This is a genomic window from Chloroherpetonaceae bacterium, from assembly GCA_025056565.1.
In the GTDB taxonomy this organism is placed as follows: Bacteria; Bacteroidota; Chlorobiia; order Chlorobiales; family Thermochlorobacteraceae; genus Thermochlorobacter.
The window spans coordinates 7,219-64,889 of sequence record JANWWA010000005.1; the positions used below are offsets into that span (position 1 = coordinate 7,219).

44 protein-coding genes and 2 tRNA genes (1 of these 46 running past the window's edge) are annotated in these 57,671 nt (G+C 48.6%); 29 read left to right on the plus strand and 17 right to left on the minus strand.

Annotation, left to right across the window (positions count from 1 at the left end; genetic code table 11):
• Both NZM05_05280 and NZM05_05285 read right to left on the minus strand, forming a co-directional pair.
• Positions 1 to 3,992, minus strand: a 3,992-nt coding sequence (locus NZM05_05280) for an Hpt domain-containing protein (protein ID MCS7013028.1), incomplete at its 3' end; no start/stop codon positions are given.
• Positions 3,993 to 4,066: 74 nt separating this feature from the next.
• Positions 4,067 to 6,640 (minus strand): methyl-accepting chemotaxis protein, encoded by a 2,574-nt coding sequence (locus NZM05_05285; GenBank protein MCS7013029.1) that lies wholly within the window; start codon positions 6,638 to 6,640, stop codon positions 4,067 to 4,069.
• A gap of 284 nt (positions 6,641 to 6,924) precedes the next feature.
• Here NZM05_05285 and NZM05_05290 point away from each other — a divergent pair.
• Positions 6,925 to 7,011 (plus strand) — tRNA-Ser (locus tag NZM05_05290).
• A gap of 125 nt (positions 7,012 to 7,136) precedes the next feature.
• Here the strand turns inward: NZM05_05290 and NZM05_05295 are convergent.
• Positions 7,137 to 7,403 (minus strand): cold shock domain-containing protein, encoded by a 267-nt coding sequence (locus tag NZM05_05295; GenBank protein MCS7013030.1) that lies wholly within the window; start codon positions 7,401 to 7,403, stop codon positions 7,137 to 7,139.
• A gap of 87 nt (positions 7,404 to 7,490) precedes the next feature.
• Between NZM05_05295 and NZM05_05300 the strand changes: the two genes are divergently transcribed.
• Both NZM05_05300 and NZM05_05305 read left to right on the plus strand, forming a co-directional pair.
• A complete protein-coding gene (locus NZM05_05300; protein ID MCS7013031.1) occupies positions 7,491 to 7,694 on the plus strand; it encodes a hypothetical protein in 204 nt (67 codons plus the stop codon).
• A 181-nt stretch (positions 7,695 to 7,875) separates the two neighbouring features.
• Positions 7,876 to 10,458: an ATP-dependent Clp protease ATP-binding subunit gene (locus NZM05_05305; GenBank protein MCS7013032.1), complete on the plus strand. Its 2,583-nt coding sequence runs from the start codon at positions 7,876 to 7,878 to the stop codon at positions 10,456 to 10,458.
• Positions 10,459 to 10,514: 56 nt separating this feature from the next.
• Here NZM05_05305 and NZM05_05310 read toward each other — a convergent pair whose 3' ends face one another.
• Positions 10,515 to 11,279, minus strand: a complete 765-nt coding sequence (locus NZM05_05310; GenBank protein ID MCS7013033.1) for a DUF169 domain-containing protein — start codon at positions 11,277 to 11,279, stop codon at positions 10,515 to 10,517.
• Positions 11,280 to 11,878: 599 nt separating this feature from the next.
• Between NZM05_05310 and NZM05_05315 the strand changes: the two genes are divergently transcribed.
• The 7 genes from NZM05_05315 (at position 11,879) to nadD (ending at position 18,726) form a co-directional block, all read left to right on the plus strand.
• Positions 11,879 to 12,271, plus strand: coding sequence for a hypothetical protein (locus NZM05_05315; protein MCS7013034.1), 393 nt, complete (start codon positions 11,879 to 11,881; stop codon positions 12,269 to 12,271).
• A complete protein-coding gene (locus NZM05_05320) occupies positions 12,268 to 13,326 on the plus strand; it encodes an ATP-grasp domain-containing protein (protein MCS7013035.1) in 1,059 nt (352 codons plus the stop codon). Before NZM05_05315 ends, NZM05_05320 begins: the two co-directional genes overlap by 4 nt.
• A gap of 93 nt (positions 13,327 to 13,419) precedes the next feature.
• Positions 13,420 to 14,748 (plus strand): 16S rRNA (cytosine(967)-C(5))-methyltransferase RsmB, encoded by a 1,329-nt coding sequence (gene rsmB, locus NZM05_05325; GenBank protein MCS7013036.1) that lies wholly within the window; start codon positions 13,420 to 13,422, stop codon positions 14,746 to 14,748.
• Between the two features lie 206 nt (positions 14,749 to 14,954).
• Positions 14,955 to 16,559, plus strand: coding sequence for a capsule assembly Wzi family protein (locus tag NZM05_05330; GenBank protein MCS7013037.1), 1,605 nt, complete (start codon positions 14,955 to 14,957; stop codon positions 16,557 to 16,559).
• Positions 16,559 to 17,170, plus strand: coding sequence for a hypothetical protein (locus NZM05_05335; GenBank protein MCS7013038.1), 612 nt, complete (start codon positions 16,559 to 16,561; stop codon positions 17,168 to 17,170). The genes NZM05_05330 and NZM05_05335 overlap by 1 nt, the downstream gene beginning before the upstream one ends.
• A 24-nt stretch (positions 17,171 to 17,194) precedes the next feature.
• A complete protein-coding gene (gene bamD, locus NZM05_05340) occupies positions 17,195 to 18,103 on the plus strand; it encodes an outer membrane protein assembly factor BamD (GenBank protein MCS7013039.1) in 909 nt (302 codons plus the stop codon).
• 2 nt (positions 18,104 to 18,105) lie between these two features.
• Positions 18,106 to 18,726 (plus strand): nicotinate (nicotinamide) nucleotide adenylyltransferase, encoded by a 621-nt coding sequence (gene nadD, locus NZM05_05345; protein ID MCS7013040.1) that lies wholly within the window; start codon positions 18,106 to 18,108, stop codon positions 18,724 to 18,726.
• Positions 18,727 to 18,730: 4 nt separating this feature from the next.
• On the opposite strand, the gene NZM05_05350 is transcribed toward nadD, so the two are convergent.
• Positions 18,731 to 19,726, minus strand: a complete 996-nt coding sequence (locus NZM05_05350) for an NAD-dependent epimerase/dehydratase family protein (GenBank protein MCS7013041.1) — start codon at positions 19,724 to 19,726, stop codon at positions 18,731 to 18,733.
• 399 nt (positions 19,727 to 20,125) lie between these two features.
• On the opposite strand from NZM05_05350, the gene NZM05_05355 reads away from it, so the two are divergent.
• The 7 genes from NZM05_05355 to NZM05_05385 all read left to right on the plus strand — a co-directional run bounded on the left by NZM05_05355 (position 20,126) and on the right by NZM05_05385 (position 32,639).
• A complete protein-coding gene (locus tag NZM05_05355; protein MCS7013042.1) occupies positions 20,126 to 22,795 on the plus strand; it encodes a tetratricopeptide repeat protein in 2,670 nt (889 codons plus the stop codon).
• Between the two features lie 72 nt (positions 22,796 to 22,867).
• Positions 22,868 to 23,650 (plus strand): MotA/TolQ/ExbB proton channel family protein, encoded by a 783-nt coding sequence (locus NZM05_05360; GenBank protein ID MCS7013043.1) that lies wholly within the window; start codon positions 22,868 to 22,870, stop codon positions 23,648 to 23,650.
• 87 nt (positions 23,651 to 23,737) lie between these two features.
• Positions 23,738 to 24,238: a biopolymer transporter ExbD gene (locus NZM05_05365; GenBank protein ID MCS7013044.1), complete on the plus strand. Its 501-nt coding sequence runs from the start codon at positions 23,738 to 23,740 to the stop codon at positions 24,236 to 24,238.
• Between the two features lie 16 nt (positions 24,239 to 24,254).
• Positions 24,255 to 24,854 (plus strand): biopolymer transporter ExbD, encoded by a 600-nt coding sequence (locus NZM05_05370; GenBank protein MCS7013045.1) that lies wholly within the window; start codon positions 24,255 to 24,257, stop codon positions 24,852 to 24,854.
• Between the two features lie 742 nt (positions 24,855 to 25,596).
• The gene (locus tag NZM05_05375) at positions 25,597 to 25,905 is read left to right on the plus strand and encodes a TonB family protein (GenBank protein MCS7013046.1); all 309 of its coding nucleotides are present in this window, start codon (positions 25,597 to 25,599) and stop codon (positions 25,903 to 25,905) included.
• Positions 25,906 to 26,056: 151 nt separating this feature from the next.
• Positions 26,057 to 32,254: a BON domain-containing protein gene (locus tag NZM05_05380; GenBank protein ID MCS7013047.1), complete on the plus strand. Its 6,198-nt coding sequence runs from the start codon at positions 26,057 to 26,059 to the stop codon at positions 32,252 to 32,254.
• Between the two features lie 19 nt (positions 32,255 to 32,273).
• A complete protein-coding gene (locus tag NZM05_05385) occupies positions 32,274 to 32,639 on the plus strand; it encodes a hypothetical protein (protein ID MCS7013048.1) in 366 nt (121 codons plus the stop codon).
• Between the two features lie 270 nt (positions 32,640 to 32,909).
• Here NZM05_05385 and NZM05_05390 read toward each other — a convergent pair whose 3' ends face one another.
• The 9 genes from NZM05_05390 to NZM05_05430 all read right to left on the minus strand — a co-directional run bounded on the left by NZM05_05390 (position 32,910) and on the right by NZM05_05430 (position 43,837).
• Positions 32,910 to 33,200, minus strand: a complete 291-nt coding sequence (locus tag NZM05_05390; protein ID MCS7013049.1) for a hypothetical protein — start codon at positions 33,198 to 33,200, stop codon at positions 32,910 to 32,912.
• Positions 33,201 to 33,298: 98 nt separating this feature from the next.
• Positions 33,299 to 34,696 (minus strand): LPP20 family lipoprotein, encoded by a 1,398-nt coding sequence (locus tag NZM05_05395; protein MCS7013050.1) that lies wholly within the window; start codon positions 34,694 to 34,696, stop codon positions 33,299 to 33,301.
• Positions 34,697 to 34,713: 17 nt separating this feature from the next.
• Entirely contained in the window at positions 34,714 to 35,952 is a 1,239-nt protein-coding gene (locus NZM05_05400; GenBank protein MCS7013051.1) for a DUF6175 family protein, read from the minus strand.
• 197 nt (positions 35,953 to 36,149) lie between these two features.
• Positions 36,150 to 37,583 carry a pyruvate kinase gene (pyk, locus tag NZM05_05405; GenBank protein ID MCS7013052.1) on the minus strand — a complete coding sequence of 478 codons (1,434 nt, stop codon included), beginning with the start codon at positions 37,581 to 37,583 and terminating at the stop codon, positions 36,150 to 36,152.
• A 52-nt stretch (positions 37,584 to 37,635) separates the two neighbouring features.
• Positions 37,636 to 39,801, minus strand: a complete 2,166-nt coding sequence (locus tag NZM05_05410) for a S46 family peptidase (GenBank protein MCS7013053.1) — start codon at positions 39,799 to 39,801, stop codon at positions 37,636 to 37,638.
• 114 nt (positions 39,802 to 39,915) lie between these two features.
• Complete coding sequence (locus NZM05_05415) at positions 39,916 to 40,911, minus strand: ATP-binding cassette domain-containing protein (GenBank protein MCS7013054.1); 996 nt, start codon at positions 40,909 to 40,911, stop codon at positions 39,916 to 39,918.
• Positions 40,908 to 41,930, minus strand: coding sequence for a hypothetical protein (locus NZM05_05420; GenBank protein ID MCS7013055.1), 1,023 nt, complete (start codon positions 41,928 to 41,930; stop codon positions 40,908 to 40,910). The genes NZM05_05415 and NZM05_05420 overlap by 4 nt, the downstream gene beginning before the upstream one ends.
• A gap of 53 nt (positions 41,931 to 41,983) precedes the next feature.
• Positions 41,984 to 42,832 carry an alpha/beta hydrolase gene (locus NZM05_05425; GenBank protein ID MCS7013056.1) on the minus strand — a complete coding sequence of 283 codons (849 nt, stop codon included), beginning with the start codon at positions 42,830 to 42,832 and terminating at the stop codon, positions 41,984 to 41,986.
• Between the two features lie 315 nt (positions 42,833 to 43,147).
• Positions 43,148 to 43,837 carry a PAS domain S-box protein gene (locus NZM05_05430; GenBank protein ID MCS7013057.1) on the minus strand — a complete coding sequence of 230 codons (690 nt, stop codon included), beginning with the start codon at positions 43,835 to 43,837 and terminating at the stop codon, positions 43,148 to 43,150.
• A gap of 255 nt (positions 43,838 to 44,092) precedes the next feature.
• Here NZM05_05430 and NZM05_05435 point away from each other — a divergent pair, with 255 nt between their 5' ends.
• Entirely contained in the window at positions 44,093 to 44,728 is a 636-nt protein-coding gene (locus NZM05_05435; protein MCS7013058.1) for a thioredoxin family protein, read from the plus strand.
• Positions 44,729 to 45,082: 354 nt separating this feature from the next.
• Here the strand turns inward: NZM05_05435 and meaB are convergent, their stop codons facing one another.
• Entirely contained in the window at positions 45,083 to 46,030 is a 948-nt protein-coding gene (meaB, locus tag NZM05_05440) for a methylmalonyl Co-A mutase-associated GTPase MeaB (protein ID MCS7013059.1), read from the minus strand.
• 155 nt (positions 46,031 to 46,185) lie between these two features.
• Between meaB and NZM05_05445 the strand changes: the two genes are divergently transcribed.
• From NZM05_05445 to NZM05_05485, 9 genes are all read left to right on the plus strand, one after another.
• Positions 46,186 to 47,907: a glycosyltransferase family 39 protein gene (locus NZM05_05445; GenBank protein MCS7013060.1), complete on the plus strand. Its 1,722-nt coding sequence runs from the start codon at positions 46,186 to 46,188 to the stop codon at positions 47,905 to 47,907.
• Between the two features lie 48 nt (positions 47,908 to 47,955).
• On the plus strand, positions 47,956 to 49,059 hold the full coding sequence (gene metX / locus NZM05_05450; protein ID MCS7013061.1) for a homoserine O-acetyltransferase: 1,104 nt from the start codon (positions 47,956 to 47,958) through the stop codon (positions 49,057 to 49,059).
• A 156-nt stretch (positions 49,060 to 49,215) separates the two neighbouring features.
• Complete coding sequence (locus tag NZM05_05455) at positions 49,216 to 49,911, plus strand: hypothetical protein (GenBank protein ID MCS7013062.1); 696 nt, start codon at positions 49,216 to 49,218, stop codon at positions 49,909 to 49,911.
• Between the two features lie 154 nt (positions 49,912 to 50,065).
• Positions 50,066 to 50,647 carry a hypothetical protein gene (locus tag NZM05_05460; GenBank protein ID MCS7013063.1) on the plus strand — a complete coding sequence of 194 codons (582 nt, stop codon included), beginning with the start codon at positions 50,066 to 50,068 and terminating at the stop codon, positions 50,645 to 50,647.
• Positions 50,648 to 50,770: 123 nt separating this feature from the next.
• A tRNA-Ser gene (locus tag NZM05_05465) sits at positions 50,771 to 50,861 on the plus strand.
• A gap of 65 nt (positions 50,862 to 50,926) precedes the next feature.
• A complete protein-coding gene (locus NZM05_05470) occupies positions 50,927 to 52,138 on the plus strand; it encodes a sigma-70 family RNA polymerase sigma factor (protein MCS7013064.1) in 1,212 nt (403 codons plus the stop codon).
• 194 nt (positions 52,139 to 52,332) lie between these two features.
• A complete protein-coding gene (locus tag NZM05_05475; protein ID MCS7013065.1) occupies positions 52,333 to 53,445 on the plus strand; it encodes a hypothetical protein in 1,113 nt (370 codons plus the stop codon).
• Positions 53,446 to 53,468: 23 nt separating this feature from the next.
• Entirely contained in the window at positions 53,469 to 54,173 is a 705-nt protein-coding gene (locus NZM05_05480) for a FecR family protein (GenBank protein MCS7013066.1), read from the plus strand.
• Positions 54,174 to 54,459: 286 nt separating this feature from the next.
• A complete protein-coding gene (locus NZM05_05485; protein ID MCS7013067.1) occupies positions 54,460 to 55,350 on the plus strand; it encodes a DUF58 domain-containing protein in 891 nt (296 codons plus the stop codon).
• Between the two features lie 63 nt (positions 55,351 to 55,413).
• Here NZM05_05485 and NZM05_05490 read toward each other — a convergent pair whose 3' ends face one another.
• Together NZM05_05490 and NZM05_05495 are read right to left on the minus strand one after the other, a co-directional pair.
• Positions 55,414 to 56,685, minus strand: a complete 1,272-nt coding sequence (locus tag NZM05_05490; GenBank protein ID MCS7013068.1) for a competence/damage-inducible protein A — start codon at positions 56,683 to 56,685, stop codon at positions 55,414 to 55,416.
• Between the two features lie 102 nt (positions 56,686 to 56,787).
• Entirely contained in the window at positions 56,788 to 57,069 is a 282-nt protein-coding gene (locus tag NZM05_05495; GenBank protein ID MCS7013069.1) for a zinc ribbon domain-containing protein, read from the minus strand.
• Between the two features lie 254 nt (positions 57,070 to 57,323).
• Between NZM05_05495 and gvpA the strand changes: the two genes are divergently transcribed.
• A complete protein-coding gene (gene gvpA / locus NZM05_05500; protein MCS7013070.1) occupies positions 57,324 to 57,530 on the plus strand; it encodes a gas vesicle structural protein GvpA in 207 nt (68 codons plus the stop codon).
• 123 nt (positions 57,531 to 57,653) lie between these two features.
• Positions 57,654 to 57,671: the 5' end (the start) of a hypothetical protein gene (locus NZM05_05505; GenBank protein MCS7013071.1), read on the plus strand. The gene runs 672 nt beyond the window's last position; only the first 18 of its 690 coding nucleotides appear in the window; it begins with the start codon at positions 57,654 to 57,656; its stop codon lies beyond the right edge, outside the window.

The following is a 57,671-nucleotide window of genomic DNA, read 5'->3' on the forward strand; positions in this document are numbered from 1 at the left end:
GCGCCGATGGCATCGGCGGCTTGGAAGAGCACATCAATAAGCGGCTTAGGTGCTTTGAGATTTCTATCTCGCACCAGTTGCAACGAGTCTTCCATCTTGTGCGCAAGGTCGCTGATGTTGCGCAGTTGCACCATCGCCGCCGAACCCTTGATGGTGTGCGACCCACGCAACACCCGATTGACCAGCTCAGGCTGCTGAGTGTCCGCAAACTTGTCTAACTCTAACAAATCCTCGTTGAGCTTCTCTAAATACTCCGTCGCCTCCTCCAAAAAAATCTGCTGAAGCTCATTTGGCACGAATTTGGGCGTTGGCTCGGGCGTGCCGCTGGCAGTAATCGTACCAAACTTATCTAACTGGTCGGTGTAATTTTTTAGGATACTGACAAGTTCATCTTTCTTTGGATGTTCATCTTTGCCGGTGTTGCGGAAGGTGTTGAGCATGGCGCCGATGGCATCGGCGGCTTGGAAGAGCACATCAATAAGCGGCTTAGGTGCTTTGAGATTTCTATCTCGCACCAGTTGCAACGAGTCTTCCATCTTGTGCGCAAGGTCGCTGATGTTGCGCAGTTGCACCATTGCCGCCGAACCCTTGATGGTGTGCGACCCACGCAACACCCGATTGACCAGCTCAGGCTGCTGAGTGTCCGCAAACTTGTCTAACTCTAACAAATCCTCGTTGAGCTTCTCTAAATACTCCGTCGCCTCCTCCAAAAAAATCTGCTGAAGCTCATCGGGCACAAATTTCGTGGCTGGCGAAGTAGATTCAGCCATGGGCACAGCAGGCGGAGCAAGGTCAGTAGAAACCTCGCTCATCGCATCACCAGTTGAGCCAAGTTCAGGTGGCGCAGTAAGCGAATCGTCAAGCGTAAGGTCAGTGCTAGAAAAGTCCAAGAGCGACTCAGAGGATGCCAGCTGAGGCTCTTGGGGCGCAGCCGAAGCTGATGCAGAAGGCTCGGTAGCATTGGCTTGCGTGCTAGCTGTGTCCGCGCCTGCTGTATCATCAAGCAGCAAGTCCGAGTTAAGGAATGCGGAGTCATCAAGGAAAAGCAGCGTGTCATCAATAGCTTGTTCAGAAAGCGTGTCGGCTGGTTTGTTCTTGGCTGAAAGGTCATACAGTGATGAAAGCTCCTGTGTGCGCATGTCCGAGTCACTAAGTGCAGTGTCACTCAGTGCCGATTCGTCTAAGAGCAGCTCACTTGCAAGCAAATCGTCTTGAAGCAAAAGTGAGTCTTCAGCACCAGTATCAGGGGAGGGAGTGACTGATTGCTCGGGTTCAGGTGCAGTGGGCACTTGAGCCGATAGCTCATCGAGCAGTGCAAGGTCATTCTCCTGTGTGGCTAAGTTGCCACAGTCAGACAAGAGAAGATTATCTGGCTGCGGTTCATCAGGAAAGTGCAGAGCAGAGTCATAAGTCAGTGCATTCTCCAATGCAGGGGTATCGGCAACTGGAGTAGACTGACTGGTAGGAGACACAGCAGGTGCGTGCAGGTCGACTTCTGATGAGCTTAGAGTAGGTGAATCAGCAAGGACATCTAAATCTTTGAAAAGCTCATCGGTAAGTTCGGGCAAAGGCTCAATGAGTGACTCGGAAGGTGGTAAAAGCAACTCATCTTGAAATTCAGTAGGCGGAGTCGTAGTGGCCGCATGGACAAAAAGCTCCGTGTCAGGAGAAGTGGTCTGATTAGGCAAGGTTGAGCTTGCTGGTGCATCAACATCAAGCGCTTCATCAGGCAAAATGAAATCAGTAGGTAAAAAGTCAATTTCTTCTGAGAGCTCTTGCTCTGCGTGCAAGCGTTCAAACTCTGAGAAGAGCAGTCCGATGGCTTCATTGACTTTGGTCATCAAACTTGCCTTAAACGCTTCGGGCTTCGGCTGTGATTGATTGGCGGAAAGAATGTAGTTGCCAATGTCGCGAATCGGCGAAAGTGAGGAAGTCTGCAAGGCGCCAAGAAAGTCATCGGAGGCAAGAATGGTCTCAAAGAAATTGGCTGCAAACTCTCCCGCATCCGTGCGCGGAAGGGTTAAGCGGACTTGGCGCAGGGTGTCTAATGCAAGTGCCAGATAGTCAGGCATATCTGCTGCAGCAGAGCTATCCATCTGGAAAGTGAGCTCGTTAGAGTCAGCTAATGATGCTAAAGCGTCGCTGAGACTGCCTATTTCATCTGGAGAAGAAATAGCCGCATCCTCTGAGGCAGGGACTGCCGAAGGCAGCTCGAGCGCTGGTGCATCAGGTATTGAAAGTTCGGAGCGGGCAGATTCAATCAGTGATGAGGTTGATATCGTAGTGGTGCTATCTGCTGTCTCCGAAATCTCTGCTGAAGGTGACGAAGTTGCTGTATCAGGTAAAGCAATGGCGGACTCAATATCCTGTGCAAGTTCCTCGAGAGCCGCAGGCGGCAAAGTAGGCAGCGGCTCTTCCTCCGGCAACGGTGGGGGCTTCAAAGTTGAAAGTAGCTCGTCCAGCTCTGCATCAAGTTGCTGGGCAGACGGCGCATCAGTTTGAGCAGAAAGTGCAGTTGAAAGCGATGAGACAATCTCGTCCGACAGTGCTTGCAGCTTGGCAAGCGGAGTGCGTTGAAGCCAAGACTCACCAATGAAGTTTGCAAATTCTTTTAGCCACTCGTGCTCAGTTTGGCTAAGCGCTGCCAGAATATCTGGTGAGCTGAGAAGTTCGCTAAGATGTCTGTGGCCAACAGAGTCAGGCGAGGTTTGCGCCTTGACACGTGTGAGCACCTCTGTAACATATTGAATGTATTGCGCTTCGGTCGGTTCAGCTGACTCAGCAGGCAAGGTATCAGGCAAAACTGGTTCAAGATCTTGCACAATATGCGTGATGTCAGAGACCTTTGGTAGCTCAGCAGATTCTGGCTCAGCAAGAGGAGGCGGTGCAGCTTTGTCCAAGAGCGAGAGCACCTCATCAGGCTCTACAGGAGCACTTTCGGCATAATCGGTAAGCTGTGCTACTGTAGCAGGGTTGTTCATTGCTGTGTTGAACAAGCCAAGCAAGTAAGTGGCAACTTCACTTGCAATCTCACGAGAAAGTTTAGATTCAGAGGCAGATTTCTGACTCTCGAGAAAATCCTTGAAATCTGAGATGCCAGAGATAAATGAAAGTGTAGAAAGGTCAGCGAAAATGTCGGGCGAATTAGAGAGCTTTGTGAAAGTGCGTAAAACAAGGTGTGAAATGCTTTCACGCTGTGCAAGCTGGTCAAGATGTTCTGCTATAAAGCGAACAAACTGGCGAATTGCAGGTGGCGTTGTCTCTGCGGTAGAGGTGCGAGTAACTACTAGTGGTGCGGTGCGGTGAGTGCGAGATGCTTTTTTCCCATTTGCAAAGGTAGCCGCTGGCAGGGAAAAACTGTAGCTGAAAAGCGAAGTAAAAGAAATGCCGAAGTCAGGGTTGCAAGTATCCTTCACGAAATAAGGGCGTGCACGCTTGGGCACAGCAGAAAATGCAGGGAGCGACACTGTCACCTTCTCCGTAGTCTCAGGAGAAGCGGGTAGCGACGAAAATGCGGCGTCTTCATATTGCAGACGCTCGAACTGCTCTATGTAATCACTGAGAGCCTTTGCAACATCTTTCCGAGCCTCAATTGCTTTTAGTGAGTCGCTGAGAAATTGTGCCGTTGGCTCCAAGCTCTGCGTGAGAACATCATGCGCCTTGAGATGACCGCTCATAAGGTCGTCCCGAAGCGACTGGCGCGTGCTTTGAAGAAAGTCAGCAAAATCTCGCAGAAGGTCAATTCCAGTGGCACTGAGGTCAGTAATTGGCTGGGATGATTTAGCAAGCGCTTGGAAAAATTGCACCACGAGCTTGCTGGAACGTGAACGTTGGGTACGCCGCAGCTGCTTGATATGTGCAGCAAGGTCGGAAAGAAAGAGCCTAATGACTTCGTCAATGTAGGCTGCAATAGATTCAGCAGAAGAATGCTCAGAGGGACGATTGGGCCTAGCGAAGCCTATTCCTTGCGTCAGAGTCTTTGCTTGTGCCATATTCCTTCCCGTGATTTTGCTTCTCTACAGTTGCCGTTTCTAACGAATGACCAAGTGTCAGCACGAGTAAGTCCTCAAGGAAGTGGACGTCTGTTAGCACTGCCAGAGTTTGTGTTCGAGAAATTATCTTCTAAGAAAAGGTCATCTTCAGTTTGAAGCGCTGGCAGCGTAACGTCATCAAGCTTAGAGGCTTGTGGTGATGGCGTTGAAGTGGGCGGCTGAGTTGCGCTGAGCGCTTCGCCAATTTTTTCTTTCGTGCCTGACGAAGCTGGAATGCGGAAGCGAGACACAGAGCGAGCAAGTTGCTGCGTAATGGCGTTCAGACGCATAGCCAGCTGAGCCGACTGCTTCGAACCCAGAAGCGATTGCTTAGCGATTTGTGACACTTCATTCATGGCGCTCACAACGCCGCTGGAAGCGATATCCTGCTGCTTAGCGGCTAATGAAATTTCTTGAATCAGCTCCGTAGACTGCTGAACCACGCTGCGAATTTCTTCCAATGCGCGAGAAGCTTGGTCAGCAAGTTTGGTGCCGCGTTCTACCTCAAGCGTACCGCGTTCCATGGCGGACACAGCGTCTTGCGTTTCTGACTGAATCGTCTGCACAAGCTGTGAGATGTCGTTAGTGGCTTTCGAGGAGCGTTCTGCCAGCTCACGCACCTGTTCAGCCACGACGGCAAAGCCACGACCAGCTTCACCTGCGCGGGCGGCTTCAATCGTAGCGTTGAGCGCCAGAAGGTTCGTCTGGTTTGCAATGTCCTCAATCGTTTGCACGATTTTGGAGATTTCAAGCGACGATTCACCAAGTGATTTGATTTTCTGGGCAGAGTCTTGCACAGTTGCGCGAATTCGTCTCATCCCTTCAATCGTCTCAAGCACCGTGTTACCACCGGTTTGTGCAACCTGTGCAGCGCGCTGAGCTGCTTCCGCTGCCGAGTCAGCGTTCATCGCAACTTGGCGAATAGAGGCAGCCATTTCTTCTACGGCTGCAGAAGCATTAGCAACTTGCACCGACTGTTCTTCTGCACCACGCGCCATTTGTTCCGTAGCAGCCAAAATTTCAGAGGCAGCACCACCAACTTGAAGCGCCGCAGTTTGCACTTCTTCAATGAGCTTACCTAAGTCATCAACCATGAGGTTGAAGGAATCCGCCAGCGCACCCAGCGCACCTTCGGTAACTACTGCGCGCTGTGTAAAGTCGCCTTCTGCAGAGTTCGACACGACAATCAGAAGGTCTGTGAGCTGCTTCTGCATCGCATCGCGCTCCGTCTCCGTTTCAATCAGTGCTGAAAGGCGACGAATCATTTCGTTGAATTGATTGGCAATTTCTTCAAACTCATCGCCTGTAGCAAGGCTGGAGCGCGCATTGAAATCGCCTGCTAGCACGCTACTCATTAGCGACTTAATTTCGCTCAGTGATGAGAGAATTTGGTCGCTCTGACGCTGCGCAATGAAGAATGCCAAAACCATACCGCCAGCCAGCATCGCCAAAAGAAGTCCAATCACCGTAAAGAGAAGCGTGTTAGCAGAGCTTTTCTGCGCCTTCATTTGGGAAAGAAACGGTGAATAGTCCAGCGAGACAACAGAAGCACCGATTGTTTCACCTGCACTGTTTTTGAGTGCATTATACTGCGCTACGGCTTGGGCTATTACATTCGTGGTTGCGCCTTTTACAAAAGCAGTTTTCTCGTTCTTGACGCGCTCCCACGCAAAGTCAGGAATCTTGTAGCCAAATGCAGGAATGTCGCTGGAGACTTGTTCAGAAGTTGAGACGCGAATGCTGTCAATCGTAAATGAAATCGCAAAGGCGTCTTTCGGCGTAAAGGCATGGTAGTCGCTTAGCAAAACCTCTTCATTTTTGTTGAGCAATTTGCCAGCAAATACCACTGCCACAGGTTCGCCTGATTGAGAGAGAATCGGGGTGACCACGCTAAGCATTAAGCCGCGCTCTTCTTTACCTGCAACATCAAGACCATAGCCCGTTCCATCAACGCGAGCTTGGTCAGCCAGCGTATTCTTGCCCGCAATCGTGATGTTTGGAACGACGTTGAGCGGAGTAACCGCTTCGGTTTTCAGCACCTCGACAGGGTAAAGCTCAAGTGAAGCGGTAGCTTGCCCTTGCAAAGCCTGCTTGAAGAGGCGACCGAGAGCCGCTGCAGGGCGCGCAGCCGTCGGATAGTCTTGTGAGTAGACATCATCACCGAATTTGTTAGGGTCAGTAGCACGGACAATTACACGGCCGTCGGTACCAACTATCGTGAGCATACTGAGCCTGAGGCGCTTCATCGCATCGACGCTTAGGAGGTGAAGTTTTGAGCGAGCATCATTTGGCGCATAGCTCAGTTGCGCAAGTGCATCACGGTATGCAGAGCGAGAAACCTCGTCTTTCAAGCTGCTTTCAGCCCGCTGCAGACTCTGCGTAAGCAAAGCCTCCAAGATGCGTTCCTGCTCGAGAATGCGAGACTCAACAACTCGATCAACTTCTGACACATACCGCTTATACTGCCCGTCTTGAATCGAATAGACAACAACTACAATGCCGATGCTCACCAAGAGGATAGGAACAGCGACAGAGATTAGGAAGTCACGAACAAGCTTTCCTCTAAGGCTGCTGCTGGAGAATGCATTGCTGATAGAGAGAGTTGCCATATTTGGAGTCAGTAGTTTTCACAGTTGTCAATTGCCACAAAAACACTTGCACATAAAATCACCTTTGCAAGAGACAAAGTTCACTTGCAAAGATGTTCAGATAGCAAATGTAAGATGCTAAACCTGCCGTAGCGGTAAAGTAACAAACACACGTTGATTTACAAAACAAGTGGCAAGACGGGCGGCATGCGGGCATCGTGAATGCCTTTTACGGCGCAAGCACCACAATTTTGGCAGATGTGTATAAGGTTGTATCTTTATTGCCTTTCTTTCTTACACAGGTCGGAGAGGTGCGAGAGTGGTTGAATCGGTCGGTCTCGAAAACCGATATAGCCGTCAGGCTATCGTGGGTTCGAATCCCACCCTCTCCGCACTGACCACGGCTGGGCAGCGTTTGTACCCAAAAAAAAACAAATAAGGCTATATGCCTGACTCAGAGGCACATAGCCTTCCACACGGCAATAGAGCGGAGACAGATTCTTTGGCTCGGGCACCGCTACTTCATACTACTACCTTTCTCGCCAGATGACTCTGGCCCTTTGGACGACAAGGGCGTCAGTTGCCTGACGTTTTGCGCTTGCAGTCCTTTTGCGGTGGTAATTAGTTCAAACTCAACTGGCGCGCCCGTATCGAGCATCTTATACTTCCGGTCTGAACTAATTGCCGAGTAGTGCACAAAGATATCTTCACCGCCGTTGGGGTTCAAGATGAACCCATAACCTTTCTTGCCGTCAAACCACTTAACATTGCTACGATGTGCCATTGTTTGGTACCCCTCTGTTTACAGCTTTTACTACGTTGATGGATTCTGCTCCGCTACATACTACCAGCTCTACTTCCTCCCACAGCAATGTATACGGCTGCTGTAGCTCAAGCAATTGAATGTCCAGAAATTCAGCGACTTGCCAGAGTCGATAGGGTCGTTTTGGGCGGTATCTTGCTACACTGGGCGTATCTACTGACACTTTGTCGCTACACTTGCCAAATTGAACTGAAAAATTATCGGTCTGTGGCACTACTTTTGTCAGGGTGGAAAGAGACGGTAGCCCGATAGTGCAACCAGCAAACGTTCAAGTAGCCAACTGCCCCTTAACTGGCGAAACTTTGGACTTGGCACAGCGTTTGTGCATGTGAAAGTCTTGGCAAACCTAAGTGTGGCACTGTGCGGCGCAAGGAGTGTAGGCGCACCGCCTGCTGCTAGGGTTGCCACATCAATCTTTGTAGGAGAGGAAAGTATGGAACAGAACTTTTCAAGTGGGGTTCAATCGGCATTGCGTTTCAGCCGCGAAGAAGCCTTGCGGCTCGGTCACGACTATATTGGCACAGAGCACCTCTTACTGGGGCTACTGCGTGACCGAGACAATGTGGCGGTTAAGTCTTTGGAAAATCTGGGCGTCGATATTGATGCGCTGAAAAAATCAATTGAAGACGTGGTCGGTCGCTCATCAGGTGTGCCATTTTTTGGCAACCTTCCGCTTACAAAATCAGCGGAGGCTGCTTTGCGCCGCATGCCGCTGGAAGCCCAAGCAATGAAGGCGTCGTTCATCGGCACCGAACACCTTTTGCTGTCGCTTTTGCGCGATGAACAATCAATCGTAACGCAAACGCTGTCCCAGTTCGGAGTTACTTATGCCGATGTGCAGCGTGAGGTGCTCGAGCACTTAGAGTCATCGACGTCGTACTCTGGTTCGGAATCTGCAAAAGGCGTGCGCAGCGAAGAGCCAGAGCTGGTTAGTGCCGGCGAAGTGCCCGCCTCCGAACCGCCTAAACCGCGCATTAGCCAGCAGCCTAAAGGACGCACAAAGACGCCCGCACTGGACACCTTCGGACGCGACCTAACAAAACTGGCTTTGGAAGACAAACTTGACCCAGTGATCGGTCGTGATAAGGAAATTGAGCGTGTGGTTCAAATTCTGTCTCGCCGCAAGAAAAACAATCCTGTGCTCATCGGTGAGCCAGGCGTAGGCAAGACGGCTATTGCTGAAGGCTTAGCCTTACGCATTGTGAAAAGACAAGTGCCAGCTGTACTCTTTGGCAAGCGCGTGGTTGCGCTTGATATGGCAGCAGTCGTAGCAGGCACAAAGTATCGTGGGCAGTTCGAGGAGCGTATGCAAGCTCTGGTGCAAGAGCTGGCTAAATCACCCGATGTGATTCTCTTCATCGATGAGTTGCACACGATTGTTGGCGCAGGCGGTGGGCAAGGATCGCTTGATGCATCAAACATCTTCAAGCCTGCTTTGGCAAGAGGTGAGTTGCAATGCATCGGTGCAACGACTTTAGATGAGTATCGCGAATACATCGAAAAAGACGGTGCCTTAGAACGGCGATTCCAAAAGGTGCTGGTAGAGCCGCCAACAGCTGAAGAAACGCTGCAGATTTTGGAGCAAATTAAATCGCGATACGAGGCACACCATAATGTGCGCTACACCAAGGCAGCACTTGAGGCAATTGTGAAACTCTCAGACCGATACATTCAAGACCGCTATTTCCCAGACAAAGCTATTGATGTGCTGGATGAGGTTGGCAGTCGCGTGCACCTGTCGAACATCGTGGTGCCGCCTGAAATTATGCAGTTAGAAGCACGGCTCGAGGCGCTGCAGAAAGAAAAGAATGAAATGGTGCGCCAGCAACGCTTCGAAGAAGCGGCAAAGTTACGCGATGAGTACAGACGCGTGCAAGAAGAGCTGAAAGCGCGTGAGAAAGCATGGGCGGAGTCAAATGAAGTCTACGAAGTAACCGAAGATGCAGTAGCCGCCGTCGTAGCCAGTATGACGGGCATACCAGTCGAGAAAGTAAGCATAAACGAATCGCAGAAACTGCTCAAAATGGCTGATGCGCTAAAGGCGCAAGTAATTGGTCAAGACGAAGCAGTCGAGAAGCTCACGCGTGCTATTCAGCGCAGCCGTGCGGGGCTGAAAGATCCAAACCGTCCAATTGGCTCGTTTATCTTCTTAGGACCGACGGGTGTCGGGAAAACCGAGCTTGCTAAAGCTCTTGCACGCTATCTTTTTGGCAGCGAAGAAGCGCTCATTCGCATTGATATGTCGGAGTACATGGAGCGCTTCAACGTAAGCCGACTGGTCGGTGCACCGCCCGGCTATGTGGGGTATGAGCAAGGCGGTGAGCTGACAGAAAAAGTCCGCCGCAAGCCCTACTCGGTCATTTTGCTCGATGAAATTGAGAAAGCGCATCCAGAGGTCTTCAATATGCTGTTGCAACTTCTGGACGACGGTATTCTAACCGACTCGCAAGGTCGGCGCGTCGATTTCAAGAACACGGTCATAATTATGACCTCCAACATCGCTGCACGCGATATTGAAGCGCGCGCCAAAGGCACCATTGGCTTTGCTGTCGAGCGAGAAGAAGACAAATTCCGCTCCGTGAAATCCACTGTGGAAGAAGCGTTGCGTCGATTCTTCTCGCCAGAGTTCCTCAACCGAATTGACGATGTCGTGGTCTTCAAACCGCTCGAAAGAGCGCACATTGCAAAGATTATTGACCTGCTGCTTGAAAAGGTCTATGCTCGCTTCAAAGCGTTAGGTATGTCGGTACAGATGACAGAGGCAGCAAAAACCTTCCTGATTGAAAAGGGCTACGACAGCAAGTTTGGTGCAAGACCGCTGCGACGTGCGTTACAAAAGTATGTAGAAGATCCCCTCGCTGAAGAACTTTTGCGCTCACGCTTCAAGGCGGGAAGCACAATTGAGATTGACCTCGATGAAAGCAAGGACAAGCTCTGCTTCAGAGAAATCGCAGCCGCTGAATCGGTGCTGAGCAGTGTGGGCACACTAAGTGGCTCATCGACGCAAACGGTGTAAAAAAGCGCAAGAAAGGGCGGAGAGCAAGTCCGCCCTTTTGTTTTTTTACTGGCAAGCTATAAGGCCGTAGTTGCCTGCACTGGCTTTTCGTGGTATAGGTTGTGCCTATACATCGTGCTGTTTCGGCAAATGCGCAACAAATTGTTGACCGCAATTTCTAAGAGTGCAAATGGAAAAGCCAGCAAGACTTCGTCATCTTTGATGTTCATGCCTGTGTTGCCACCCAAATCACCTAATGTAAAAGTAGGTTTGCCCGTATGCATCACATAGCTGGAGACCATCTCGCAGGTTGAAGTGCCAGCAATACCGTGCACAATTTCGCCACTGTCAAAGCCGTAAGCGCGCAAGATGTGCTGTCCCTGATACGGTTTGCAGATAATATAGACAAGGTCAGGGCGAAGTGCCTCTAGATCCATTCGCTCCAATGGCGAGATAATTTGTGCCACAAACTCACCGTCCTGAAACGGCAAAGTAGATGCCATTGCACGCTTTAAACCTTCCAGCGTGCCGTAGACTAAATTTTCTCCAATCATAAACTTTGCCGCTTGCTCCACAGGCATCGTGGAACCAAACCCAGCAGCAATCGTGCCACCGCCACAGATGTGGTCGGACTTCACCGTGTAAAATGGGCCGGCACCTGCAAAAGCATCACCCCACATTGCGCAAAGCATAGACTTTGCAACGCCTTCGGCGTCAGCACCGAACTTTTTGACGCCCGCTGGAATTTCGCTAAGCGACTTGATGAACTTGATGCCAATTGGCTTGCGCTCTAAACCTTCAATTGAGACAAGCGCATCGGAGAGTTCTTTTGGTGTTTTCATTGCTGACTGCATTTAATGTTTGACGAAAGTATGCGTGCAAATGCAACTGTGGCAAAAATCGCACGTGCAGTGAAACAAAAAAAGCGGCTGAAGGTCTTTCAGCCGCCAGTGTCCTTTTTCAATGGTGTATACGCCGTCTGGAAAAAATGACCGATGCACAGCGGAGGGGAAAGTCGGCACTTTTCCGTCAGGCGTTACTCCTAAATTTCACTACTGAAAGTTATGCATTTTGCGAACAAGAGGAAGATGCAGATTGCACTTTCGGGGAAAATTTTAGCTGTGTGTAAGTCTTTCTTTTGTGAGGACTTACTCAAAAAATCGACTAATTCGTTCTTTGCTTTGCCGAATGGCGTGGGCGACGGGTAAATACTCTCTACGGCAGAGCCACAGTGAGAGCTGAAAAAAATTAGGAAAAGCTAAATGCACTCCGTAGAAATTGCTATCTTTGCATCGCTTATGCCTAAAAAGTTCAAGCTCAGTGTGCAAGTCAGGAGAAGGATTAAAGCTGTTAGCTTAGAGGAGTGGGAGTGGTTTTGCGTAGCTGGAGCGTAAGCAAACAGTCAAGTCGAAGGTATTTGAGCCTCATAAACAAACTTGGTATGTCCAAAGACAAAAACTTGCCCCCATCGTCAGGCAGTAAAGAAAAAGCGCCAAAGGGCAGTATGCGTTGGCTTTGGGGTGCTTTGGGCTTGGCAGGTGCAGCGGTTTTAGGTATCGTGGTCTCGCGCAAGATGAATCAAGCAACCGATAAGCCAAAGCCAGCAAGAAACGAGTGGCAACTCATTTCGCGTATTGATGCGGCGCTCTCTGAGGCAGGTATCTACGGCGTAGAGGTCTATCTCAGGCAGCAGAAGGTTGTGTTGATTGCAGCGCCGCAGTATCGAGCGCAGCTTGAGCGGGCAGTTGAGGTTGTCCAAAATCTGGAAGGGGCTACACTCATTGATGCGCTTATTCGTGAAGAATCGGCCATTGCGCCTGAAAAAGGAAAATGAAGGTTGCGCTGCTTTACAATCAAAAGCCTGAAATAGACTCTGGCATCAGTCGTTATGCCTCAGATGAGTATGCTGAATGGGATAATCCTGAAACCATTCAAGCAGTAGCCGGCGCACTGCGTCGCCATCCAGCTGTCTCGGAACTCATAATGATTGATTGCCACCCTAAGCGGATTCGTGCAATTGTTGAGACCTTAGAGCAAACAAAGCCAGACATTTGCTTTAATATCGCGGAAGGCATCGGCTTGCCAAGCCGAGAAGCGCAGATTCCTGCTCTGCTGGATTTGATGGGGATTCCATACACAGGTTCAGATCCAGCCACGCTCTGCATTACACTGGACAAAGCACGCACCAAAGAAGTGCTGGCATACTACGGCATACCTACGCCTCATTTCCAGGTCGTAGCATCGCATCAAGAAGCAGAGCAATGTGTGCAACACACGCATACTTACCCGCTTATTGTCAAGCCCTTGCATGAAGGTTCAAGCAAAGGGATTTTTGAACGCTCAGTTGTGTATTCTGCCAAGGAATTACAAGCACAGTTACAGGAAGTGTTAATGAGGTATCATCAGCCTGCGTTGGTGGAGCAGTTTCTACCGGGAAGGGAATTTACAGTGGGCCTGTTAGGCAATGCTAATGCTGTGGAAGTGTTACCAATCGTGGAATTGTCGTTTGAGCAGTTGCCGAAAGAATCGCGCCGAATTTATTCCTACGAAGCAAAATGGCTTTGGGACGATCCAAGTCGCCCAGTCGAGGTCTTCTTGTGTCCTGCGCCGATTGAGACGGACTTAGGAGAAGAAATTGCAAGGCTTTGTCGGCAAGCCTTTCAAGTATTGCGCTGCCGAGACTGGGCACGCATTGATGTGCGCTTGGATAGCAACCACCAGCCGCACATTCTTGAAGTCAATCCACTGCCGGGCATTTTACCGAACCCTGACGAACACTCCTGCTTACCGATGGCAGCCCGACAAGCGGGTCTGTCTTACGATGCACTAATCCAGCGCGTCCTTGATGAGGCGCTCAAACGCTATGCGCTGGCGCACAGCACACGTTGATGGTAAACTCTAAATTTTGTTGTAAATTCCAACCGAACTGAAAAAGTGGCGCAAAAAGCGCTGGACGTTCAGCAAGGCAAACATTTTCACATTATGACAGCGCGAGAAGTAGCCGTAAAAGTCCTCAAAGATGTTGAGGTGGGCAAAGCCAAGTCCGATACTGCCATCAATCATTACTTCAAGCAAGCCTCTTTGGAGCGTGTCGACAAAGCCTTCACGATGGAAATGGTCTATGGCACGCTACGCGAGCGAGCAAAAATTGACCATATCATTGAGCAATTTTACCACCACGACTACAAGAAGATGGACGTCGATATTCGCAACATTCTGCGCATTGGCGTCTATCAGCTTTACTACCTCACCAAAGTGCCAAAGTGGGCAGCAGTCAATGAGTCTGTAGAGCTGGCAAAGAAGCTGAAAAATCAATTTTTGGGCAATCTGGTTAATGGCGTGCTACGCAACATCGCTAATAACCTTGACACTATTAACTTCAAGGTAAAAGGAGGTACCTTTGCAGACCAGATTGCGCTGCAATACTCACACCCGAAGTGGCTCTTAGAACGGTGGCTGACTCGCTTTAGCTTGCAAGAGGCGCAAGAACTAATGACGGCTAACAACACGCCACCTTCTATTACCTTTAGAGTCAATCCCTTGAAGACAACACTAGCGGAAGTTGAGCAAGCCTTGTCTGAAAAGCGCATTACATACACGAAGGGTATTGTGGAGGGCTTTTTGACACCCGAAAAGTTCTTTGATATGGAGGAGCTGCTGAAGATAGGCTGGGTGTCAGTACAAAGCGAGTCGCAGGGAATTGCATGTATGTTGCTTGGTGCGCAGCCCGGAGAGCGAATTTTAGATATGTGTGCAGCGCCAGGCGGTAAGTCCACGTTTCTTGCCGAGCAGATGCAAAACAAGGGTAAAATTCTGGCGCTAGACCTTTACGGCAACAAACTGCAAGATATTGTCAATTTGGCAAATACGCTAGGCGTAAGCATTATTGAGGCTGTAAAGAGTGACGCACGCACATTCCAGACAGAAGAAAAATTCGACCGTGTCTTGCTCGATGTGCCTTGTTCGGGCACAGGGGTGCTGTCACGGCGAGCAGAGCTGCGCTGGAGACTGTCTCCAAACGACATTGCTACCCTAGCCAAGACGCAGCGCGAACTGCTGGATAATGCAACGCGCTGTGTCAAAGACGATGGGGTGATTGTCTATTCCACTTGCTCTATTGAACCTGAAGAGAACCAGCAATTAGTCGACGCATTCCTCTATGACCGACCTGACTGGAAGATTCAAGATGCGCGAGAAGTGCTGCCTAAGTCGTTGCATCATCTTGTAAATGAACAAGGTGCAGTTGAAATCATTCCGCATCGCCACCGTCTCGATGGAGCATTTGCCGTGCGCTTCGTGCGTCGGCAATGAGAGGTAGAGAGAGTGTGTCGAGCAAAGTGTCTGTAAGCAATAAGTGTTGCGCAAGCAATGCTTGCTAGTCGTATATTTAAGAAAAACTAGTGCGACTGCTTTTGGTGCAGTCGCATTTGTTTTGAAATCAAGAAGCAAACTTCATAAAACCAGAAACGAAACAGACCTTGCTGCAAAAACGCATCGCGCCAGTCGCCCCTCTCCTTATGCTGCTCAGTCTGTTTTGGCCCTGTAAGCTGGAGGCAGGGGGTGAAACCTTTCCTGCGGGACACTGGGCATATGACATCATTGACCAACTCATTGTGCGCGGCTATCTCACGCGGTTGTATGATGTAGCACGCCCGTATGAGCGGCTCGATGTAGCAAGGGCAATTTTGGAGACGGACAAGTTTGCGATTGAAGACCGTGTAACACTGTGGCTGTTCCAAAAGCTGGAACAGGAGTTGGAAGATGAACTGGGCTGGCTACGTGATGAAGCTTTTCCAAGAGCAGCTGTGCGCCTTGCTTTGCGCCCAGAGTTAATCACAGAGCGACGAGAAGGCCCGCGCCCTGATTTGCAATTACCACCTGAAAATCAAGGAGGAATTGAGTTGCGACCCCGATTTCGCGGGCGCGGGCGTCTGGCGCTTTACTTCGATCGCGACTTTGTGCTGTATAACTCTACGGTAGTGCAACAGGTTGGTGTCTTCGACCTTGTGCCCACACGTCCGTTTGCGGGTGCAACGTCTTACAACGAGCAAGCCTACTTTGCCTACCACGGCGAATTTTTCCGTGCCAAGCTGGGACGCGATTATGTCAACTGGGGCTATGGACGCTACAGCCTGAGCCTTGCCAACACAGCTGGACCGCTTGACCAGCTGATGCTGCAGCTCAATACAAAAACCCTGCGCTTTACGTATCTGGTAGCAATGCTGGAAAAGGTTGAGTATCGCGAGGAGGGCACACCCTTAGGAGCGATTCAAAGCTGGGTAGAGCGCTACCTAACCGCGTTTCGTGTGGATTTGAATCTCTTCGCAAGCAAAGTGCGCTTAGGCGTTTGGCAAGGCAACCTTTACGGCGGGCGTGGACGTCCGTTAGACTTGCGATACCTAAGCCCTTTTGCGATTTATTACTCGTATCAATACAACAACCGTGAGGAAATCAATCCAATCGGTGGATTCGACCTGAGTATTTTCCCATTTAATGGCATCAACATTTATGGCAGTTTCGTGATAGATGACTGGCAGTTCAATGTCGTCGACCAAACAGCCCTTGAGCCGAACTTGTGGGCTGGGCAACTTGGGATTCGCGCAGCGAATGTGCTCTATCCACTGGGAATTTACGGCACGGACGTCTTTCTTGAGATTGCACGTGCCATCAACCGCACCTATCACCAGCGGCAGTTTAATCGTTACCAACGCTGGATGTATGACACGAATCCGCTGGCGCATCCCTTAGGCACAGATTTTGAGTCATTAGAGGTTGGGGTGTCACATTGGTTCTTCAAACAATTTCGTGTATCTGCCAGTCTTTTGATGATTGGCAAAGGTGAGGGAAGTTTGTATGGACCGTTTACAGAGCCGTGGTTAGATACAACACGCTACAATTTGAGAACAGGCTACAGCGAGCCAGCTCCATTTGGGATTGTAGAACGGCGCACTGCACTCACAGTAGGCTTTTTCTACCAGCCTTCAAACGCTTTCAATGCAGAGCTAAATCTTACACCAGTGTGGCGATACAACGCTAACAACATTGAAGGGGCGCGACTGAATGACTTTCAGATTTTTCTGCGCGTGCTGTTTGAAATTCAACCTGTCCTAAGTTTGTTCTGATGTGGCGTAGAGTGGTACTATGGGCAGTAGCGTGGGCAAGCTTGACAAATGGCGGGTGGGCACAACTATCAGGAGAATCACCAAAGCTAACCAGCCAAGTATTTGCTGAACTCTACGCCGAGCACTTAGCATTAGAACTGCAGCAGCAACCGCTACCTAAAAACTTGCTCTTTAAGCCAGCACCACTGTCTACCTTTCAAGGCTTCTTAGATGCCGCACTGCAAACCAAGCTCCTTGCACTGGGTTTTTCACTCTATGAGCGGGATAGCTTGGAGCAAGCTATGGAGTTTGCGACACTCGAGTGCTACGCAACACAAGCTGAGTTTTTCTACGAGTGGCTAACTGACAACAAAGCCAAGCGCTGCTTCGAACTGATGGCAGTCTGCAAAGTCCTAAGTAGGGACAGACAGACGCTTTTGGTGAAAAATCTAACTCTTGCGAGGCAAGATACAGTTCAAGCAACTCATCTGCAGCGCCTCGAGGATAAGCGCTTCCCAGAAACCGTCAAAACGCCAGTGCCGTCGCTATGGGAGAGTGCAGCAACACCAATGTTGGTCGTGTCCGCAATTGGAATTATTGTATTTTTATTTTTTAGTGTTCGAAGCCGTTAGTTCGACTCAAATGCTTGGAAACGAATGCGCATTGCTCATTTCTTCTGCATACTGCTTGGCACAGCCATAGTAAGCGACATAGTAGGGTGTGGCTCAGCGCAGACCTATTACGATGAGTCGCTTAGGGGACGGTTTGAGTATGCAAAGTCGCTCTTCGAGCAAAAAGACTACTACGCTGCACAACTGGAGTTCAACAAGCTCACTTATCTTAGCCGCGCAACGGAGTATGAAGATGACGTACAGTTTTACTTAGCGCAAAGTTACTTTTTCTACGAGCAGTATTTGCTAGCTGCAGATGCATATCAGACGCTGCTGCGCAATACGCCGTCGTCGCCCTACAGCCGCATTGCGTTTTTTCAGATTGCAATGTGCTACTACAAGCTTGCTCCGATTCACAGCTTAGACCAAGAGTATAGCAAGCGAGCGATTGCACAGTTTCAAAGTTACATTGACACCTATCCAGCACCCGATTCTGAAAAAGTAACAAAGGAAATCCGAGACTTGCGACTTTTGGCAGCCGAAGTGGAGGACTCTGCACGTCGTGCAACCTACGAAGCTTTAATTGCGCGCCTTGTGGCACAGCTGGGGCAGCTCGACACGCTTCGACTGGCAGAGGAAAAAATTATGGAATGTCGCAACAAGTTAGCCCTCAAAGCCTTAGAGAGTGCAAGGCAGTATATCCAGCTACGTGCCTTTCGTGCTGCGACAATTTATTTTGATGAAATTCTGACAAACTACCCTGATAGCCCCTACTACGAGGAAGCGTTACTAGGGAAAATCGAGACGCTGGTTGTGCGGGAAAAGTGGAGCGAAGCCGAAAGTGAAATTGAAAAGTATGAAGAAAAATTCCCTGAGAAGAAGTACAAAGTGGAAGGCTTCAAGGCTGTAGTGAAAGAGCAGCTCTTACAAAGCACACAAACGACTGCGAAATAGCTGTGCAAACACTTGTGCTATTTGGCGGCACATTTGACCCGCCACATTTAGGACACCTCGCACTGCTAACGCTCACCCGAGAACTGATTTGCCCCGATAAAGTGATTCTGAGCGTCTCACGCAATCCGCTTAAAGCAGGCACCACAGCGACCGACCAGCAGCGCTTTGAAATGGCACAGCAGCTCGCCGAGGAGCTGAACGCAACAGGTAATTGCTTCGAGGTGAGTGACTGGGAACTAAAACAAAACAGTCCATCATATACGATAGAGACACTGCAACACTGGCAAGCCCAGTATCCATCGGCACGCTGGCTACTAGCAGTTGGCGAAGACAATTACCGAATCTTCCACCGCTGGAAGTCGCCTGAAAAAATTTTGGAAATAGTGGAGTTACTTGTGTTTTCAAGGCAAGTGCAAAACATAAGCAGGGAGTCTATGCAGGCGTTTGCAAATGCGAAAGTGCATTTCATTCAGTTGGACCTCTCTATTTCATCGAGCGAATTGCGGCAGAGGCTCTCAGACCCTGTGCAACGCCAGCAAGCAATGCGCAAAGTGCCCTCCGTCATTGCACGCTACATTGAAGCAAACAAACTCTACAGCGCTTCGGCTAGCGTTACAGAGTAGAGGGCTACAGCCAGCCCACTTGCTTAGCCCATGCGATGGTCTCTGCTACGCCTTGCTCAAGAGAAGTGGTAGGCACATAGCCAAGCTGAGACTTAGCTTTTTCAATTGAGCAAGTCCAATAGCGTTGCGCTCCTTCAATCGCTTTCTCACGATTGATAATGGAGACTTTGCCTTGTGCAGCGCAGATTGTTTCGCTCAGTGCAGCAACGCCATAGACAAGCCAATCGGGTAGCGTAACCGTAAGAGTGAATGATTTACCCAGTGCAGCTTTGGCAGCCTCACCAACTTCGTCCCAAGTGTATGACTGCTCAGATGAAATGAAGTAAGTCTCGCCAGCGGACTTAGGGTGCTCCGCTGCCAGAAGGATTCCCTGAACAAGGTCGCGCACATGCACAATGTTAAGCCGCTTTTCGACACCGAAACCAAATTTTGGAACAAACCCAAGTTTGACAGCTTTGAAGAATTCAAGCATATCCCTGTCGCGCGGTCCATAGACGACTGATGGACGCACAATCGTAATAGGTAGGTCCGACATAAACCTTTTACAAACTAACTCGGCTTGAAGTTTGGTGCGCCCATACATTGTAAGCGGTCGGCATGGCGCGGTTTCGTCGACGGGGTGATTGGCAGAGGGAGAAGGACCAACAGCCGCTTGCGTCGAGATGTGCACAAACCGTTTAAGGCGAGCTGCAGCATGCTGAGTAGCCCTAAGCAGGTTCTCTGTTGCTTCAACATTTGCGCGGTAAAACTCCTGCTCCGAGCGCGCTTTGGTTAAAGCGGCAGAGTGAAACACGAACTCCACGCCCTCTATGGCACGCAGCAGCGTCTCAGGCTGAGCATAGTCGACAATCACATATTCCACCTCAAGGCCTTGCAGGTTGTTCCTTGAGCTGGAGGAACGTGTTAGCACGCGAACGCGATACCCGCGCTGCAAAAGCAATTCTACAAGCCAACTGCCAACGAAGCCAGTGGCACCTGTTACTAGTGCAAGAGGCGGCATAACTCCAATGTGCTTGTGCAGTGCAAGAAATTTGCAAAAGTGAGCTGTATCACAATTAGATAGGCATCCATAACCCAAATTTAACCCGAAAAAATTTTGCAAATGCGAAAAACTTACATACTTTTGGGCGTGATTTGTTGAAGCGCTTGCAAAGTGAAGAGCCTTTCGCATAGCCCAGAAGCCAAGCACATCACCCAAATTTACTTACACTACTGTGCTGTGTGTGAATCAGACAGGACGGGCACTTGGTATTCTTGCTTGCATCGCAGTATATTCTGCGAACATTTCCCGCCGAAGATTCACAATAGCGAGCATGTAAGCTATCGTAACAACTAAAACAAAGAGGTTACCTTGAACGCAGTAAGATACTTCCTTGCCTTGGTATGTTGTGCTGCTGCAGTGTGGGCTGAGAAAGCCTTTGCTCAAGTCGAAGGATTTTCTAATGCCCTGCCACCCAGTTCGCTGCTTATCAGCGACAGGGAGTTTCTAAATGACCTGCTAGCCAAAGACCGCTACTTGGCCTTAGCGTATGAGAATCTGGAAATTCTCTCAAAGGACTTCAGTCAGTCACCGCCAACCATTGAGCGGCTGAGAGCTATTCGTATTGAGGGATTTGGGCATCTAGAAGGTGAGCAAGGCGAATTTCACAATTTTCCAACCAAAGCGGAGTATGAGCGATTCTATCAATTTGCACGCTATCAGGCAGTGCGCAACGAGCTGAATGCTTACCGCAAGAGTTTGTTAGCGGCAGCGCCACGCTCAACACTCGAAAAAGCCCTGCGGCTTGATCTCAAGAGTGCTATGCTTCGCTACGAGAAAGGCGACTATATGACTGCTCGCCTCTACTTTGAAGATATCTACGAAACGTATAGCCCATATTTTAGAAACCTTGACGATGTGCTGTTTCTGCAGGCGGAGTCAAACTTTGCTATCAAAGCGTTTGTAGAAGCAAAAAAGCTCTATGAGCAGCTTTTAGTGGAGTACCCTGCGTCGCAGTATGCATTGAATGCGGTGCAGCGCATTCTGTTCGTGAGCTATGTCTATGATGACTACAAGCAATTCCAGCGCGATTTTCGCAAGTATAAACCCTACATTAAGCTCGAGCAAGAAGCAGACTTCAAGGTGTATCTTTTGGCAGGCACGATGGAGTATCGCAATCAGCAGTATGCTCGAGCAATAGAAGACTTTGCACAGATTCCAGACCGTTCAGAGTGGAAACCGATGGCAGACTTTGCGGCTGGGCTAGCGCACCTAGCGCTGGAAGAGACCAAGGAAGCCGAAAGAAAATTCCGAAGAATCATTGAGCACCCGTATCTGCCTTGGGACACGAAACTCTCTGGTATCAGGAATGCGGCTGCTATTCAGTTGGCTCATCTCCACTACAAGCGCGGATGCAGATTCTTAGATGAAGCACGCCGATTCTACACAGGCGATGAAAAGGAACGTGCAAAAGCCGATTCGACCCTGCAAGCAGAATTGCGCACGCAACCAGCTGAGCAGCAGCTAGCTGCTTACCAGCGTCAGCTAATAGAAATTCTGAAAAAGATTGAGATTCAAGACACTGCAGTTTTAGCCCTCGCAAGACGCTTAGAGAGTGAGCTTTCAGCAGTCTCCACTTCTGAGCAGGAGTTGCGTCAGTTCAATGAGGCACTGAAGGAGAATGTGCAGAACATTGAAGCGGCACAAGAAGGAATCGACCGCATTCGTCTAGAACTGGCAGCAGCACAAGAGGAAGGGCGTCTGGCAGCTGAGCAGATTGCAAGGATGAGAGAGAAACTGGCGAAAGCGCAGCAGGAAGTACTCTTCCAGCGCTTCAATGCCTATCGCAACTTTGCGCTGGCAGAGTTTGCGCTGGCAGAGCGATACTTCAATGAAGTCAGCCGTGGCAACCCTGACAGAGACCTCGCTGAGTTAGGAGTGCTTTGGGTAAAGTTTAAGTCAGGGCAGTATCGAGAGGCAAAAAGAGAGATTGAAAGCTACTTCAGAAAGTTCCGCACATCGGAGAATCTCTACCAAGCAATGTTCCTGGCTGGATACATCACGCAAGCCAAGTATCCAGAAGACCCGCGGTATGCACTAAAAGATTACAACTTCGTCTATAACGGCTGGACAGGGCTTCAGTATATTGAGAAGTTCTTGGCGAAGAAGGCTATTTTGCGTCAGCAAATGTTGGTTGCACAGACGGTCGGCTCTGCATCAGAGAATCCAAGCGAAGTCTCAGCAGCTACAGAGATTAGCAACGATATTGCAAAAGCTATAGAGTTGCTTAAATTTGACCGCCGCGCAATTGTGGGCTCCGAGACAGGCCTTGTCGCCGATGAGCGTCGCCCCGCTTTAGAAGAACTGGCAGGAAAACTGAGTGCTGCAACGGGCGCTGGTAACAACACGCTTAGAGAGGCAGCAAGCAGTGCAAGTCGAGCAATTAAGGAAATTCTTGAATTAGCCACGCAGTCTGTCTCTAACGACACAAGGCTATTTCTCACCCATGCACCACTGCTGGTGAGCAGTGAGCTGGCAGATTACCGAAAGAACTTGGAGTTCTACAAAAAGGTGGCACGCGAGGAAATCGCACGCTCAGAAGAGCTGATTGCACGCCTGCAGCCCTCTGCTATCAGAGCTGGAGATCCACGGCAGCAGTTGCTAAGCAGCTACTACCTTAACAACGCAAAGTCGGTGCGCACACTGGCAAGCGCTATGCTGACGGCGTTGCAGCAAAAAGAATTCTTTGGCGAGGAAACTGTTGAGCGTGCAGGCACTGTAGCGCAGTATGCGTTTAGTGCGCTAACATATGATGAAGTGAAAAAACGCCGGGAACAAGTAAAGAGCTTCGAGCGAGTGGTAAATATGCTCAAATCCTCAATTCGGAAGAAAATCAATCAGCTGGAGCTCTTCCTCGAACAAGTCAAGAAAGAGGAGGAAGGCACAGCAGTGGTGGTGGTAACGAAAGCAGATTTGCTGCAGAAAGAGTTCGAAGAAGTGTTGAGTGATTTCCGGCGAGCATTTTTCATTGGGACAGATTACCTATTGCTGAATCGTCAAGGTGAGCAAAAGAAAGTGCTGCTGCCGTAGGAAATTTCAAATTCTGTTGTAACTTTGGCATAACGAACTTAAACACAAAACAAACTTCTACTGGAGGCTCAAATGGCAAAAAAGAACAAGGTATTTTTGTGGGCGATTATCATTCTCTCAGCAGTGGTCTCGTTTGCAGTATATTTCTTCGTGTTTGGGCCAGCCCCAAAAGGAACGCTTCTTCACAATTTTTATGAAGGCGGTCCGCTTGTAGCAGTGCTAATGGCGAACCTACTTGTGCTCATTATTGTGGTAACGGAGCGCGCAATTGCTTACAACAAGGCGAATGGCAAGGGTAACTTGGATAAACTTCTGAAAGAAGTAAAACAAGACTTAGAGCGAGGCGCAATCGTAGAAGCCTTGCAGAAGTGTGAAAATCACAACAGTGCAGTTTCCACCTCCATTATGAGTGGTTTGGAGCGCTATCGCTCACTTGATGAAGTAGAACCGCGCTTCAATGCTAAAATTCAAGAGGTTCAAAAAGCGATTGACGAGGCGGCAAACTTTGAGTCAGCACAGTATGAGACCAACCTTACCCCGATTAAGACGATTGCGACGATTGCAACGCTCATTGGTCTGATGGGTACGACCATCGGTATGATTCGCGCGTTCAACGCTCTGGCGGAAACGGGTGGCACGCCAGATCCAGCTAAGCTCTCTGGCGCTATCGCCGAAGCGCTTTATAACACCGCCGGAGGACTTTTAGCCGCTATCTTAGGGACAGTGGCATACAACTACTTCAAGGCAGAGATTGATAACTTCACATACTACATTGACGAAGCAGCTTTTGAAGTGATTCAAACGCTGACCATTGCTCGTCGCACACTTATCTCTGAACGCGAGCGCGCACAGTAATGGGTAGTAGTGGGTCGGGAGAAAAAGCCCCGACCCAACTGTCGTTGAAGTGACTGTGAAACGAGATTAAAAAGGAAGGAAAGGTATATGAACTTTTTTGGATTTTTTATGCACGGGGGCGAAGAGATTGATCTTGCCCCGCTAGTTGATATCGCATTTTTGCTCCTCACTTTCTTTATGATGACCACGGTGTTCCGTGCAACGGATAAGATTCAGGTCGAGACACCGCAATCAAACTCCGCTGCAAAAGAGCCGACAAAGCGTTATGTGATTGTAACGGTATCGGACAGTTCTGACAAACACGATACGCAAGTGGTGGTCAATATGGATGAATACAAGGTGCGTATGACCGCTTTTCAGGGCACGCAATATGAAAAAGAAGCGGCTGGAACAGACGGCGTGTTGCTTAGGGATTGGAGAAAAGAGCTTTACGAAGTATTGCTTCGTGCACGGCAGGCTGACCCAGGTCAGACAATCGTGCTCAAGGCAGACAAGAATGCAAAGTTTAGCGTGATTAATGAGGTGATGATAAAAATGAAGGAAGTAAAGTTTGACCAAGTGCAGATGATTACGCAAATGGAAAAATAAAAGGAAGGAGGATAGTATGGCAGAAGCGCTGCGTGATAAGGGCAAAACAGTTAAAATCAATATGCGCGAAGGAAAAACCAACGCGCAAGCAAGGAAAATCAAGAAGTATAATGAAAAAAGTGATGAAACTTCCCATGTCGACCTTGCGCCAATGGTGGACATTGCCTTTCTTTTGCTTACGTTCTTTATGATGACAACCTCGTTTGCAAAGCCGAATGTCTTCCAGATGGGACTGCCCGAGCCACCGAAGCCGAATGCTGCACCGAGTGCCGTAGACCCGAAGCTGATGCTCACGATTCAAGTGTCCAAGACAGGGAAAGATGGTGTGTTTATGCTACGCGGAATTGAGAAAGAAGGAAACACGCCTGCTTACACAAAGTTTGAAGAAATCCGCGCAAAGGTAAAGGCGATCCGAGACGAGATTCAAAATGACCCGAACCTGAGCAAGTATGATGTGGTAACCGCAATCAAGATTCATCCAGATGCAAAGTATGATGATATGATTGAAGTGATGAATGAAGTTTTTGATGCGGGTGTACGCAAGTGGGCAACTGTAGAATTAAAGCCAGATGAAGCAAAGAAGCTGGAAGAACTGGAAGCAAAGGTGAAGAAGTGAAGTATTTTCTGAGCAAACCTCTCGCGAACTAAACACAACAAAATTTATGAAGACCAAAACTAGTGAAATCGGCTCACAGATAACGCTAAGATGGTATGCCGAAAAGCCGTTTGCATATGCGATTCGCGAGAAGTATCAGCAGCGAATGATTATTGGGTTTATCTTTGGAACATCGCTCTTGGCATTGGCATTACTGTCTTACTTCATTTCGGGGGCACTGGAAGGTGGAGAAGTGGTAGAAAAGCGCAAACCTGTTGTGATTAACGTTCAAGCTGACCCACCACCGCCTCCATCAGAGGTGCAAAAGCAGGAAATTACAGAGACCTCAACAGGTGGGGGCGAAATTGCAAGTGATGCAGTGGTAACCTCCAGTCAAGCAGCAGCTGTCTCTGAAGCGGTCAGCGCCGGTGTCGAGGCAGCGCTAGGTGAAGCACTGGCATCAGGCTTGCTAGCAGAATCGGGCGGCGGTATCCCTGTAGCAATGGAGGGCGCAGTCGGTGATGCAGGTTTCTTGGGGAGCACAGCAGCAGGCGGACTGAGAGGTCTTGGTGCAGTGGGTGTAGGTGGATTGGGTAGCACAGGTCTGGGGGGCGGCGATGGCTCTGGGATTGGCTTTGGCACACAAGGAGCAGGAGGAGGCTTAGCAGGACCGGGGAGTGGGAAAGGGCTTGGTGGTGGAACGGGCAGAGGACTTGGTGTAGGGCGAGCAGGCAAACTGGCTCTTAGCACAAACTTTGCAAAAATGAGCGTCGGAGCAGGCGGTCGCAGTAAGGAAGAAATTGAAGCTGTAGTCAAAGCAAATCAACCCGCCATATATGCTTGCTACGTAGAGGCACGCCAAGCTGGAGACATTAAAGGCACGATGGTCGTACGTGTCTTAATTGCACCAGATGGCGCCGTGCGTGATGCGCAGATTGTAAAGACCTCTATCACCAACCAAAACATGCAACGGTGCATCGTGGGGAAAATGCGACGAATGAAGTTCAAGGCAATTAGTGGTAGCACCATTCAGCAAGTTGATATTCCCTACGACTTTACCGAATCGGAATAAGCACTGTGTAGCCATCACACTGCTGAAAAATAGAAGAGAAGGGGGGGCTTTGCTAATAAGTAGGAAGAAGCAAGGACTCCTTCTTCGAGAGGCTTTATGCAATCGTTTAATGAGGTGATAAATGAGCAACTGCAGTTACCCGACATCAAATATGTTGCACAAATACGTGGTCTGTGTTTTGCTCTTACTTCTCTACACTACCCTCTCTCCAATTGCACTCACCGCTAAGGCGAAAGGAGATGATAAGCCGAAGGGAATTGATACTGCCAAAGTAATGGCAGAACAGGAAAAATTGGTCGTGCTATCGAGCCTTGTCCCGAGAAATTATCTGACGGCAAGAACAGGTGATGCAGTAACTGACAATGTCTTTTCCAACTTTACAATTCCACAAATCCAAGTTATTCTAAGCGAGTATGAAAAGAAGTTAGAGCGAAGCAAGGCACAAAAGCAAAAGATTTTAGATATTGGGTTGGAATTAGGTGAGCAGTTTACGAAGATTTTTGCAGACAGCAAAGTAATTGACGAGGTGGCTATTCGCTACGCTGATATGCTTTATGAAAAGGTATCTGATGAGTTTTACGCCAAGTATGCAATTTATACCGAAGAACTGCGCAAGTATCTGAACAGCCCCGAGTACGAGCAATACTCCATTGCTGAGGCACGATACGATTCTATTGCGGCAGCTGGCGGTGATACAATCAGAAACCCACGACCGACACCACCGCCAGGCAGACCAATTCCACCTGACCCGCAGCTTGACCGTGTCATTGCGCTCTACGACAAAATTATCAATGAAATGCCCGAAAGTCCATATGTAGTAGATGCGCTTTACAACAAAGCATACATTCTCGGAGAACGATACGGTGATTATCGGGCACTGAGAAATCTTTCAGCACGAGAGATTCGGCAGAAGAAAGAGGAAGCAATTGCACTGCTGCAGCAACTGACGCGCAAGTATCCTGACAGCCGCTACACGGTTGATGCCTATATGCTCATTGGTGAGTATCTTTTCAGTGCACCAAACCGTGAGCAGCCTGCCAAAACGCGCGAAGCGATTCCATACTACCGCAAAGCCTTAGACCTGATTTTGAGGAATGGGCAACGTTCTGAGTATTACAACCAAGCGCTGTATAAGCTTGGTTGGTGTTTCTTCCGCTTAGAGAACTATTCTGAGGCAATTGCTTACTTTACGCAGCTAATTGAAGACATTGAGCAGGCAGAAGAAATTTTCAGCGGCAAGATTATGCCTGATTACATTCGCCCCGATATGAAACGGGAGGCGATTGAATATATTGCCGCTTCTTTCATTGAAGAGCAAAACCGAGTTGATCGTAGCAAGACGGCTATTGAGCGGGTTGACAAGTTCTATGCAGCAATGCCCCCGCGCCGATACATTCCTCTTGTCTATGAAGAAATAGGTCGCAAGTATGAGGAACTGCTTGAGAGTGCAGAAAAAGTTAACGAGGTGTGGATTGCCTTGCTGCGGCGCTTCCCAAACTATGAGCGCGCACCGTTTATTGCCGATAAAATTATCTACCAGCTTTACATCACAACGATTAATGGTGAAAAGAAGGAAAAAGAACTTGAAGAGGCTGAACAAAGACTTTACGAAGAGCGCAAAAATCTTTTCTACAATTATGGTCGCAAAAGTAAGTGGTATGCTGATATGAAGCGACGTATGCAGGCACAAGCCCTAGGCCTACCACTTGACTTCAAAGATCAGAGCGTATTTCCAACAGGTTTTGACCCAAGAACATTAGAGTATGCAGATAGCATCTCTAAGGTTGCGCTATTCCAGAATATCGTGTATGCGATTAGTTTTGCGCGTCTTCTTGACGGCGAGCTGCCCTTGCCACTGGGACGAGAATATATGCAGCCGAACATTCCTGATTTGAAGCGCGCTAAGCAGTTTTATGAGCAAGCAGTCAAAGATATTGAGAACTATACTGACATCTTCTCGCGCTATGACTCTACGGCTTATTTTGCAGAGTTCCAGCGCTCGCTGATTTTAGACTTCAAGCTGAATCGACCCAGAGATGCCTTGCCCGGCTACTTAAATGTAGCAAGGAATTTTGCATGGGATTTTCATCGCAAAGAAGCGATTGGCAATGCATATGCTATTATTGACTCAATTACCCGTGCTCAGAAAATCGGTTTCTACACACCAGGGCTGGACACCACTGCAAATTTTGCAGGGAAGCGCGATTCACTGACAGCAGACGAAAAGCTTTTCTTAGAAGTCGTTGATACCTACATTAGACTTTTCCCACACGATTCTATCAGCGTCAATGGCATCAAGCAATTGGCGGATTTTTATATCGCCAAAGGCTATGTTGATGAATACAAGGAAGTGAATTCGCGACTGGCGCTCTACTACCCAATACAAGAAATCTACCCAGGCACGCTCGTGAATTTGGCGGCAAATGCATATGAGCTGAAGGACTACACACGCAGCGAACAAATTGCGAAAGCAATTTACTACGGACGGCGCACCAAAGATCCCAAAGATGCGGAGCGGCGCGCATATGCTTACCGACTAATTGGCAGCTCAATTGATAAGCGAGCACAGTATTATGTTGGAAAAGGCAATTACTATGCTGCAGCTAAGGAGTATGAGCGGATTACCAAAGAAGTGCCAAAGTGGGAAGAAGCGGATAAAGCGGCACGGAATGCTGCATTTTACTATGTCAAAGCAGGGAAAACCGAAGAAAGTGTCCGAATTAGTAACTACCTTTTTGAAAATGCAAATGACCCACGCTTCAAGGTCGAAGCATTGAAGGATATTACATACGCATATGAGCAGGCAAAGAGCTACGACAGTTTGGGTTCTTCGCTTGAGAGGCTCTACGAATTTGTAAAAAATGACTCGATTGACCTAGCGGAAGATGCGCTCTATCGTGCAATCCGCGCAAGAATGGCAGCGGAAAATTGGAAAGAAGCAATTCGCGTCTCCGATAAATATCTGGCAAAGTTTGATACAACTCGGCGTGGCGACGACGTAGCATTCAACAAGATTGACCTGAATGTCAAAGATGGTAGACCCGAGGGCGTCTTCGAGGCATATGGAGCATATGCAGACAAGTTTGTTACAAAGCCACGTAGCGTCGTTGCATACTTCAAGCGCGGCGAGATTTTGGAGGAACGCGGTAACATTGAGGGAGCAAAGGCAGAGTTTACCAAAGCTACCGATCGATACTATGAACTGGCAAAGAAAAATGAAAAGAACACGAAAGCAGTTGCAGGTATTGCGGTTAGCGAGAGTATGTTTCGCCTTACAAAGTATCTCCTTGATGAGTACAAGAAAGTAGGTGTAGGTGTAACGCTAAAGCCAAGCGCATTTGTGCCACCACCGAAGCCTCCAAAGCAGAAGCAGCAACCACCTAAGATTGCTACGACAACAAAGAAGAAGACAACACAGGCAGCAAAACCTGCTCCGCCACCAAAGCCGAAAGAACGTGATGTCGCATATGACACCACAGCGAAATATGCACTGAGGAGAAAAATTGAAAAAAATATTCTCGAACTCTACAAACTCGGTGGATACCGCTCTATCGATGCGCTCTACAATGCGGGATTTGTTGCGGAAAACTTAGCTGACGCATTTAGCAAAGTGCCTGATACGCTGGCTTCAATCCGAGACCCGAAAACAGGTAGAGGTATTATTCCTGCAAAATTGACGATTAACCAAGTTCAGGCAAATGTTGATGCAGCAGCATTCTACGAGCGCGCAGGAAATGACTATGCTAAAACCTATCAGGACCTCACCGCAGCCAGAGGTGATTTTGAAAAAGCCTCTAAGGAACAAGATTCTATTCGGCGTGCTCTGATTAATCCAAACGACTCGGCAAATGTAGCACTGCAGCAAGCGATTGCAAGTCTAGGTAAGATTACAAACCGAGAGCAAGGAGAATTGGCGCTCGCAAAACTTGTGCCTGTAACTGAAAAGTGGATTTCGAAGATTGGTATTAGCAATGGTCTAGACGTGCCCGATGAAGCGTTCCTCGCAACGATTGATGCAACTACTGAGATTGCGAAGTCGAAAATCTCTGAAATGTATTACAAAGCAGGGAAACTCGCTGAAAAGAATGTTTACACTTACCTTGCGGCACAAGCTGATGAGGAGGCAAAGAAAACAACACGCACATTTGGAAAAGGACGCAGTAAAGTTACAATTTATTTAGGCGATGTAGTTGAGCTAGTGCAACTGTCACAAATTGCACAGCAGTTTGTAAGGCCAGCTGTTGAAGTGGCAATTAATACCTATCGACGTGGTGTAGAAAGAGCAGAGAAACTAAAACTGCAAAATCAATATGTAGAGCTATCGAAAGCAGCTATCAATGAGCTGGCAACCAAAGCAGCCGAGCGCAGCGACTCGCTTGCCAGAGCAGCAACTTTGCTATTTGATCAGCTGGATAAGCAGTATCGCAATAAGCTCGATAGCTTGACAGGTCAGCCAAAAGCCAAAGACATCGTGGACTTTGCAGTGCTGGCCACAAAGATGAATTTCATTATCAACACAAACTATAACTTGACACTGAGTGCCTTAGCAGAGTACGGACAAGCCTTGCAATTGCTCAAAGATGCAAATGCACCACAAAACCGATATAATGAAGTTGCAACACGAACCTCACGCTTCATCTACGAGATGGGCGAAGGCTACCGTCAGCGTGCAGAACTTTTGAAAAAAACGGTAAAGCAGTGGGATGAACTCTCCAAAGCTAATCCTGACAAATTCTGGTATTCAGATTATGGTGCAGTTAAGTATGACCCGATTGCTGAAATGTGTCAGAAAACGGCTGGCTTAATTTTAGCGCAAGTTGTAGCGCTCTTGGTGGACTATGATATTCAAGACGAATATACGAGCCGCGCTTTAATTTCGCTTGGGAAAATTGACCCAGGCCTATCTAAGCTCATCGGCAAGAAAGGAGAGACGACCGTTGCGACCTCGGGCGGAAGTGGCTGGAAAGTAATCGAGCAGATTGAGCCGGGCAAAGAATACGATTGGTTCAAGCGCGATTACAGCGATGCAGCGTGGAAATCTGTCGTAGAAAATGATGAAACTCAGCGTTTCCGTTATTTTGTCCGAGAAACTGATACAACCTTCACAACCAAAGAATTGGATACACCAGCCCGAGCAATCTGGTATGAGCGTATTGTGCCCGGTGCACAGCCAGAGCAAACGCCTGCGCCACAGCAAAAGGAGGAGCCAAAGAAGGAAGAGCAAAAAGAAGAACCAAAGAAAGAGGGAGAAGCTATACCGACCGAACAGCCTGCTGCAAAGCCCGAGCCAAGCTACCTCGCAATTGGAGAGACTATCGTACTGAACCTGACTTTTGAGACAGGAAAAGCAAAAATCACAGGTGGTGCTGAAGCATTAGATAGTCTTGTAGCGAAGTTCAAGGAAGACAAAAACCTTGTTGTGGAAATTACGCCGAGCGTGGTCTTGGATAGCGGTAGCAAAGTAAAACCTGCTGTGTTAGCGAAGCAACGCTATGATGCAATTGTAAAGGAGCTGACGAGCAAGGGTGTTAAGAAAACGCAGCTAAAGCAAGGGAAGTCAATAACTGATACGGTAACTACCTTCAAAGTTATAAAGTCAAGCCGTAAAACAGGTCGGCTAAATTGGTGGTCGAAGCAAAACCTTGCAAGCAAGAAGGTAACGCTGGTGATGTATGAACAGCACTTTGCGCAAAAAGGCAAAAAGAAAAAAGCGACAAAAAGCAAAGATGAAGAGTTGCAGGAGAAAGTAAAAGAAGCAGTAGGAGCACTGGGGAACATCACCGTAGAAGTAAAAGATGCGGTGGTAACGCTGTCAGGTGAAGTCGCTGACGAAACCGCAAAAACAAATGCTGAAACTGCAGCAAGGAGTGTAAAGGGAGTGAAGAGCGTAACAAACAACCTCACAGTGAGACCACCGACGCCACAAGGACCTGTAAAACCACAGTATGTCTACTTCCGTAAGGAATTTACTTTTGAGGGCGCAAAGGAAGTAGCGCAGCTGATTATGACTAACGAATTCCCGTTTGACTCACTGGAAGTGTATGTGAATGATGTGCAAGTAGGGCCTGATAAAATCGTAAAGTTCAAGAACATCTCACCACCCGATTCTGCGTTAGATAACCAATTTATCGTGCTCAATATCTATGATTATGTGGTGCCAGGCAAAAACTTGGTGGCAATCCGGGCACCAGGTACTTTGCCAAAGGGAGCAGGACTAAAGATAGCTATTAATATTGCTTATTTTGAGGAGCTTAAGGAGAGCGACCTTAAAGCACTTATTCCAAAGCTCAAAGAGTATCGCAAGAAGAAGGAAAAAGAGCTCGAGAAGAGTATGCCAAATCCACAATAATGGGAAGGAGAAAAATATTATGTATCGTCTATGGATACTGTGCCTGCTGGTGGCGGGGATAGCGATATTTAGCTCGCAAGATGCATTTGCACAAAAGCGTCCAAAGAAAGAAAAGCCGAAGAAAGAAAAGGTGGTGGAGCGAAAGAAAGGTGAATACGAAAGCATCTCACTTGATAAAATCGAAATTACCTTCCGTGTGCAAACACCAAAAGTGAAGTTCAATATTGAGCGAATTCCGATAGATGTGAAGACTGACCACGCACGCTTTGGTGACATAAGCAAAGAAGTGGAAATGCGCGGGCATAGAGTGCTCTACAGCGACCGAATCTATGAAAAGCCCATAGAGATTTCACCGAGAGAAGTGGTGAATCGTGAACGGCAGTAAATCTGTATGAGGAATTAAAACTGCACACCAAAGGCAATTAGGGCGACAAGTAAGACAAATTTGGTGTCAAAGCCAATTGTGAAATCTCCATCACTGGATTGATAGGCAGCAAAAATCCTAGGTTGATAGAAGCATTCCGAGTGTTACGAGTCTGCGAGTAGATACCACCGAAAGCCCCATAAAGACGCCCACCGAGCCACTTTGTCAATTGCATATTGTAACCAAACTCCGCCGTCAGGACATACTCACGACAATTGAGACTGGAGGCAATTAGCGCATTTGTGCAACATATAGCTGGTTGGGAAATGTAATGCCAAGCCTTGCTCCATACTCTATGTGGAAAGGTAGCTGGAGCGGACTATCCGAGTAGAATGAAAATCCTGCGCCGAACCCAGCAAGAAAAGAAACTTTCTTTGGAGGTAGCTCTGCAATAGGCTTAATGCCTACAGAAGGGAAAGCAGGAAAAGACTTCGGGTTATCGCTGCTTAAAATGAAGCCCTGCCCCTTGATGGGGAACAGAGCTATTAAAGCACACAGTCCAGCGAAAAAAATGCGCCTCATATTTTGAAACTGTTGTGGTTAACCCCAAGCTGAAGCGTCACAACAATTTTTGCCCTCGCCCCATAGCACCGAGAAGAGGGCTGTGAGAAATTTCTCAGTTACCGCTGTGGCACATCACCTGAATTGCTGCTAGCGGCAGCAAGCCGAGCTTTGCCAATTGCTTCTGAGAGTTTAGCGGGTGGCAAGCGTAAGCTATTTAGCCCTTTCTGCAAGGCGTCCTCGCTATCTCGACCTAATCCTTTCACATTCACCGAAACGGAGCTAAGCACGCTTTGGGTATTGCGATTGATGAAGAAAACCTCGAAGGTGATGTCTTGCAGCACCATCTGGCCGTTTAGGCTTTGAACGGTGCCTGCTTCTCTGGCTGTAAAGGAGCCGCGTGCAACGATGGGTGCATTACGCTTGACCGTCACACCATTTTTCTCCAGAGCTTGCACCATCATCTTGGCAAGCATCGCATTTTGCCCATCAGTGATGTCGTTATCTGCCATTTCCACATCGCAGGCGAAACTGCCAATGCCCTCAACCGTGAAGTCAAAAGGTAGCGTAGTGATGTTGCGTAGCTCAGAGCGCAGTGAAGCAGAAAGGCGAGAAAGGTCAATCGTGGCGGTAACTTTACCCTTGTTGCCTTTGATGCCAACAGCTTGAACGACATACTCGAGCTTAGCCATTCCATCTTCACCAGTGATAACAGTCTCTACAATCTCGTCGCCAGCCTTGAAGGTAATTGGCACGCCGCGAATCGGCTGTCCTTTCGAGAGGGCTTGCACAACAAACGGCATGGGCAAGTTTTCACCGATTTTGCCTCGTTGGTTGTCGCCCGACACTTTTTTGAGCGAAATCATAGATAGCTCATCACGCACTTGCGACTCAATGAATTCTGGACGCACATCCTCAGGCAGCGCATAACCTTTTGCAACGATGTTGAAGAAAACAACCTTCGGGCCGACATCTTCTGCCAGTGCTAAGGCTTCCATATAGGCATTGACGGCAGAGCCAATGTCGCCTTTCTCAGAAAGAGAGGCGCCAGAAGCAATTTTTTCACGGATTTTGGCAATTTCTGCTTCAAGCTCGGTTTTCAAAGTGTTGGTGAATTCCTCACGATTCAGCACTGCCAGTGCAAACGCTTTGCCTGTGACCTTCGACTCAAAAGTTTCAGCAATTTCAAGCCCTGTGAGGGTCATTTTGTCGACCTGTGTTTCGATGCGGTCTTCAAGGTCACTGGTCATTAGTGCGCTATTGCCGACGATTTTTTCTGTTTGCACGAGTTTCGTTTTGCTGGATACGGTGACCTTGAATTGTTTAGCAATTTCGGCTTTGGCTTTAGATTTGGCTTCATCAAGAGCACGAGCACCCATTCCTTGACCGACCCCGATCCAATAGAGGTCTTGCGGATACTTAGGGTGCTTGCCAGTAGTCACCCAAGCAGGCTGTGGTTGCGCAAAGGCAGTGCCAGCGGCAAAGCACAAGAGTGTAATCCAGATATGCGTTTTCATGGCTCAATTCCTCCAGGCTATGAGTTAGTAATTTCCAGCAGCATAAGTTTGCGGTTGACATTGATGCGCTTTAGTTTGGCGCCCAGCTTCTTGATGTCTTTGTGGCTCTCGAAGGCTTTGCTCATTGCTTTGAAGAAATCGCGCTCGCTTTCGTAGCTATTTTGCCACAAAATCCAGTCAGAGGTTTCTTTGGTGGTAGCATTGTTCTTGCGCTTGGTTGTAACTTCTTTGAGCACGTCTTCAAGGGCATCGGTTAGTTCATCTGGGTCGGAAAATTTGCCTGTAATACGGAAGACAACCTTGTATTGCCGACCTGTCGCAATGTCTTCCTTCCAGTATGCATTAATGCGGCTCAACACGCGGTCAATCGCAAAGTTCATTGCCTCTTCAATGAGCGCAGCCTCTGGTGTGTTAGGGCGCTCAGGGCTGTAACCTGTTTCAGTGCCTAAAAGACGTGCAGTAGTGGTCTCATAGGCGCGGCAGCCGACAGCAGCTTTCTTGCCAATAGTGCCTTGCTCAATCTGCACATTAAAGGTGATGTAAATATCGGCACCAATTGAGAGCGCCAGCTTGTAGGCAATATCGTCTTGAATGCCAGCAACAGCTTTTTTGGCACTGACGAGGTCGTTGAGAGCATCTTGCTGCTCGGGGACTTTTACTTCGTAGCGGCGCGCAGTCAGATATGATTCAATGACCTCAGCGGCTTTTTTAATGTTGGGGTTGCGTTGCAAAGCTGCAATTGGACTTTCACCTTTTGGCACCTCAGGCAGAACCATAATAAACGGGTTACCAGCGACAGCAGCTAAGTCTTTCATACCCGCTACAACACCTTTCGCAACAAGGTCGTCTTTGAGCTTTTCACGATTGACGCGAATGAGCTTCTCGACCTTCACACTGCCATCTTGCAACTTCACTTTGCTGAGCACAGTGTTGCTCATAAAAGTGATATAGTTGTTGATGTTTGCGTCCGTGAAAAACTCATTCTCAATTGCCTTGAAGGCCTCTTTTTCAGCAGGGGTTTGCAGGATAGCATCATTTGCGGAGTAGAGCAGAAAGTAGACGGCGCACTTGCGTGCATCTCGCTCGGCAGCATCTACATCTGGGCCAATTCCTTTGGCTTTCAGCGTAACTTCTGTGGGCGAGTAGCTTTCCACGAATGTAGCTTCTTGAGAGCGTGGAACTTGCGCAAGTGCACTTTGGGCGATAGCCAGCAAACATACTACGCTTGCAACTTTCAGGATAGAATGATACTTCATAGTCTCTCCTTTGCAGTTTTGGGTTAAGTGTCGTGGTGTTTGTGCGAACATTTGACGAGATGGTTACAAACTCTGGTCAGGCGTGTGCGCCAGCGCACAGTGCAAAGTTCGCACTCTGCTGCAAGAAAGAAAAACGGTAGAAGCTACTGAAAAGCAAGGGCGATAGGTTAGGGCAAAAGGCAACGATGCGCTTCACTTCAGCCGATACGACTGACTTTGATGGTGTCGGTTGTGCCATGCCGAAGAATCGGAATACCCATCGTATAGACAATCACATCGCCCGGCTTGATGATGGATTTTTCGGCAAGTTTGGTTTCAATCATTCGGAAACTTTCATCTGTGGAAGTAATTGTTTCAGTAAAGAGAGTCTCTACGCCCCAGACAATGCCCATCAGCCGTTGAACTTTTTCGTTATCCGTAACAACGATGATAGGCATAGCCGGTTTTTGCTTAGAGACTTTGATAGCTGTGCTACCTGTATGGCTTAGAACCACGATGGCTTTTGCGTGAATCTTATTGGCAACATCTACAGCAGAAGTAGCAATTGCCTCACTGAGGTCGACGACACCATCACTTTTTTGTGCCGGGGCAAATGTTTCTCGCTCTGCCAAAAGAAGCTGGTGAATATCCTTTGACTCCACGTTACTGATGATTTCGTGCATCGTCCTGACGGTCTCTACAGGATACTTGCCAGAGGCAGTTTCGCCTGAAAGCATCACGGCATCGGTGCCATCAAAGACCGCATTTGCCACATCATTAGCTTCGGCGCGCGTCGGGCGAGGATTTTCCGTCATGGATTCCAGCATCTGCGTTGCAATAATGACGGGCTTGTAGGCGGCGTTGCACTTTTGCACGATAAGTTTTTGCAGAACGGGCACAGCGGCGGGCTTCATCTCAACGCCTAAGTCGCCCCGTGCCACCATAATTGCATTTGCGGCAGCAATAATTTCATCAATGTGTTCAATTGCCTCAGGGCGCTCAATTTTAGCAATAATCCATGCATTCTTGCCACGGGAGCGAATAATGTCGGCAAGCTGCTGCACATCTTGTGCGCTGCGCACAAACGAGAGGGCGACCATATCGACTTCATGATCTAACCCGAAGTGCACATCTTCAATATCTTTCTCAGACAGCGAGGGCACGGACATACTGACGCCGGGCAGGTTCAATCCTTTTTGCGACTTGAGCAACCCACCAATGACAACTTCGGTAATCACTTCCTTGTCGGTTTTGTCTAACACTTTCACTTCGAGCAAACCATCGTCTATCAAAATACGGTCGCCACGTTGCACGTCGCGGACAATTTCTTTGTAGGTAGTGGAGACGCGCTCATAGTTGCCTAAAATCTCTTCGGTCGTGATGGTAAGCTTTTCACCCGGTTTAAGAAGCACGGTTTTCTCAAGCATGCCGATGCGGATTTTCGGCCCTTGCAAGTCTTGCAAGATGGCAATTTGCTTGCCAGTAATGCGTGAAGCTTCTCGCACAAGCTCAATGCGAGTTTTGTGGTCGCTATGGGTGCCGTGCGAGAAATTGAGGCGCGCAACATCCATTCCAGCATGAATGAGCGAGATAATTTTTTCCAGCGTGCTGGTTGCAGGTCCAAGCGTGCAGATAATTTTCGTGCGTTTCATAGTGCTTTGGCTCAAAAACAAGGTTGCATATCAGTTTAAGAGAGGCATAGAGCTAATTTTTTCGTTTCGCAGGTGTGCGGGCTGACGGGGCTATCTTCGGAGATGGCGCACTTGGCTGAACTTCTCGTTTGGGCTTTTCACCTGTAAGTTCCTCAACCAGCCGGTCAGCGCCATAGACATATTTGAGTGCTGCCACAATCCCGCCTGCGTGCACCGCAACGGCGCGGTTGCTCTCTGAGGTGTAGATGAAAGAGCCGGGCAGGCTTTCAATGTTGCCGTCGAAAATCAGCCCCACCGCTTCCAGATTTCTGTTGATAACTGCACTGCCACTATTGCCACCAATAATATCGTTAGTCGTAACGAAATTCAGCGGTGTCGCCAGCAGCTCGGGCACAGGAGTCTGCCAGCGTTTGGGCAGCGACCATGGGTATTTTTTGTCGTGAGAAAAATATCGGTCGTATAGCCCATAGAAAGTCGTTTTAGCAGGAGCTTCAGTGCCGTTGTATTCGTAACCTTTCACAATACCGTCATTGATACGCAGTGAAAAGGTCGCATCGGGCGGAGTCGATTCGCCATAGACTTCAAAAAATAGGTTAGCTAAACGCGCCCGCAGTCCATCTGCTTTTGCATTAAGTTCAAAATGACGGCGGTTTGCATTGATGAAGCGTGAAAAAGCTAACTTCATCAAATCCATAAGCGGGTCTCTGAGCGCAGAGATGTCAGCAGCCGATTTTTCTGCTAAGCTGGCAAGAAAGGATTTGTCATAGAGCTTTGACGATGAAAAAAGCCGTTGAGCCGCTGCAGCTGGGGTTTCACCTCTGAGCGCAGCTTTGACATACTCATCGTTTGCGCCTAAGTAGTCCAAAGCAATTTCCAAGTGCATGGCAAGCAGCTTGGGTTCGAGCGACATATCAGGGTTGTCGGAAGTAAGAAGTTGCATTTGTGTCTGCAGAATTTGTGCCGTGTCGCCAACTTCTTTGAGCCGTGCCAGACGCATAAGGAGAAATGCATTTTGCAGCCCTTCGCCTTGGGGATTGAGTGCAAAGCGCTCAGGGAAGAGTTTGCGCATTTCCGCATAGATGCTACGCAACTCTTCCCATACTTTTTCTTCGCCCTTAAGTTTGGGGTTGGCGGCAACCTTTGTGCGAAAGTCTTTTTCAAAGGCTTGCTTGCGAGCGAAAAGGTATGGGTCATACAAGCCACGAAGTTGCCCAGAGAACGCCTTGATGCTGTTTTCAAAGCTGAAGATAATGTTCAAGATGCTATCGCTTTGAGCAGTCTGATTATACTCTTTGAGAATAGTGGAGCGAGCACGCAGGAAGCGCAACTGTGCAGGCAAAAGCACATCGCGATTAAACTCTAATTGTGCAATGGTGCTGAGTCGCTCTGTGCTGCCCGGATTACCAACCACAAACACGACCTCATTTTCTCTGACGCCATCGGTGTTGAACTTGTAAAAATCAGGGGTCTTGCAGGGGTGGCCGTTTTCGTCGTAAGCGCGAAAGAACGCTACATCAAGCGCATAGCGCGGGTAAGTGAAATTGTCTGGGTCGCCACCAAAGTAACCAAGTTGAAGTTCTGGCAAAAACACAAGGCGAATGTCGCTGTATCGCTTGTAGCCATAGAGTGAATACTTGCCGCCGCTGTAAAAAGTAATCGCTTGAATCTCTAAATCTTTCCAGTCAGGCTTCTCAGAATACTCCTTTTTCAGCCGCTCAAAGGCACGCTCACGCAAGGCAAGCCGCTCGCTGTCAGTTTTGCCTTTTGCCATTTCTTCCTTTACTTCTTTGGTAATGTCGGCGATTTTCTCGAGCTGGTCGACAAATAGTCCGGGCACACGTCGCTCTTCAGCCAGTGAGGCAGCATAGAAGCCATTTTCGTTGAAGTTTTCGCCCTTCTTTTCAACTTGCGTGCCAGCTTCACGAGCAACATGGTGATTGGTCATAATAAGTCCGTTGGGTGAAACGAAAGAGCCTGTGCCACCGACTTCGGTAAAGCGTAGTGCAGCCCGACGCGCACGCCGCAGCCAGTCTTCAGTTGGACGGAAGCCATATTCCTTTTCAAAAAACTCAATGGGTGGGCTGTCGAATGTCCACATCTTGCCGTTATCGAACCGCCCAGGCCGAACGGTGTCTGGGTTGAAGAAAAGCTGCGCTGCAGCACTGTGGAATGCAAAAAATGCGCAAGTGATGAGAGCAAAGAGATGTCGGAACACCATAGCTTAATGGAAGTTGATGCGAGTTTTAGTCTATCAATATGAAGTTTTTCAGGCGAAGAAAAAAATTTGACGCACTGAGTCGGGAATTTTGACTCTGGGGTTGTTACAGGGTTGCTACGCCATAGGCTGGACAGGCTTTGGTGCAAAAATAGAGCGGATAACGTCTTCAATCGGAATCTCCTCAATGTTTAAGTCGGACACAGGCAGAGAGGTGAGAATGGAGGCAGAGACTTTGGAGATGGCTGACCGTGGCACACGCAGCTTGGCAGAGAGCGGAGAGTAGGTCTCCACCGTGCCAAAGTGCTCCAGCTGTGAGCGTTCAACGGGTGAGGTGAACTCGAGTGAGAGCAATTTTTCAGATGAAAATTGTTCCAGAATCGTCTCCAAATCACCATCGAAGAAAATTTTGCCCGCATCAATGATAAGAACGCGCTTGCAGAGCGTTTCAATGTCCTGCATATAATGACTTGTAAGGATAATTGTCGTCTGCTCTTCCTCGTTGTATTGTTTAATGAACTCACGAATGGATTTTTGTGCCACGACATCAAGACCAATCGTAGGCTCATCCAGAAAAAGCACTTTGGGCGAGTGCAGGAGTGCACCAATGAGTTCCATTTTCATTCGCTCGCCCAGTGAAAGTCGACGCAACTGAATGTGAAGTTTATCGGCTACATCCAGCAAAGTCGAAAGGCGGTGAAGTTGCTTTTTGAAAGCGGCATCGGGAATTTCATAGATTTCTTTTAGCAAAAGAAACGAGTCAGCCGCAGGCAAATCCCAAAGCAGCTGATTTTTCTGGCCCAAAACGATAGAAAACTGGCGGCGGAAAGCATTTTTGCGTTCATATGGAATAAAGCCCAAAACGCTCACTTTGCCAGAGGTCGGGTAGAGCAGCCCAGAAAGGATTTTTAGCGTGGTAGTCTTCCCTGCACCATTTGCACCTAAGAAGCCAACCAGTTCACCTTTTTGCAACTCAAACGAGACATCGTCAACAGCCACGCGTGTCAGATACTCTCGCCGAAAAAGGCTTTTGAGCGCACCACGCAGACCTGGCTCTCTTTTAAGCGAGCGATATTCTTTGCGTAAGTGCTCAACTGAAATCACCGTCTTCATTTGAAATACAGCGTCACAGATATAGGCAGGTGGTTACTGTATCCGCCAATATACCGCCCATTCCAGAATGTGCTAAAAAGTTTTCCAGTGGGGTCGCTCCGACGTGAGGGCTGGAAAAGATACGGCGCAGCAAAGCATTCCAAAGAGTTGGTAAGGACAAAGAAGTTCTTCGTGTCAAGCATTGCAGAAGAGACCAAAGCTTGGTCAAAAGCATACCACTTTGTACCGATGCGAACTGTGCCTGAGGAAGGAGAAAGTTGCGAAAGATTAAGTAGAGCCTCTGAGGAGGCATGCACAAAGGAAGAATCGCTGCTGGAAAGGAGGGCCTCGGTGATAATTTTGCTGCTGGGGGATACGCCAAAGTCACCCAGAACAAGAATCTCAGCGTTCGGGTCGCCGTCGCGTAGGCTCTTAATAATGCTCCGTAGCAAGCGAGCTGATTGTGTCCGAGCAGCTTCTACAACGGGGTTGAACAACTTGGGGGTCTCCCAGTGGTTCAGCACCACGCTTAGCAGCCGTCCGCGATAATCAAGCTTAACGAGCACAATATCACGAGTGGAAAGTTTGCCCGTATCGAGCTTGATAGGATAGTTGCTGGCGAAGTTCAGCGCAAATTTGCGGCGATTGAAGGCAAACCCAATGTTTCGACTTTCAGGGTCAGGTGATGTAAAAAAAACGGTTTGAAAATCGTTGGTCTGCAAATACTTCTGGAAAAGCGTGTCAAGCAGCGACTGCCGCTCAACATTGCAAAAGCCAATCAGGTCAGGAAGAGTAAAGCCGCGTGCCTGCGCAGCCTCACGAATCACTTGTGCTGTCCGTTTAAGTTTAAGATTCAGTCGTTCTGGTGTCCACTGATACCTGCCGCTTGGCGTAAAGTCAAGGTCGGTGGTGGTGTCAGCGGTCGTGTTGAAAAGCGCCTCTACATTCCACCACATTGCAAGGAAAGGGGTTTCACGAGGTTGAGCAGAGAGCGGTGAAGGGAGCAGCGCTGAAAGTGCGAAGCAAAGCAGAAGGTTCATGAACTGGCAGCGTGTCATAGGAAGGTGCAGTTCTGGCGTTGCTGGGCGCAAAATTAGCGAAAAGCCCTGTTGCTCAAAAATTTGTGCACGACTTCAAAAAACTCTTTTGGCTGTTCCACCATTGGCACATGCCCGCAGTTTGGAATAATGTGCAAGGTGCTGTTGGGCACTTCACGACGGGCAATTTCGGCATACTTTGGTGGAATAAAGCGGTCGTGTTCACCCCAAAGAATTAGGACGGGCAAGCGCAGTTCACGCAGGCGGTTGCGAATCCCTGTGCGCTGCAAATCTAAGTGTCGGTAGTCACGGTTAAGTGCCATCATCGCTGCAAAATGTTCATCGCTACGCACCATTTCAATGTTGCGCTGAAAGTGCTCTTCAGTGATGTGAGAAGGATCGTAATAGACGCTGCGCATGGTTTGTCGAACAAAAGCAGGCGTTGAAACAAGTCGACGCACCAGATGCCGCACGCCCCAGAGGCTGGCTGCCCGCACAAACGGTGGCACATAAAGAAACCCATCAGTGTTGCTGACAACTAGCTTTGTAAGTGAATCAGGATAAAGCACGCAAAGTGCCAAAAGATACTTGCCACCCATAGAGTGCCCAACCGCATACACAGCCCGAGAAGAAAATGCACCAGTCTTTTCCAAGAACTCTATCATAAGTTTTGCATAAAACGAAAGCGAATAGCGCACCGCAATTGGCTTGTCAGACTTGCCAAAGCCCAAAAGATCTAAGGCAAGAACACGATAATGCTGAGCAAAGCTGGGAATGACTTTCTCAAAGATATCGAGCGAGGAAGAAAAGCCGTGAGTCAGAAAAAGCGCATCACCTTTGCCAGCTTCTACATACCGATGCTTGTAACCCGAGAGCGTAATGAATTTGGTTTCAATGTTGCTCATACCGCTGCAACAAAGTTAAAGTTGGAAGCAATATACATCACAGCCTATAAATTAAAGGCTACAGCGCTGATTTTGCTCTCACCTTGCGACTTGGCTAGCGAGAAGAGTGGATTGGCTCGCTCGGAATCGGAGAAAGCAAAAGGATGAGGCAAGTAGCCGAAGCAGCAATTATGAAGATTAAGGTGATGGCAATTGAAAGGAGCGGTGTGAGTGGCTTGGGGTTAGTCGAGCTTTAGCGTTTGCCATCGTGAAGGCATGCTAAATGAGGTGATAGTTTCAGTAAAGTGCCGTGAAGCAAAAGGTGGAGTGCAATCTTCAAGACTGTTTGTCGGTGCGTGCGTAATGCTTGCCGTAGTCAATGACATGGATGCCGTCTGCAATTTGCTTTGTCTCATAGCGTTGCACATTGGCTAAAGCATTCAGGCGTTCCGTGATACGCCGAATGGTTTCATCAAATCGCTTGATTTCCTCAGGAGTCGCACGGTTTTGTTCCAGCTTGGCGCGGATAAAGACCATGGTTTGTAAGCCGTTAAAGACAATGTCGGTTACGGTTGTCATGGTATCGCGCAAAGCCTGCAACTGTGATTCTTCGCGCACTTTCTCCAAGTAGTCCATACTGTCTAAGTAGCGTAAGTCAGAAATGGGCGTAACGGTCGTGACTTTATATCGCTTACCAGTGCGGGTAACGAGCCACTCAGCGGTAACATAGACTTGCATTTCAGTGCCGTCTTTTCGGCGCACGCGCCATTCGCCTGCACTGTCAGGTGAGCCAGCTATGAAAGCATCGTGAATGCGCCGTGCCGAATCACGCTGTGGCTCTGGCAAGACCATCGTAAAGTGTTGTCCGACCAACTCTCCTTCTGAATAGCCATACAGCTGACAATAGAACTTATTTACTGCTACAAAGTAGCCGTGTTCATCTGTGATGCAAACGCCAATCTTAGCGGACTCGTAGATAAGAAGAAAAAGTTTCTCGCTCTCTTGCAAAAGTTCATCAATTGGCATAGCTTCAAGCAAATTTTGACAAAAAGGCGGCTCAAGCCTGCACTACAAGTGAGCTTCTCTCCAAGAAGAGACTAAGAAAAGTAGGTGCGTTAGTTGCGGCAAAGATAGAAACTTCTTAGAATTTTGGAAGTGACCACACTCGAGCGCTACCAATGCATCAAGGCGATGTGTGTTTCAACGGTTGCTAAGTGAGACACTTCGGCAGAATTTTTTAACCACAGTGCAATCTTCTTTCAACCAAAAATGCAACTGAGTATGAAGAACCTATCCATTTTAAAGTGGACGCTGGCAGTGCTGCTAATAGCTGGTGGCACGGCATTCAAATTCTTTGAACCAAAGGCAATTGAAGTGGGCAAGCCTGCCCCTAACTTCAAGCTGATGGACTATCAAGGAAAGATGCATCAGCTTTCGGATTTCAAGGGCAAGGTGGTCGTTTTGGAGTGGTATAACCCAGAATGTCCCTTCGTAGTCGGTCATTACAAGACAGGCAATATGCAGAAGCTACAGCAAACCTATACGGAAAAGGGGGTTGTTTGGCTGCTCATTAACTCATCGGCGCCGGGCAAGCAAGGACACTTGACGAAGGAAACGGCTCCTGGAGTGCTGAAAGAAAACAATGTGAAAGCAACAAATCTGCTCTTTGACCACGATGGCACAGTGGGTAGGCTCTACGAAGCCAAAACAACGCCACATATGTATATCATTGACAAGGATGGCATCTTGGTCTACAATGGAGCCATTGATGATGATGTGAGCACAAAAGGTGGCGCAAATGCAAAGGTAAACTATGTAGCCAAAGCCCTGGACGAGCTGTTAGCTGGAAAGCCTGTCACAACGGCAACCACGAAACCATATGGATGCTCGGTGAAGTATGCCGACAAAGTGCAGTAGGTGCAGTGATACTGTGTGGAATGATAGAGGATAAGTTGCCACACCTACTTGCTCCCTAATCTGAAAATCCTGACTCAGCAAAATCTTCCCTCTCTCCTTCAAAAGGAGAGAGGGAAGATGAGGCGCAAGTCTCCCAGTCTCAGTCCCTGCGTTACGCTGCATTTGTGGAGTTGCACACCGTAACCTTTCTCCCTCTGGGAGAAGGATAGAAGTGATAAAAATGACGATGCGCACTCTCACCCTAAGTGCTTCCGAGAGCAAACCAGCTTGCATAAGTGATAAGTGAAATGACAATGCGTTCAGCTCTTGACTTTGTCAAAGCAACCAGTATTGTGGAGAAAAGCAATAGAGCGATTAGCAGGCAGAGGTTTTTAGCAATTGCTCAGCAATTTGGTAGGGTGAAAGGTTCGTGCGCATCAGCTCTTGCATGTGTTCAGTGCGGGCTTTTGTCCAGAACCGCTGCCGCCACTTTTCTTCAATGACACGGCAGATGAACGCTTGCTGGCGCATCTGTCGCTTTTGCTGAAGCTGATTGTGTGATTCCTGAAAGTTGCGATGTTCCTGAATCGCATGGTGGAGGTCAGAGATGCCTTTGCCAAGTGTGGCAACGGTTTTGACCACTTTTGGACGCCAGTCGTCTGCCGCAGCGTAGCGCAGTTCCAAGCTTGCTGCCAGCGCTTGCACGGCTTTATCGGCATCTTGGTGGTCGGATTTGTTCATTACGAAAATATCGCCGATTTCCATCAGACCTGCTTTCATTGCTTGAATCGCATCGCCAGACTCAGGCACAAGTGCCACAACTGTCGTATCAGCTGCACTGACCACGTCAAGTTCTGACTGTCCTACTCCCACTGTTTCCAAAATGATAATGTCGTAGCCTGCAGCGTCGAGCACATCAGCAACTTCGGAAGTCCTTTGTGCTAACCCACCTAAGCTGCCACGTGTGGCCATAGAGCGAATAAACACTCCCTCGTCAAGCATCACATCACTCATTCGGATGCGATCGCCGAGCAATGCGCCACCTGTGAAGGAACTGGTGGGGTCGACAGCGATAATAGCAACTTTGTGTCCAGCCAGTCGGAACTGGCGTGCAAGTTTATTGGTCAAGGTGCTCTTGCCAGCGCCCGGCGGTCCAGTGATGCCGATGCGATACGCATTTCCTACACGGGAATACAGCTCAGAGAGAATGTCTTCAATGCTTGGGTCACCATTTTCTACACGCGTGAGCAATCGCGCCAGCATTCGCTTATCACCTTGCAGAATGCTCTGTGTTACCGATAGGTTTGTCGCTGCGCTGCTCATTTGGTTGGGTTACTTCCGCAATCAATTGGTTGAGAAAAGTCTATTCACGAAAATACAGTTTCGTTTATTTTGCACAATGTTTAGAATTGTAAAACAATAGAGCGTTGCAGCACTGCCTCTATGGCAATTCGTCAATGTTCTTGCCGCTACTTGCAATGCTTAAAGCCTTACAGCAAATGAACGCCGGTTTACCCGATACTTGCGTGCAGTCGGTGCCCTTAGCATCTTTGGCATTGCGTTATGCTCTGGTGCTAGCCAGTCTTGGCACGCTGTTTTTTCTGCCTTTTCTGGGCGCAGTGCATCTTTTTGATTGGGATGAAATCAATTTTGCAGAGTCGGCGCGAGAGATGTTGGTAACGGGCAACTATGCACGCGTGCAAATCAACTTTGAGCCATTTTGGGAAAAGCCACCGCTTTTTATCTGGCTGCAAGCCCTCTCGATGCACCTGTTTGGCATTAATGAGTTTGCAGCACGTTTTCCAAATGCGATTTTTGGTCTGCTCACCTTGCTGACACTGCTGCTGTTGGGTACGCGTCACTTTGATGCTCAATTTGGTTTCTTCTGGGCACTGGCCTACTTTGGCTCTTTCCTGCCACACTTCTACTTCAAGACTGGCATCATCGACCCTGTTTTCAATTTTTTCATCTTTCTCGGTGTGTATGAAATCTTCCGTGCGTCGTTTGCCACTGACCGCTGCACAAGAGTATGGCATCTTCTGCTGGCGGGCACATTTGTTGGACTCGGCATAATGACCAAAGGCCCAGTTGCACTCTTAGTTTCGGGGCTATCAGGTGCAATTTACGCTGGTGTGATGTTCTACCGCACGCAAGTGTGGCGGCTTACGCTGAGCGATGGGGTAATTTTTGTGCTGGTCTCACTGCTCGTGTCGGCACTTTGGTATGGCGTTGAGACCGCGCAAAATGGTGCATGGTTTTTGAAAGCCTTTATTAGCTACCAAATTGGGCTATTTCGTGAGCCTGTAGCAGGGCATGGTCAGCCGTTCTACTATCACTTTGTTGTGCTGCTCTTTGGCGTGTTTCCGGCTTCGTTCATCGCTATTCCTGCATTTCGTTCCAGCGCTGAGGAAAAGAGTGAGCGTGCAGCATGGCGGCTGATGATGATCATTCTGTTTGGCGTAGTACTCACCATTTTTTCAATTTCTACCACGAAGATTGTGCACTACTCCTCGCTGTGTTACTTTCCACTGACCTTTTTGGCGGCGTATCAAATTCACCAAGTGCAGACGGGCAAGGTGAAGTGGTCGGGCTGGCTAAGTGTGCTGCTCATTGCATTTGGTGTGCTGATTGCACTGCTGCTGATGCTGTTTCCAATCGCACTTCAAAATGTGGATAGGATTTTGCCGCTTGTGAAAGATGAATTGGTAAAAGCGGTGCTGCAATCGCCTGTTCAATGGGGTGGATACGAATGGGCAATTGGTGCGGGGTATCTGATGATGGTGCTCCTTAGCGGGCGCTATCTTTGGCAATCTCACTTCAAGCGTGGTTTCGGACTACTCTTCTTCTCAACGGCTCTTGCACTGCACCTTTTTACGCTCTTTGTAGCACCGAAGGTGGAAGCCTACACGCAAGCCGAGCCGATTCGATTTTACAAGTCGCTACAAAACGAAGACTGCTACATTGTAACAGGATACAAGAGCTATGCGCCGTATTTTTATGCGCGTTTTCGCCCGCATCAATGTCCAAGCTCGCTTGACCACGAGTGGCTAGCTACAGGCCCAATTACCAAGCCTGCGTATTTTGTAGCAAAGCTGGATGGCGCTGAATGGTATCAGCAGTTTCCGCAGCTGAAAGAAATTCGTCGTGTGGGCGGCTATGTCTTCTTTAAGCGCGAGGTGCCTGCTTCGCCACAGCCCTGATGCAATGACGGATTCTTTGCATGGTGAACCGATTAAACATTTTCAACTATGAGCTACAAAGACTATCCGTCGCCAGAGACGAAATTTTACCACCACGCCTTGCCATTTACGCTGGAATCTGGAGAAGTCTTGCCAGAGCTTGTGATTGCTTACCGCACGTGGGGTTCGCTGAATGCACTTGCAGACAACGCCATTTTGATTTGTCACGGTCTAACTGGCTCTGCTGATGCAGATGAGTGGTGGAAACCGCTTTTTGGGGAAGGACGTGCCTTCGATACTACAAAAGATTTTATCGTGGCAAGCAATGTCTTAGGTGGTTGCTATGGCACAACGGGTGCAACCAGCCTGAATCCGCACACTGGCAAATGGTATGGTGCAACCTTCCCACATATCACCATTCGGGATATGGTAGCCGCACAAGCCCTGCTTATTGAAGCGCTAGGCATCAAGAAACTCAAGCTCGTCATCGGTGGCTCAATGGGGGGAATGCAAGTCTTAGAATGGGCGGTAATGTTTCCTGAAAAGGTTAAAGCGCTGTGCCCGATTGCTGTCTCTGGGCGGCACTCAGCGTGGTGCATTGCCATCAGTGAAGCCGAGCGGTTTGCTATCTATGCAGACGCGCGCTGGCAGAACGGTAACTACTCACCTGACGACCCGCCGACAGCAGGACTTGCAGCCGCCAGAATGATGGCGATGATTTCTTATCGCAGCAAAGCCAGCTTCGATATCAAGTTCTCACGCGCTCCACAATCGCCCGACTCAGAGCTGTTCGCCGTCGAGAGCTATCTGCGCTATCAAGGCAAAAAGTTTATTGACCGCTTCGATGCAAATACTTACATCACGCTCACCAAAGCAATGGACACACATGACCTTGCGCGCGGTCGTGGAGACTATGAGCAAGTGTTGCGCTCCATTCAGCAGCCTACGCTAGTGGTCAGCATTCCTTCGGACATTCTCTACTTGCCTGAGGAGCAAGCTGAACTGGCACGCTACCTCCCTTGCGCTGAGCTTGCCACGCTGAACTCGCCGCACGGACACGATGCCTTTCTCATTGATATGGAGCAACTAAACGAGATTGTGGTAGCTTTTCTCAAAAAACTAGAATCTGGCTATCCTATTCGGCGCTGCGACGACGATGACCTTGCATCGTAGCTAATAGCGTAAAAATGTTTGTTGGCAACCCAAAGCAAGGTTGCTTTGCAATTCGTCCAAATCGACTTTTGGAGCTGGAGGACTGCGTTGAGCAAGTCTCCTTAGAGAAGTAGATTGCCCACAAATAGCCGTAACTTCGCAGCAAGGGAGGAAGCGATGGGATTAGGAACTTGGATAAAGGGACTGGCTTCGGCTATTTCATCGGCAGGGGCGGCAGCCAAGGCGGTGGCAAAGCACATGTCTGCAACTGCCGATGTGGTCATACCAGAAAAAGCCTGTAACCTTTTCTTAGAGGCGATTACCAAGCGTGATAGCCCAATTCAAAAGCCACACATTGTCATTCATGACAAATGGTTCGAGCTGAAGTTTTTCCACGTGCAACCGCCAGCACCAGCGCTCTTTTGCGTCTTGCCACTGCATATTGCTGAGCTGGTCATCAACTCTGAATATCATTACGCCGTCATTGAGCGAGCGGGTAAGCTCTCGATTGTGTCAGGAAGTGTTTGGCAAAGCATCCCTAACAAACTCTGGCAAGCCTATCTCAATTCCAGTCGTGGAGAGCGGAGGATTCTGAAAGCGATTGCCGATAGCGTAGAGTTTATTGACTTTTTGCCAGCATTTCGCTTGTGCGGCAATGAATTGCGACCCGCTTCATTGCGACTGAATTTGACTGAAGTCTTCAAGCAACACCGCGTAACGGCGCTGATGATGGAACACGGCATCACTGACATTGTCGGGATTTCATCGCTGACCGAAGAGGAAGGGCAATTCGTGCTGAATCTACGGCTTGGGAGCAAAGTAGTCGATAAGCCAAGAGGCACAGACAGACTGTTTGAAAGATTTCAATACTGATGCAGTGATTGCTAAAAAATTTCAAAGAGACAAAATCGAACACACGCAAAGGGTATTCACGCACAAACGTCCTTTCATATTGGCTGTGCCGTAGTTGCCTACAATCAAAGAAACCAAGACAATTGTTATCTTTGGGTAAGGCAACCCTAAAGCTATGGCGCAGAAACTTGCTCGGCTTATCTCAAACATACTGCACCCGATTGTTTTACCTGTTCTGACCTATTGGGCTGTGTTGTTTCTTGGCTTTGAAAACTTAGAGAATCGCTACCTGTATCTTTTCATTGCTTTCTTGATTTGCACGGTTACGCCAGCAATTGTGGTCGTGATTTTGCTTAGGCGTGGCAAAGTAAATGACTATGACATTTCGCATCGAGAGCGGCGAACGGTGCCATTTATGATTGGCATCGTGGTATATCTGATTGGTGCGCTCATCTTTGAGGCCTTAGGTGCGCCGCGCATTGCCTCCGCATTTATGATTTGCTATGCAATGAACACCTTCGTGGTAATGTTGATTACGTTTGTCTGGAAAATCAGTGTCCATGTTACATCGTTGGGAGGACCGATTGCGGCGCTCTATTTCGTGTTTGGTAGCCCGATGCTGATGCTGCTGCTTTTAATGCCACCGCTGATGTGGTCGCGTGTGCAGCTGAAAGCACATACACCGATGCAAACACTGGCAGGGGCGATAGTGGGGTTCTTTCTCACCTTGTTAGAACTGCGCTGGCTGTTGCAGTAACTGGGTATCGCTTTACCTTCACATACCTCCATAAACAGAATTGCATATCGAAAAGAAAATGCTATATTGACCAGCTTTCTTTTCATCGCATAGGGAAAGCACTGTCAGCAGGACATGCACAAAGGAGAGGTGGCCGAGTGGCTTAAGGCGTCGGTTTGCTAAACCGATGTAGTGTCGAAAGGCGCTACCGGGGGTTCGAATCCCCCCCTCTCCGCAAGACACCACGCAAAGGAGGTCATACAATACTGGATGTTAGCGCCCCAGAAATTCAACACAGCTATGCCGAAAAAAGCAGCGACCGCCAACAGCACAACAAAAACAAGTAAAAAAAACACAGGAGAAAAGGCGGCAAAAGAGCGCGCTAGCCCTCGCCAACCCACGCTTCGCAAGTCTACTCAGAAAAGCACAAGCAAAGAAGGCGTAGGCAAGAAAAAGGCAGTAAAGAAAGCAAGAAGCGCTGAGAAAATCACAGAAGAAAGCGCGGCTGAAAAAAGTGGGGAAAGTCGCACTCAAAAGTCAACTGAGCAGCAGGTTACTGAGAGTAAAAAGCAAGTTCAAAAAGCGCGTTTTCCCAAGAAGTGGCGTCTGAGTGAAACCCTAACTGAAACAAAGGTATCACCTGACTTTGAATCCCCTCGCGCTGCAAAGAAGCCATCGTTTGCTTCGCCCAGTGAAGAAGAGAAGGCGCAGCCAGAAAGAGAGAAGTCAATTTTGCTTGGTGAAGAAGAGGCGGCAGACGAAGTCTGGAGCAGCGAAGCAGAATTAACAGAGGATTTACTCCCTGATGAAGAGGTGATCGAAACGGAAAAGCCCACTGAAGACAGCGAGCCAGAAGTAGAGGAAGAGCCAGAAATAGAGGTAGAGTTACCAAAGGAGCTTGAGCCGAAAGATGAAAAACCTTCCTCGCGAGAAGAAGACTATGCACTGATTGACATTATCCGAGAAGGCAACCGCCGTGAGCAAGAGCAGGCTTTCAAGAAATTGCTAAGCAAGTATCGCGGTCAAATCTACAACCTGATTCTTAAAATCGTTCATAATCCGAATGAAGTAGATGACCTTGTGCAAGAGTCGTTCTCTAAGGCCTTCAACTCGATTACAAACTTCAACAAAGAGTATGCGTTCTCCACTTGGCTATATCGCATTGCCACCAATAGCAGCATAGATTTTCTACGCAAGCGCCGCTTGAAGACCTTCTCAATTGATAATCCTATCAAAACCAAAGACGATGAATACACAGTCGAGATTCCAGATTCCAGCGAAGAACCAGAAAGAAATATCATTCAAAAGCAGCGTGATACCTTAGTGCGTGAAGCAATTGAACAGCTGCCGCCGAAATACCGCACCGTTATTGAAATGCGCCACTTGCAAGAAATGAGTTATGAAGAAATTGCAAAAGCGCTGCAGATTCCGCTGGGCACCGTTAAGGCGCATATTTTCCGCGCAAGAGAGATGCTCTACAAAATGCTGCGCGATAAGTTGCGTAGTTACTGAGCGGTGCGTAACTTTGCAGACACTTTCACTCCTCATCGTTTCACATTGTGGTTATCCTGCCTGAAGTTGCAGCGTGCAAAGTGACGGGCGCAGAAGCACGTGACAATTGTCACAGAAAGAATAAGGGTGTGGCAGTATAATTGCGCCGAGTATGTAGGCGGCTTTCCAAATTCAAATTCTCGAGGAAAATTGCGATGCGATACGTAACGCTATTTTTCGCTGTGCTGCTATGCGCAGCAGCAAATCAAGCAAATGCACAGTTCCCACAAGGGGTAAGTCTTAGTGGAGAAAGAATTGGCAATCCCCAAATTATCCGAACAGGCGATATTCTGGCACTAAACCCAGAAACAGGGGCATCGCCGACTGGCATTGACCTCTTCTACATTGCGCTCATTAACAACTCTGGGCGTGATGTAACGGGTCTGAGATTGCGGCTCATTTTCCGCAAAGACGGCACAGAACTGGCACGTGGGTTTTCAAGCAACGTGCCCCCGCGCACGCTGCCGCAAGGGGTTTTGCGCCTTTCCAGCAACCAGATTCCATCAAGCCTGTGGGCGCCACAAGGCTTTAGCTTCAGCGAGGCAGAAATCCGCCGATTGGCTGGAGCACAGGCGACTGTGGCGGGTGTAACCAATGTGCCTTCATATCTGCCAGCAGGCGTCTACACGCTGGATTGGACGCTGGTAGACGAGAGAGGAAATGAGAGCAACACGGTGTCTATTGTGTTTAACCTAACGAATCCAACAGGGTTTGTGCAACTGATTAGTCCAGGGGCATTGGTTGGTAGCGACCCTGTGGAAGAAGTACCAACTGTATTGCCATTTTTCCTCTGGCAAGGTGATGCACCAGAGTATGAAATCACCATTTGGACAGATGACACTGAGGAAGGCAGCGGACGACGCTTCAATGAAGAAAATAGCCCTCATCCGAACCCAAATGTGCGTGAGCGCGTGCGTATGCCGAGCTATCAATTCCCAAGCGGGGGAAGCACTACAACAGGACGAGTGGTTCGACCCTTGCAGCCCGGCAAAATGGTCTACTGGCAAGTGAAATCTTTTGCAGACGTAGCCTTTGCAGGCACAACACCACTTTCAACCTCGCCTGTCTACTCCTTCCGAATTGCAGCAGAAAATAGTCAGGCGATATCGGAACTCATTCAGTTGCTCAGAGAAAAGTATGGCATTCAAGGCTTAGAAGGAAGCAGCTTTGTGAGTTGGACAGGTGTGGCTAACGGAACACTTTACATAAACAGTGCGGACTTACAAACGCTCATCAACGAGCTGCGTCGTAGAACCCCAAGTAACTAAATCAGGGAGGGAGGATTTGCAAAATGATGAAAAAAGTGAATATGAAAATTGCATTTCTGAGCATTGCGCTCTACTTGACGGCAAGCTGGGTGCAAGCGAGCGAAAAACCCAAGCCCGACGCGTCGAAAACCGATGCACAAGGCGTGGCTATCGTCGTCAAAGCAATTAAGGTCGTGGAAGCAAAAGAGAAACAAAGCAATTGGCGCAGCGTGCAGCGTGGTCAGCAGCTTAACTCAGGCACGCAGGTCAGGACAGGTGCACAGTCTTTTTCTATCTTGAAGTTTGCAGATAACTCTGTAGTGCGTATCTCAGAAAACTCAGAGATTGTCATCAAAGGCGACAAAGCGGCTGGCAATGCGATGAACAAGACCGTAGAACTTAATCTCGGCAAGGTCGGCTTCAACATCAAGAAGCAAGGGCAAGGTGAGGTCTTCCGCTTCTCCTCGCCAACAGCTGTGGCGTCTATCAAAGGCACAACAGGCTATTTTGGAAATGGAAGCCTGCTCATTCTCAGTGGACTGGCATCACTGTCGTTGCCTGATGGCTCACTTGCAAGAGATGTTGGTGAAGGGCAAATTGGCATAGTTGCTAACGGGCAGGTAGAAGTGCGTCCAGCTACTCAGGAAGAATTGGACGAGGCGCGTCGCATCGTAGGCGAAATCAATGAGCGTATTACCATTAAGTTCCGTGATAAGAATGGTAATATCAGAGAGATTGAAATCAGATAGTGTTTGAGGTTTAGCACCAAGTTGCAAGCGTGCCTTGACTCCCAATCTTCGGAGCTCAAGGCACGCTGCGCTTTTATGTGATAGGCTGCTATGTCCGAAAGCGCATGTAGCAGCCAAAAATCTCCTAAGCGAACTCGAGGGCACACGACAAGGGATTGCATCAACTAATTCGTGCAAAAAATTTACCCTTGCTTCCACCGCATAAAGACTTTCATCTTTGAAAGAACGCTCTCAAGAAACCGGCTTGCGCTATTTTTGCACACCTAACTCAGACTGAACTTGAAAAATGGCAGAGGCGCTTCCCAAAGAAATTTTTAAGAAAGTGCGGCAACTGGAAATTCGCACACGCGGACTTGTCAACAACATTTTCAGTGGCGAGTATCACTCGGCGTTCAAGGGCAAGGGAATGGAGTTTGCTGAAGTGCGCGAGTATCAGTTCGGTGATGATGTGCGTTCAATTGACTGGAATGTTTCAGCACGGCGAGATGATGTCTTCGTTAAGGTCTATGAAGAAGAACGCGAGCAAACGTTAATGATTCTCTTCGATGCGTCAGGGTCTGGCGCATTTGGTTCTGCAAATCAGTTCAAGCGCGACTTAGCGGCAGAAATTTCTGCGACGCTGGCTTTCAGTGCTATCAAAAATAATGATAAAGTCGGACTGGCAATTTTTACCGACACGGTCGAGAAATTTGTGGCACCACGCAAAGGGCGCACACATGTGCTGAGACTGTTGCGAGAAATTTTCTTCTTTTCACCGAAGGGACGCACCACAAACATCGCCGCAGCACTGGACTTTGCTATCCGCGTGCTCAAACGGCGTGCGATTGTTTTCCTCATCAGCGACCTGATGGACTCAGGATACATTGAAAAAATGAAGCTCATTAACAAAAAGCACGATTTTGTAGTGATTCACATAACGGATCCCCGAGAGCTTGCACTGCCGCCCATAGGGCTGCTGGAGCTGGAAGATGCGGAAACAGGAGAACATATCGTGGTCGACACATTTGATACAACCTTTCTCAAAAGCTACGAAAGTCGGATTGCGCAACTTCATTCAAACCGAAAAGCACAATTGCAGCGCTTGCAAATTGACGTGGTGCAAGTGTCCACGCATCAATCTTACATCCAACCACTGGCAAACTTTTTCCGACAGCGTGAGTTGCGTCAAGCGTTTTGAGGGCCTTTCTGAGCGCAGCTAAATCTCTCGAGGGGAATACAGTCGAGCACTGCGACAAGTGACTTAATCTGTCTCTGTCAGTGTAAGACGCAACCAATCCAATGCAGCTTGTGAGAAAAGTTCCTTGTTTTGCAAGCGGTCCTTGGTAAAATAAAGCGTTTTGGTTTTAACTTGGTTGCCAAGCTTGTGATTGGTAGCTAAGCCAAGGCAGAGCATCCCGACAGGCTTGGCATCAGAGCCCCCGCTGGGGCCAGCAATACCCGTAGTGGCGATGGCGATGTCAGCACCTGACTTTGCCAAGCATCCGATAGCCATCTCGCGCGCCACTTCTTCACTGACGGCACCAAATTCCGCCAGCGTTTCATGCCTCACCCCAAGCGAGCGCTCTTTTGCGGCATTGTTGTATGTTACAAAGCTCTGCAAAAAGTAACTCGAAGAGCCGGGCACATTGGTAATGCGATGCGCAATCAATCCCCCTGTGCACGATTCGGCAGTGGCAAGCGTCAGCCGGCGTGCCTGTAACAATTTCCCAACTACAGCTTCAATCGGTTGATCATCAGTGGCGTAGAGATACTTCCGAAGACGACGGGTAATGAAATCTACAACCGCTGAATTTTCTTGCTCAACTTGCTCGCGGTCGGTGCCGCGTGTGGTGATTCGGAGTTTCACATGGGTTGTTTGTGGAAGATAGGCTAAGGTGGTCTGAGGTAAGAGAAAGGCTTTTTCATCGCCCAGAAGCTCTGAAATCTGCGATTCACCAATGCCGCTGGTCATCAGATGGGTGTGCTTAATGTAGGTCTTTGAGAGCGGTGCAAAGTAAGGCAAAACAGAGCGGCGCATCATTTCTTGCATTTCAATAGGCACACCAGGCATCACAACCACATATCGCTCAGGGTAGCTTGGCAAGTGATGCAAAATCATACCGGGAGCCGTGCCACAAGAATTTTGCAGCACGAGAGCACCCCGAAGGACTTCGGCTTGTGAGCGGTTGATGTCAGGCATCTTGAGACCACGTCGTTGAAAAAGTGAGAGGCAATTCTGGTAGGCTTCCTCATTAAATTCGTACTCTAAGCCAAAAAGCTCGGCTAATGCTGCTTTGGTGATGTCATCATGTGTAGGACCTAAGCCACCTGTAAGCACGGCGATATCGACTTGTTCCAAAGAGGCTTTTAGTTCAGCTTGAATGATAGCTTTCTGGTCGCCCACGGTTACGATGCGACGCGTCGCAATGCCAATGCGATCGAACTCTTTTGCAATAAACGAAGCGTTGGTATTGACAACTTGCCCAATGATAAGCTCATCGCCGATAGAGAGAATATCCAGCTGCATTTGCATTGAGATTGAGATTCCGCACTGAGCTGCTCAAATGAAGGCATAGCAAAGATAGGACTTTTCTCGGCTTTTAGGCACAGAGCAACTCAGTGCAGAAAGAGGGTTTTAAACTGTGGCTGCCGAGGGAGTCGAGGAAGTTTTTTCGCTGGAGCTGTCTGACTTTGTAGATTCGGTGGACTTGCTGTGGCCGTTCTTGGCGGAGCTATTCTTGTAGTCGGTGTTGTAGAATCCTGTGCCCTTGAGCACAAAACCGCCTGCAGCGCTAATGACGCGTTGAAAAGTTTCCTTGCCGCAGCTGGTGCAAACGGTTAAAGCAGGTTCGGTAATGCGTTGTTGAATTTCAGCTTCATAGCCGCAGGCAAGGCAGCGATAGTCATACATTGGCATAGTCGTTCCCCTCCTTACGGTTTTGAAGTTGTTTTTTCCGCCGAGAGCAAACGCTTGGGACGTAGCGGAACGTTCCGCCGCTTCGGCGAAGAATTTTAGACAAGAAATTGGACGATTTCCGCCAAAAGCATCGCAAAAATATCCGTTGTGATTTGTGGCACAGATGTTGTAAGTTGAGACAGATACGCAGAGCGACAGTTGCCGCCACTTCGCTTTGCGTAAGCAGCAAGGCGGAAACTTAAACACCGTTCAAAATGGCAATCGAAAAATCAACTGGTGCCTCGAGCCTTGCGGAAGTCATTGACCGCATTTTAGACAAGGGCATCGTCATTGATGCATTTGCACGCGTCTCACTGGTTGGCATTGAACTGGTCGCCGTGGAAGCGCGCGTCGTGATTGCCTCCGTTGAGACCTATCTCAAATATGCCGAAGCAATTGGTCTGACCGCAACGGCTGCCTAAGGAATAGACTTGCTGACTTGCCCTTTGAAAGCAACCAAAGTGCATGTCACCGAGTCTAAGGCGCCAGAAATGAGAATTGCCATCGCAAAAAGCGGAACAAAGAGCAGAAAAACCTGTAGAACGATGCATAAGGCAACAGAG

Bases quoted from the DNA above. Each gene is read 5' to 3' on its own strand.
- NZM05_05285 (MCS7013029.1), bottom strand. From the start codon at position 6,640: ATGGCAACTCTCTCTATCAGCAATGCATTCTCCAGCAGCAGCCTTAGA.
- NZM05_05295 (MCS7013030.1), bottom strand. From the start codon at position 7,403: ATGGCACATCGTAGCAATGTTAAGTGGTTTGACGGCAAGAAAGGTTAT.
- NZM05_05300 (MCS7013031.1), top strand. From the start codon at position 7,491: ATGTATACGGCTGCTGTAGCTCAAGCAATTGAATGTCCAGAAATTCAG.
- NZM05_05305 (MCS7013032.1), top strand. From the start codon at position 7,876: ATGGAACAGAACTTTTCAAGTGGGGTTCAATCGGCATTGCGTTTCAGC.
- NZM05_05310 (MCS7013033.1), bottom strand. From the start codon at position 11,279: ATGAAAACACCAAAAGAACTCTCCGATGCGCTTGTCTCAATTGAAGGT.
- NZM05_05315 (MCS7013034.1), top strand. From the start codon at position 11,879: ATGTCCAAAGACAAAAACTTGCCCCCATCGTCAGGCAGTAAAGAAAAA.
- NZM05_05320 (MCS7013035.1), top strand. From the start codon at position 12,268: ATGAAGGTTGCGCTGCTTTACAATCAAAAGCCTGAAATAGACTCTGGC.
- rsmB (MCS7013036.1), top strand. From the start codon at position 13,420: ATGACAGCGCGAGAAGTAGCCGTAAAAGTCCTCAAAGATGTTGAGGTG.
- NZM05_05330 (MCS7013037.1), top strand. From the start codon at position 14,955: ATGCTGCTCAGTCTGTTTTGGCCCTGTAAGCTGGAGGCAGGGGGTGAA.
- NZM05_05335 (MCS7013038.1), top strand. From the start codon at position 16,559: ATGTGGCGTAGAGTGGTACTATGGGCAGTAGCGTGGGCAAGCTTGACA.
- bamD (MCS7013039.1), top strand. From the start codon at position 17,195: ATGCGCATTGCTCATTTCTTCTGCATACTGCTTGGCACAGCCATAGTA.
- NZM05_05350 (MCS7013041.1), bottom strand. From the start codon at position 19,726: ATGCCGCCTCTTGCACTAGTAACAGGTGCCACTGGCTTCGTTGGCAGT.
- NZM05_05360 (MCS7013043.1), top strand. From the start codon at position 22,868: ATGGCAAAAAAGAACAAGGTATTTTTGTGGGCGATTATCATTCTCTCA.
- NZM05_05365 (MCS7013044.1), top strand. From the start codon at position 23,738: ATGAACTTTTTTGGATTTTTTATGCACGGGGGCGAAGAGATTGATCTT.
- NZM05_05370 (MCS7013045.1), top strand. From the start codon at position 24,255: ATGGCAGAAGCGCTGCGTGATAAGGGCAAAACAGTTAAAATCAATATG.
- NZM05_05375 (MCS7013046.1), top strand. From the start codon at position 25,597: ATGAGCGTCGGAGCAGGCGGTCGCAGTAAGGAAGAAATTGAAGCTGTA.
- NZM05_05380 (MCS7013047.1), top strand. From the start codon at position 26,057: ATGTTGCACAAATACGTGGTCTGTGTTTTGCTCTTACTTCTCTACACT.
- NZM05_05385 (MCS7013048.1), top strand. From the start codon at position 32,274: ATGTATCGTCTATGGATACTGTGCCTGCTGGTGGCGGGGATAGCGATA.
- NZM05_05390 (MCS7013049.1), bottom strand. From the start codon at position 33,200: ATGAGGCGCATTTTTTTCGCTGGACTGTGTGCTTTAATAGCTCTGTTC.
- NZM05_05395 (MCS7013050.1), bottom strand. From the start codon at position 34,696: ATGAAAACGCATATCTGGATTACACTCTTGTGCTTTGCCGCTGGCACT.
- NZM05_05400 (MCS7013051.1), bottom strand. From the start codon at position 35,952: ATGAAGTATCATTCTATCCTGAAAGTTGCAAGCGTAGTATGTTTGCTG.
- pyk (MCS7013052.1), bottom strand. From the start codon at position 37,583: ATGAAACGCACGAAAATTATCTGCACGCTTGGACCTGCAACCAGCACG.
- NZM05_05410 (MCS7013053.1), bottom strand. From the start codon at position 39,801: ATGGTGTTCCGACATCTCTTTGCTCTCATCACTTGCGCATTTTTTGCA.
- NZM05_05415 (MCS7013054.1), bottom strand. From the start codon at position 40,911: ATGAAGACGGTGATTTCAGTTGAGCACTTACGCAAAGAATATCGCTCG.
- NZM05_05420 (MCS7013055.1), bottom strand. From the start codon at position 41,930: ATGAACCTTCTGCTTTGCTTCGCACTTTCAGCGCTGCTCCCTTCACCG.
- NZM05_05425 (MCS7013056.1), bottom strand. From the start codon at position 42,832: ATGAGCAACATTGAAACCAAATTCATTACGCTCTCGGGTTACAAGCAT.
- NZM05_05430 (MCS7013057.1), bottom strand. From the start codon at position 43,837: ATGCCAATTGATGAACTTTTGCAAGAGAGCGAGAAACTTTTTCTTCTT.
- NZM05_05435 (MCS7013058.1), top strand. From the start codon at position 44,093: ATGAAGAACCTATCCATTTTAAAGTGGACGCTGGCAGTGCTGCTAATA.
- meaB (MCS7013059.1), bottom strand. From the start codon at position 46,030: ATGAGCAGCGCAGCGACAAACCTATCGGTAACACAGAGCATTCTGCAA.
- NZM05_05445 (MCS7013060.1), top strand. From the start codon at position 46,186: ATGCTTAAAGCCTTACAGCAAATGAACGCCGGTTTACCCGATACTTGC.
- metX (MCS7013061.1), top strand. From the start codon at position 47,956: ATGAGCTACAAAGACTATCCGTCGCCAGAGACGAAATTTTACCACCAC.
- NZM05_05455 (MCS7013062.1), top strand. From the start codon at position 49,216: ATGGGATTAGGAACTTGGATAAAGGGACTGGCTTCGGCTATTTCATCG.
- NZM05_05460 (MCS7013063.1), top strand. From the start codon at position 50,066: ATGGCGCAGAAACTTGCTCGGCTTATCTCAAACATACTGCACCCGATT.
- NZM05_05470 (MCS7013064.1), top strand. From the start codon at position 50,927: ATGCCGAAAAAAGCAGCGACCGCCAACAGCACAACAAAAACAAGTAAA.
- NZM05_05475 (MCS7013065.1), top strand. From the start codon at position 52,333: ATGCGATACGTAACGCTATTTTTCGCTGTGCTGCTATGCGCAGCAGCA.
- NZM05_05480 (MCS7013066.1), top strand. From the start codon at position 53,469: ATGATGAAAAAAGTGAATATGAAAATTGCATTTCTGAGCATTGCGCTC.
- NZM05_05485 (MCS7013067.1), top strand. From the start codon at position 54,460: ATGGCAGAGGCGCTTCCCAAAGAAATTTTTAAGAAAGTGCGGCAACTG.
- NZM05_05490 (MCS7013068.1), bottom strand. From the start codon at position 56,685: ATGCAAATGCAGCTGGATATTCTCTCTATCGGCGATGAGCTTATCATT.
- NZM05_05495 (MCS7013069.1), bottom strand. From the start codon at position 57,069: ATGCCAATGTATGACTATCGCTGCCTTGCCTGCGGCTATGAAGCTGAA.
- gvpA (MCS7013070.1), top strand. From the start codon at position 57,324: ATGGCAATCGAAAAATCAACTGGTGCCTCGAGCCTTGCGGAAGTCATT.